The sequence below is a fragment of the Ruegeria sp. N4 genome (genome assembly GCF_056531425.1).
Genome location: NZ_JBQFLT010000004.1, coordinates 1 through 55877 on the forward strand (window position 1 = coordinate 1; position 55877 = coordinate 55877).

A 55877-nucleotide genomic window follows, 5' to 3' on the forward strand; every position below is an offset into this window, starting at 1 on the left:
TCTCAACCGTCTTTCCGATCCGTCAGCACCGTCTCTCCGGTGCGCCACCAGCGCCTCAGCAGCGCCGGTGAAGGGCGTTCTAAGCATAACCCTTCACAGCCGCAAGCAGAAAAATGCATTCTGGCGCATTTTTTTGCATAGCCAATGAAAATGTATATTTTTCAATTGTTTAACCACCCGCCAAACACCAAGCTCTGCACCAGCCCGGTACTTGTGGGGCCTCGCAGTCGCTGTTCCGAACCAAGGCCTACACAGTCCACCACTATATATAGGGCATCGATGGCCACCGACTACTAGGCTACGCGACTCGGTGTGGTGAATCGGCCTTGCTCAACACCGCATGAATCGATGAATCGGGATAGTTTCCCGCGCCCAACGGCGTGATGTGCGCAGGATAGATTTGGGTAGCATTGAAAAGCCACCCCGACACCGCACCCGACCTTGCGCATTTCTGCGCGATGCGCTCTGGTTCCCAGGGAATGAGCAATGACGATAATGCGGGACGGATATGACCCTCACCCCCACTTTTCCTGCTATACACAATGTCGGCTTTGACGGGGCCCTGGTGACGTTTGCAGACACTATGTCGGATACCGCAAACCGGGCCGCGCTGGCGTTTCGGGCCGCGTTTGATGCCTTGGATCTGAGCGGGGTTGTTGAGACCTCGGCGTCTCTTGGATCGGCCTATGTGCGGTATGATCCGCAGCGGCTGACCTATGGTGAAATCACTTCCAGCCTCCACCAGCTTTTGGTACAGCAGGATTGGTATGCGACGCCTTTGCCGACGGGACGCAGGTTGTGGCGGGTTCCGACTGTGTATGGCACCGATCTTGCCCCGCAACTGCATGAAGCGGCAGCCGCCGCCGGATTGAGCACCGCCGAGGCCATTCGCCGCCTCAGCCAGTCCCGCGTGCGGGTTCTGACGATTGGCTTTGCGCCGGGCCAGCCTTACCTCGGCCCCCTTGGGCCCGAGTTCGACATACCGCGCCTGCAAGAGTTGAACCCGATGGTGCCTGAGGGGGCTCTGGTCCTTGCGATTTCGCAGTTTGTTCTGTTTTCCGGCCCCACCCCGACTGGATGGCGGCATATCGGTCAAACTGCGTTCCGGTGTTTCCGGCCCGAGATGGAAGAGACCTTCACCCTGAGGCCCGGCGACGAATTGCAGTTTGATCCCATTTCGCGTGACGAATTGCAGAGCATTCGCACGAACAACGAAGACGGCCTTGGCGGCGCAACGTGTCACGAGATTGCGTCATGAGCCTGATTGTTAGACGTATCGGCCCCGCATGCACCATTCAGGACCAGGGGCGCACGGGGTATCTGGATCAGGGACTGTCCCGGTCCGGGGCTGCCGACATTCTGGCGCTGCATGAAGGCGCGGCCTTGTTGCGGCAAAGCCCGGACTTGGCCGCGTTGGAAATGGCAGGCATGGGGGGCGAGTTCGAAGCCACTCAGCCCACGCGTATCGCGCTGACCGGCGCGCCTATGCAGGCCAGTATCGATGGCGCGCCTATTGTTTGGAACGCATCCCATCATCTGGAACCCGGGCAACGCCTGACGATTGGTGCGACGTTGCAAGGCAATTATGGCTACCTTCATGTGGTTGGCGGCATCGATACCGAGGTGTTTCTTGGCTCACGCGCCACCCATCTGACGGCTAAAATCGGGCGCGCGGTCGAGGCGGGCAACACCCTTCCCGTAGGGCCGGATGCAGGCGAGGCCGGACGCAAGCTGCCCCCCAGCGACCGGTTCAACGGCGGCACATTGCGCGTTGTGGCCAGCTTTCAGACCCCACTGTTTGATGACACGACGCTGGGCCGTTTCACGCAAACCCAGTTCCGGCGGGGTGCCCGCGCCAACCGGATGGGCATGCAGATGGAGAGCGACGGTGAAGGGTTCGCCGCGAAGGGGCAGTTGAACATCCTGTCCGAGGTGATCACCCCCGGCGACATCCAGATGACCGGAACCGGCAATCCGTTCATCCTGCTGCCCGAATGCCAGACGACCGGCGGTTACCCCCGGATTGCAACCGTTCTGCCCTGCGATATGCCGCGTGCCGCACAAACCCCGGCAGGTGGCACGATCCGGTTTCAATTCGTGACGATGGATCAGGCGATGGAACTAGATGCGGCCTTTCGGGCGGATCTTGCCCGCCTGCCGGGACGCGTTGAACCGCTGGTGCGCGACCCGCATGACATTCCGGACCTGTTGTCCTACCAATTGATCGGCGGAGTGATCTCTGCCACCGACCAAGGAGACCGTTAGATGCCGCGCGTGGATCTGAATGCTGATATGGGCGAAAGCTTTGGCCCGTGGAAGATGGGCGATGACGAAAGCCTGTTGAAGATCATCACCTCAGCCAATATCGCCTGCGGGTTTCATGCGGGCGACTGGGACGTGATGGCCAAGACAATGGCCTTAGCCGCCGAGAACAATGTGGGCATTGGCGCACATCCGGGCTTTCCCGATCTTCAGGGCTTTGGCCGGCGCAATATGAAAGTGCCCCATGACAGCCTGCGCAATCTGGTGCGGTACCAGCTGGGCGCGGCGATGGGCATGGCGGCTGCTGTTGGCACCAAGGTGCGGCATCTGAAACTGCATGGAGCTTTGGCCAATATGTGCTCGGTCGATATCGACATGGCGCGGGCCTGCTATCAGGGGGCGCTGGATGTCGATCCGGAAATCATCATCATGGTGCTCGCCGTCACAAAGCAGGAAGAAGCGGTACGCGAGCTTGGCTGCAAATGGGTGGGCGAGATCTTTGCCGACCGTGCCTATAACGACGACGGCACTCTGGTCGATCGCAGCCGGCCCGGCGCGGTGATCCATGACCCCGAGGTTGCCGGGCCGCGCATCCTGAACATGGTTCGCGAGGGCGCGATCATCACTGAATCCGGCAAACGGCTTGAGACCTCAATCGATACGATTTGCCTGCATGGCGACGGGCCGACGGCTGTGCAGATTGCCCACTCGGTCCGGGAAAACCTGATTGCGGGCGGGGTCGAGGTGACAAAGTTCACCAGATAGCCATCTGGCCGTAATCCAGGCGGTCCAGGGTCTGGCTGTTGCCCGAACGGGGTTCAGCGCCTAGCATGCCTGCAAGTGCATGTTCTGAATACCGTTATTGCAGCAACACGCTTGCAGCCAGATTTCCGCAAGGAGGCGCCAATGTCTTTCGATCTGATGTCTTATGAACCCCGAGGCGACAAGAAGAACTCGGACTTCTTTCACGAATACCTGCCGATGATCTATGAACGGCGGACAAGTTCGGGGATTGCGGATCAGGTTGGCCCCATGCGGGCGATTGTCATACAGGTCGAAACCGCCGCTCTGTTCGATACCTTGGTCGAATTGTATGTGATGACGCCCTATCGCCACTCGGCCAGCTATTTGGGGCGGACACACAAGTTCTCGGTGCTGCATTCGCACTCTGACTACCCGGCGCTGATCGTGATGGCACCGCTGAGCGAAACATTTGAAGACTTCATCCCGCGTATCAACCGCATGTACCCGCTGGCCCGCAACACCCCTCAGACCCGGTATGTGGGCGAGGTTTTTGCCGCAAGCGATCTGACTGCGCTCAGCAAAACGCTGGAGGATCAGAATATCCGGTTCGAATACCCCGGCGACACCGAGAATCCCTTTTACACGCTGGACGGGTTTCGGTTTACCACCCCGTCCGATTTCACCTGCAATCGGGTCGGTTACTCGACGCTGGATTTCAATGATCCAGACAGTCTGGGCCTCGGGGATCGCGTTTTGCTCAGCGATGCCGAGAAGGCGAAACTGGATGAGGCGGCCGCGTTTGCCGAGGACAGCAAGATTGGGCCGCTGATGCTGGGGATCGACCACCTTGCCACGCGGGTTCTGGCGGGTGAGCGTGAGGATGCGATCCTCGAATTTCTGACCATGGTGCCCTATTATTTCTGGGGCGCATACAACATCTTCGACATGAACTCGTCCACCAATGTGAACCGCAACGCCAATGTGGATGACGACAAGAAATCCCCGGCCAAGGTGTTCACCGCCAACAACACGCCGTCCTTTGTGAATTCCTTCGCCAAGCTGCCGATGCCGACCGAGGATTTCGTGCGCAATTTCGGCCGTCGCCTGCACCACATGGCGGTCGAGATACAAGACGGCGATCATGGCGCGGGTGAGAAGAATGTCGATTTCGTCGTCAACACGCTGAAGGACAAGGGCGTGCCGTTCCTGGCGCATGTAGTGGGTGAGTGCAAAGATGATCCGAACCTGAAACAGATCTTCTCAAAACACTCGAAGAACACGCTGCTGATCACCGAATATATCGAACGCTGCCACCACTATGACGGGTTCTTTACCAAGGACAACGTGGCCGCACTAACGGCGGCTGCCGGGCAGGACGAGCAGTATGAACATGGGCATGTGTTCGACTGACATTCCCGGATGAAAAAAGGGCTGCGAAACCTCGCAGCCCAGACCCATCAGGAGAGAATATGCCGGGCCTTATGACGGCCCGATCATGAAACAGGTAACATTGCGCGCCTGCAACCGGCGGCAGGCCAGATCGGCCTGTTCGCGGGTCATGCCCTGGAATGTGGCCTCGAACCCTTTCGAGCTTTGATTGACCTTGCGCAGCGTGCCCTCCAGCGTGGTCATTTCCGACAGCGCTGTTTTCAGCAAGATCTTCTCGGCCTCATATCGCGTGGTGTAGCGACCGACATTGACGCCCCAAAGATGCCCGCCGGATGTGGACAGGCGGGTGACAACCTCTTGCTCGGGTTCGGGCTGTTCCGCAGGTTGTGTCGATGCCAGAACCAGGTTGTCCGGCCGCAATGCAGGGCGTGTGTCCGAGCTTTCCACCGGAGGAGCGGTGGGTGCAATATCAGCCTCGGCAATGGCCGCTGCGATGCCGCTTTGGATACGGTCACGATCCTGATCTGCCGTCTCGGCGATTGCGCTGGCAACTTGCGTGGCCGCGCTTGGACGCAGAACCGGGCGCAGGCTGGCTTTGGGCGCGCCGCTAATGCTGGCCACCTGAGTCGAGCCGCCAAGCCCCGTATTGCCCGCGTAAGAGGGCCGCGCAGGTTTGCGGATCGGCGCGCGTGACGGCGCACGACGAAAGCCCATATCCAGCAGTTCGGCCACCTTGGCATTGCGCGAGGCGCTGGATTTGCCGCCAAACACGGTTGCGATGATGCGCTCATCCTTACGCTTGGCCGAGGCGACAAGGTTGAAGCCCGCAGCACGGGTGTAGCCTGTCTTGATCCCGTCCGCGCCCCGGTATGCAGCCAGCAGGCGGCGGTTCGTATTGGGAACCGTCTTGATCCCGGCATGGGTCGATTGGCGCGAGAACAGGTTGTAATACTGCGGATAATCATACAGCAGATGCCGCCCCAGCGTGGTCATGTCTCGCGCAGTGGACAAATGCCCCGACTCGGTCAATCCGTGTGCGTTCTTGAAGGTCGTGCGGCTCATGCCCATGGCCTTGGCCGTGCGGGTCATGCGACGCGCAAAGGCGGCCTCGGACCCGCTGAGCGCGATGCCGATGGCGGTTGCTGCGTCGTTGGCCGATTTCACAGCCGCCGCGCGAATAAGGTACCGGAAGGCGATGGTCTGGCCCGAGCGCAGGCCCAGTTTCGAAGGTGGCTCTGCCGCCGCAGCCCGGGTGATACGAACCGGGGTATCCAATGTGATCTCGCCGTTCCGCACCGCCTCGAACGCGATATACAGCGTCATCATCTTGGTCAGCGATGCCGGATGAAGTCGGGTGTCCGCGTTGCGGGAATGAAGAACCTCGCCCGTGCGGGCATCGATCACCATGGCAGCGTAGGGTGCGGCCAAAGATTTAAGCGGCGCAAAAGAAAGCACCATCAACAATGCGATGAGAAATAAGCCCATTCGGGCCGGAACTGTCCGCCGAATCTGCACGATCTTTGCCTCTGTCTGCCTCGCGCCGCCGGGTTTTCCCGGTCAGCTAAAATTTATTCTGCTTGTCAGAAAGGCTAACACAGGGGCCGTGTGAAATAAACCGAAAGCTGCGGTTTTCGCAGTTTCGTTATGGTCCGCATCCGCAGCTATATCTAGGCGCGGCGCGACCTTGGCCCTACTACATCGGCGAAGTTGGCGGGAACGTGGCGTATCCCAAAGCGGATTTTTCGGAACTGAGGCCGAATGGCAACATTACCCGAGTTCCTGGATCAGATCGCTGAGATCGCCCAAATCCCGCAGCTCACGGAATCGCGGATCATCAACGGGGGCGTCGGCATGCTCGACCTCCCACACCAGTCCATGCGGCACGTAAACGCCCCAGGAACCAGCCTGAATCGGGGCCACAACATCCGACCGCATCGAGTTGCCGACCATCATGGCCGATGCCGGGCCATCGCCATGTACGGTGAAGATCGACCGGTATGTGTCGGCTGTCTTTTCCGAGACAATTTCGACCGCGTCGAACAAGTCGCCCAACCCCGACTGGGCCAGTTTACGCTCCTGATCAATCAGATCGCCCTTGGTGATCAAAACAACGCGATATTCGTTGGTGACCGCCTCAACGGCTTCGCGGGCATGGGGAAGCAACTCGATCGGATAGGCCAACATCTCTTGCCCGGCTTCGATCAACTGACGGATCACGGATGCAGGCACACGATCCTCGGTCACCTCAATCGCCGTTTCGATCATCGACAGGACAAAGCCTTTGATGCCGTAACCATAGTGACGGATATTGCGTTTCTCGGCGGCCAGAAGACGCTCCATCAGGTGATCGCGGTCGGCGTGGTCTTTCAGCAAGCTGGCGAAATGCGCCTGCGTCAGTTGAAAGAACCGCTCGTTATGCCAAAGGGTGTCATCCGCGTCGAACCCGATTGTGGTCAGTTTTTCCACCATTCAGAATACGCTCTCTTCCTCTTTTCTCTGCGCCCATCGACGTTATATAAGCGCTCAGATAAACCCAATGCCTGAATCGGACAGAAGCGCGCGATGCTGGAAAACCCCTGGATGATGTCTGACAAATCGGATGACGACGCCGACTCGTCCGTTCTGGTTCAGACGCGGCCAAAGACCAAGCGCCCTCCGCTCTATAAGGTGTTGCTGCTGAATGACGATTACACGCCGATGGAGTTTGTGGTTCACGTGCTTGAGCGTTTCTTTGGCATGACCCATGCGCAGGCGTTCGAGATCATGCTGACCGTGCACAAGAAGGGCGTCGCCGTTGTCGGCGTGTTCAGCCACGAGATTGCCGAAACCAAAGTGGGTCAGGTGATGGATTTTGCCCGACGCCATCAGCACCCGCTGCAATGTACAATGGAGCGCGAAGAGTAAGCCCCGCGCTGCTGTTCGACGCATTCGAAGATGTCCCCTCGCCTCGATCTCGCCCTGCAAAGCGGTTTGACGCTGTCGCACCCGCTGACAGTGATCGGCCCGACGCCCGAGCAGGATCTGTCCGACCTGCCGCGTGATACGCAGGTCGTGCAGCCGTTCAAACCGTTTCACGATCACTTTGCGTCGCTGGGTTTCGCCGCAGTGCCCGAAGCGGGCGCACCCTGTCAGGATGCAATTGTCTTCCTGCCCCGCGCCAAGGCTCTGGCCCGCGCGCTGATCGATCAGGCCTGCACCCGTGCCAGTGGTCTGGTTGTTGTTGACGGGGCCAAAACCAATGGCGTGGACAGTATCCTGAAAGACGTGCGCAAGCGTGTGTCTGTCGAAGGGCCGCTGTCCAAGGCGCATGGCAAGATATTCTGGTTCCAATCCGAGCCTCAGGCCTTTGCCGATTGGGCCGCGCCCAAGGAGCAGATGGTCGACGGGTACCGGACTGCGCCCGGCGTATTCTCATCGGACGGCATCGATCCAGCCTCGGCGCTTCTGTTGCAAGCCCTGCCCGAAAAACTGGGACCACGCGTTGCCGATCTGGGGGCCGGTTGGGGGTATCTCTCAGCCGAATTGCTAAAGCGCGACCGCATCACATCCTTGCATCTGGTCGAGGCGGATCACACGGCGCTCGACTGTGCCCGCGCCAATGTGACCGACGACCGGGCCGCGTTTCACTGGGCAGACGCTGTGACGTGGAAGGCCAGCGAGCCTTGCGATACCGTCATCATGAACCCGCCCTTTCACACCTCGCGCAGCGCTGATCCCGCGTTGGGTCAGGGGTTTATCACTGCTGCCGCCCGCAACCTGACCCGCAATGGCGATCTGTGGATGGTCGCCAATCGCCACCTGCCCTACGAGGCCACGCTGGCCGAGACTTTCGCGCATGTGGAAGAGGTTGCCGGTGACAATCGGTTCAAGGTCTTTCATGCCTCTCGCCCTCGACGCTGAGGCCCGTTAACCTGCCCCCCAACTCAGGAGGATTCGGATGTCCTTTTCCATAGCTGGCAAGACAGCAATCGTCACAGGCGGGGCCAATGGGATCGGGCTGGCCATTGGACGCCACTTTGCCGATGCCGGGGCGAATGTGATGTTCGCTGATATGGACGAAAAGCGTCTGGTCGAGGAACTGGGCGAGCAGGCAGATGACAGCAATATCCGCTATTTCGCAGGCGATTTGCGCGAGAAACTGACCATCGCCAACCTTCTGTCGGCCACGCTGGACGCGTTCGATCAGGTGGACATTCTGATCAACGGCGCGCGGCAGGTGATCCCGTCCGATCCGCTGGACCCCGATGACGACTCGGTCCGCTCGCTGCTGAACCAGAACCTGATGCCCGCGTTGCGTCTCAGCCAGTTGGTGGCCAAGCGCATGATCAAACAGGCCGGGGACGAGGACGAAAACCCGGCCGGATCGATCATCAACCTGTCCTCGATTGCCGCCCGCCGAACCCATCCCGATCTGATGGCCTATTCGGTGTCTACGGCTGCGCTGGATCAGATGACACGCTCGCTGGCCGTTGCACTGGCCCCGAACCGGATACGCGTGAATTCCATCGCGCTGGGATCAGTCATGAGTGCATCCTTGCAGTCCACGCTCAAGGAAAACCGCGACTTCCGGGATGACATTGAAAAGCATACCCCGCTGGCCCGTATCGCTGCACCCACCGAATTGACGGAAACGGCCCAGTTTCTCGCATCCGACGCTGCCGGCTTCATCACCGGGCAAATCCTGACAATCGACGGTGGCCGGACCCTGCTGGATCCTGTTGCCGCGCCAGCTCACTAAGACCTCATGTTCGATACAGAAAAAACCACTGCCTCTGCCTGGTTCCGTCAACTGCGCGATGACATTGTTGCCGCCTTTGAAGCGCTGGAAGACAGCCACGACACAGGCCCGTTCTCGGACGCCCGACCGGGTCGGTTCGAGGTCAAGGAAACCACCCGCCACTCCGAGGATGGCTCGGACGCAGGCGGCGGTCTGATGTCGGTGATGCGCGGTGGGCGTGTGTTTGAAAAGGTCGGGGTCAATGTCTCGACCGTCTTTGGCACGCTGGGCGAACGCGCGCAGCAGGCAATGGCGGCGCGCAAGGGTATCCCCGGAATGACCGAAGACCCGAGGTTCTGGGCGTCGGGCATCAGTCTGGTGGCGCATATGCAGAACCCGCATGTCCCGGCGGTGCACATGAACACGCGCATGTTCTGGACCCCGCACGCCTGGTGGTTCGGCGGTGGTTCGGACCTGAACCCCTGCATTGAGTATGATGAGGACACGGCCCATTTCCACGCGACGCAAAAGGCCCATCTGGACCCGCACGGCCCCGGCCATTACCCGCGACTGAAAGGCTGGGCCGACGAATATTTCTACATCCCCCACCGCAAACGCGCCCGCGGCGTTGGCGGTATCTTCATGGATGATTACTGCACTGGCGACTGGCAGGCCGATTTCGCCCTGACGCAGGACATCGGCGAAGCCTTTCTGCCTGCCTTCCTGCCGCTGGTTGAAAAGCGCCGGGTGCAGTCATTCTCGGACGCCGATAAAGAGACGCAACTGGTGCATCGCGGCCTCTACGCCGAATACAATCTGGTCTATGACCGAGGCACGAAATTCGGTCTGGAGACCGGGCATGACCCGGATGCCGTGCTTATGAGCCTGCCGCCTCTGGCGAAATGGATCTAAAGCTCAGAACCCGAAATCTATGAAGTTGTCATAGCAGTAGTTCTGCGCCGAGGATGCCGACATATTCTCGCCCACCCGTTTGACGGTGATCGAGTATCCGGGGTTCGTATCCGCACCAGGCGGCGGGGTCAGCGAGAACTCAACCGTCCGCACACCCGGCTCATAGGCTTTCGAGATGTAAATCCGCTGGTTGTTCGGCACGCCCAGCGAACGGATCGCAAAATCGCCAATGCCACACCAATAGTTCACAGGGGCGGACGAACCGATGGCTTTGACGCTGTAGGTTCCCTCACCGACCTGAGTGATCTCGGTCCGGTACTGGGGCTGAACGCTCAGGCCAAATCCGACAGCTTGCGCCAAATCGGGCATAACCATCCCGCCTGTGACCAAAAGAGCTGATAAAAGTCTCATAGGCAAAACACCCTGAATGAACTCCGTTCTCTGTCAATAACATAGATGCCGTGCAGCATGAGTAAAGCGGTCAGAGGACCCCCTGTCATTTGTCCTGCAAGATCCGCCCGCCAACATCCTGCGGTGCCAGCGCAACGGTTTTGATCACCGTATGGCACGCCACGCCGGGTTGCAGACCCAACGCCGAGACCGAGCGTCGCGTGACCCGCGCCAGAACAATGCCCGCTGGCGTTTTTACCGACACAATCGCCCCCGGCCCATCACCCGCGCGGATCGAATCCACCTGCCCGCTCAGCACATTCAGGGCCGACAGACCCTCGGGCGGGTTGCTGGACAGAATAACCTCTTGCGCGGGGATACGAATGCGCAGGGTTTCCCCGACCTGATGCGCGATGCGCGGCAGGAACAACCGCTCGCCCCCGGCATCCAACTCGGTCAAACCGTCAGAATGATGTTCCCGCACCCGCACTTGCAGCACGGCCCCCACGGCGCGAATGCCGGCGGGGGCGACAGACGGGTCGGACAGAACCTCGGACGCCAGGCCATGCCGGGCCACCTTGCCGTCCTGCAGCGCGACCACCGACGTCGCAAGACGTGCGACCTCGGCCGCTGAATGGGTAACATAAAGGATCGGGACCGACACTTCATCGCGCAGGCGTTCGAAATAGGGTAGGATCTCAGCCTTTCGCGCGTCATCCAACGCGGCCAGAGGCTCGTCCGCAAGGATCAGGCGCGGGCTGGCCAGCAAGGCCCGACCGATGGCAACGCGCTGTTTCTCACCGCCTGACAGCATGGCCGGACGGCGATCCAGCAGATGACCGATGCCCAGCATCTCGATAACCTTGTCGGGGTTTTCCCGCTTTGCCTTGCGCTGTGCAAACCAGCGGCCATAGGCAAGGTTCTGGCGCACGGTAAGATGCGGAAACAGGCGCCCCTCTTGAAAGATATAGCCCAGACGCCGTTTGTGCGGGGGCAGCCAGTTCTGGTGATCGGTGTCGAACAAAACCCAATCATCCACGGCGACCCGACCGGCCTGTGGCCGCAGCAACCCGGCGACGGCGTTGACCACCGTGGTTTTGCCCGACCCGGAGCGTCCGAATAGAACCGTCACCCCCGGCGGCGCGTCAAAGGTCAGATCCAGATCGAGCCCCGGCAGGCTGTGTTGCAGGCGAACAGAAAGGCTCATGTCCCGGCCACCCGGGCAGCAGCGCGCCGCCCTACATATTCCGAGAGCAGCAGCGCAGACATGGCAATCACGATCGAAATGATCACCAGTCTGGTCGCAGCGGCCTCACCGCCCGGAACCTGCAGGAAGGCGTAAACGGCCGAGGGCAAGGTCTGGGTCTGCCCCGGAATGTTGGACACAAAGGTGATTGTGGCCCCGAACTCTCCCATCGCTTTGGCGAAGGCGAGGATCGAGCCCGCGATGATCCCCGGCAGGATCATCGGCAGGGTTACGGTTGCGAACACCATCAGGCGAGACGCCCCAAGCGTTGACCCGGCCTGTTCCAGCCGTGGGTCCACAGCTTCGATCGACAGGCGTATGGCGCGGACCATCAGTGGAAAGGCCATGATCCCTGCGGCCAAAGCCGCCCCGGTCCAGCGAAACGCGACGACAATTCCGAACTCGGCCAGAAACCGGCCCATCGGGCCCTGAATGCCGAAGGTCAGCAACAGCAGGTATCCGGTGACCACAGGTGGCAGGATCAAGGGCAAATGCACCAACCCGTTCAGGACCTGACGACCCGGAAACCGCCAGCGCGCCAGCGCGTAGGCCACAAATATGCCGAAGGGCAAAGTTGCCAGCGTCGCCCAGAAGGACACGCGCAATGACAGCTTCAACGCCTCCAACTCTGCCGGACCCAACCACTCCATCTGCGTCACTCGCCCGGCAGGGCAAAGCCCTGATTTAGAAACACGACCTCAGCGTCCTTGGTCTGTAAATAATCCAGAAACCCTGCGGCGTCTTTGTTGGCAGCACCGGTCAAAGCGGCAGGGTAGATAATCGGCTGATGTGCCTCGGACGGTATCGTGCCCACAACGCCAACGCGTGTTTCAGCGATAGCATCAGACCGATATACAACCCCCAGCGGGGCCGCGCCGGTTGCAACCAAAGCCAGCGCCGCGCGGACATTGTCCGATTGCGCCACCTGCCCTTGCACCGCATCCCACAAGCCAAGAGTCTGCAACGCCTCTTTGCCGTAAATGCCCGCAGGCACCGCATCCACCAAAGCCATGGCCAGATACCCACCCGCCAGTTGACCCGAGAGATCATATCCGGGTGAAAGCTGTCCATCCGACGCCCGGTCCGCCTGTCCAATCAGAACCAACCCATTTGCCAACAGGTCCACCCGCGATTTAGGGTCGATCCATCCGCCCCCTTCCAGCGCGTCCATCCAATTCCGGTTTGCGGACATAAACACATCCACCGGCGCACCCAATTGAATCTGGCGCGCCAAGACCGACGAGGCCGCATAAGACACGGTCACATCCACGCCCGTCTGCTGTGTGTAGTCCGAAGCAATCTCATCCAGCGCGGTTTTCAGGCTGGCTGCGGCGAATACCAATATCCCCTCTGCCCCGGCCCGTATCGGAGCCAGCAGAACTGCGATCAGAACCATAAAGGCCAAAACTGTTCGGCGGGCCATTGAAAGGGCCATTGAAAGGGCCATTGAAAGGGCCATTAAAACTCCCAGCTGGAAAGTTACCATCCTGTTTGGGAATATCGGAGGCTGCATGGACCACGCAAGCGCGTTTCCTGACGCACTTTGGATAAGGTAGAAAAAACTTCGATCGGACAACGTTTTTGGCCAAAAGCCCAGGCATTGGGCGTGCGGTCCTCCCACCGTTCCCGGTGAAACAAATCTATTCAAGAAATTCCACCCGACCCTCTTGCGCCCGCCCGCAGGCTTGGCTACATGCACCGTCACGGGTGATTAGCTCAGTTGGTAGAGCGCTTCGTTTACACCGAAGATGTCGGGAGTTCGAGTCTCTCATCACCCACCATCCTTTCCCAGCACTGCACCAGTGGATTGCCTGACAGTCACCTCGTCGGATTCTGCGCGCGGGTTCCGGCCCGCAGTGATGGGTCCGATGGGTTTGTCCAACTCTGATTTCCGTTTCGAGGCGGCAGGTAATCTGTAGGCAAACAAACGGCTATCGACGCGTTGAAAGGCTGAGAGCCGGGCCAACTTGCTCAAAATGAATTGGCCGCGCCTAATCGACCAGCTTCATGCACACGCTTGCGTTTCTATCGCGAATAGAACCCGTCACGAAGCTCTTGCCTGAGGCGCAAACGCTCGGGGTATTCCTTCAGAAACTGCTCGGGCGGTTTGCCTTCCCAGACTTGCGCGTAGACCCGCATCTTGTTGCCGCCATAGATCTTTGCAAGGTCTTCGTTGGAATATCCACGCGCCCAAAGATCATCGGTAATCGCGGCCAGTATCTTGGCAAGTTCGCCGTTGCCGGTCGCCCCTTTGTTGAAGGCGTCGATCATGTACCCTCCGTCATCGTACATGCTCGCGTTTGCAGTCGCGAACTCCACGACCAGTTCGAGCGAGAACATGTCATCCGTTGCGATCCCGACATGGTCGACGCCCACAAGTTGAACGTAGTAGTCGATCATATCGGCGGCTTGTTTCGGAGAGATATCCTCGGGCCAGACACCGTCCATCATCCATTCGGTGAATGTCGGAGAAACATATCCCCCCGATTGGGCCGCGCGCAGCGCCTCGTCATCGGGAATGGCCCGATAACACCCGCGCGGCGTGGCATTGGGTTCGTTCGCATAAAGACCGGCAGGGACTGAATGCGTGTAAACATAGGGTACACCGGGGTAGGTCTCATCCATGTAATCCATGGCGTCATTAGCTGTTTTGGAACCAGTGTGGCTGAGGTCCAGCAGGATACCGAACCGCACCATTTCATCAATGACAGACTTCCCCCAAGGGGTCAGCCCGATGTCGCGCCCGTTATAGGCCGCCAATTGCCCTGATCCGGTTCGGAAGATGTCGTTGTAGGCCAGGATCATACTCTTGATCCCCATATCCTTGAGCAGGGCCATCTTCTTTAGATCGCCGTCCAGAATCGTGGCCGTTTGGCTGTTCCAGATGACCGCCGTCTTTCCTTGAATATGGGCGGCTTCAATATCGCGGGTTTCGTTCACGATCAGGTAGTTTTCCGGTTGCTGCGCCATCGCCGCGCGGAAATGGTAATGCTGTTCAAGAAAAGTCTCAAAGGACATATCCGCCGCAGCGAGCGTCATCTCATGCCCCGTGATGCCGTTTTCCCGGGCCCGTGTGAAGTAAGTGTGCAGCTGCTCATACTCGGTCCAACCGGTCCCGTAAGGGCTGGCCAACATGCCAAGCACGATTGTGTCCTGCACAAATTGCTTCGCTTCATCTGATGCGTCCCATGTCTTGCTTTCTTCGCTTGCGTGCAATGCGCCAGCAAAAGCAAAAGCGACTATGCTTGCGGTCAACAGGGTCTTCATTGCGGTACCTCCAGACAGAAATCCAAGACAGATGCTGCGTGATACCGGCATCAGAAAACGATCCGGGTTCGTAGACCTAACAGCGTGATGCTGTCCTGATCGGGGTTCTCAAGCGGGTTGGAAATGAACTGCAGCGACGGTGTGATCTGCAGCCCGGGTGAGATTGAAAAGCGATAGAATGCCTCAAGCGTGAACTGTGTGCCGTCTATGCCTCTTGCCTCGGCCCAATTCAGGCCAAGCCCGGCCAGATCGGTATTGCGACCGTAATAGCCCAAACCGGCCGAGACGGATCGGTCATAAAGCGCGGCTGTCCCTTTTGAGGCCCCGGCCCGAAAGAATGGCATCCATCTGTTGTCGACAAACCAGGCCGCGGAAAACGCGGCGCCATAGTCCTCCGGACGGCTGCCATCGTCGGCTGCATCCGCATGCCAAAGGGTCAGGTGGATATTGTCGAAGTAGATGCGATCAAAGCCAGAGGTGTAGCCAAGTTCGAGTGATTTGAAGAGTTTGCCATCGCTGAACACATCAAAATTTGGATCAGACGGGTCGGCGTTTGCGTCGGAGACGCTCGCGACGGCATAGACGTTTTTGCTGAGCTTTATCCCACCGGCAACGCCAAGACCTTGATTGGGCGTGTTAATGGTCGGGTTGGTGTTGAAGGACAGGTTCTGGAACCCACTATAAGGGCTGACCAGCCCGTAGATATCCACAAAGTCCGTCACGTCGATTTGCCCGATTTGCAATGTCCAAGAGCCATCTCTGGCCCTTTGGGTCCAGAACAGATTGGTCAACAGCAAACCGTTGTCGTTGAATGCTGTTCCCGTAATCGCGCGCGCGCCGCCATCCAAGCCAAGAAACTGCGGGACAACATCCGTGTAACGGTGCCGATCTTCGATCTTGAACGTCAGCGAACCCCGTTCCGTCGCCTGCCAACTGCCATAGATACGCGCGATTCCACTGGCCGCTTCGCCGGTTCCCGGATCAGCATTCGTTATTTGGCCCAACGCCAGGTAATCAATGTTGAACCGAAACCCGTCCTCAGCCAGCCTGTCCTTCCACTGGAACCAGCCAGCAGCGATGTTGCGCGGAAAATCCGACCGGTACTGCGGGTTGGTCAGACCATCTCCGGGCTCAAGATCAGCTTCAACGGAAGAGGGTCCCGACAATCCCTGCGCCATCGCTGAACCAGCAAAAGCAAAACAAAATAAGGCAAGCAGGCTTCTGATCATTCCGATGCGCGCGCCCCGCCCGTCTTGCGCTTACTTGCCGCGCGGATGCGATCGGCGGCACGCCGTTTCCATTCCAGCCTGTCTGACTCAGTCTCCAGCGTTTCGACTGTATCCGTCTCCAACTGGAAAGTCGCACTCATGGGCATCAAGCCATCCACGACCATCATGTTTTGAACCGAAGGGTCAATCGTCAGCGTTCCTGTAAGTCTCACCGGTTCATGAAAATAGCTGGGCGTCCAATCGCCGTTCAACCGTACGCGGATCATCTGGTTCGGCGGCGGCGGGGGCATGTGACTGCACATCCCGCGTTCCGGAACCAGATACACCACAGATCGCCCGTCAGGATCGGTCGGGGCTGGAATGGCAAAGCCCGCAAGTGTGATTGTCTGACCATCGAATTGCGGATTACCTTGTGTGCCAGCCTTTCTTCGGCGTTCTGTCACAACCTCTCGCTGATCGAGCAGCCAGTCGACATCAATTCCGTCTGCCGACAATGCGCCCTCGGTTTCAGTCAGCAGCTCTTGCCATTTCTGTCTTTCCTCAACGCTGCCGACATTCTGCTGCAGTCTGCCGCGCAGGCGCACGACGAAAAGGACATCATCGAACTGTTCGGGGGCAAGATCGCGATACGGGTCGTCAAAGATCTGTGTTGACGGATCCGGCAGGTCAGACCAGCCCAGCGAAATGCCGGATGCCGCCATGGCGGAATGACACCCCATTCCCAGCGTTGCGATGGTAAAAACTTGAAGCCATTGGCGCATGAAACTCTCCAACGTCTATCTACCGATCAATCCAGTGTGTTTTTGTAGATCACGCCGTCCTTCATGATCAGGCGGATCGATTCCGGACTGTCCGGCCTCGGGTCTGCGCCGAACCACTGGTCACCGGTGCCAACGACCGAGAAATCCTCAAGCGGGTTGCCGTCTATCAGCAGGATGTCGGCATAGGCACCTTCCTCGATCACGCCCAGTTTTCCTTCCGGATAGGGGTTCATGAAATCACCGCTAAGTGCCGCGATCTCGCCACCTACCGAAGTCAGGGTTACCATCGACGCATAGGGGCCGAAGAAATGGTTGTTCAAATGTTTCTCGTAGGCGATCTGGATGTTGCACGCTTCGACTGAGCCCACGCAATCGGTTTGGAATCCGCGCGGCGCCGGGCATTCCTTCATGCTGGGAATATAGGCTTCGAAGGTCGCCGAGGCCGATTTGGCTTTCCTCAAACTGTTAGGGTTGTTTTTCACGGACGGAACGTCAAGAAGGCCCGGATCAAATGCCGTGATGTTCGTCGTGATGTACGCTCCTTTTTCTTTCATCAAAGCAGAAATTTCGCAGTCAAAGTGAAAACCGTGTTCAATGGTTCTGACCCCTGCATTCAAGGCATTGATGATCGCTTCTTTGCGGTAGGAATGTGCCATGACATAGGTGCCGTACTCGTTGGCAACCTGAACAGCGGCCTCAATCTCTTCCTTCGAACCGGCGAGCAACTGCCATGGATCGAATGCCGAAATCACCCCACCTGATTGCATGAACTTCAGTTGCGTGGCACCCATGCGCAAGTTGTTGCGGCCATACATGTAAATTTCGTCAACACCGTTGACCTGTTGGGCCATATTCAGAGTGCCAAAGTTGGTCACCCCGCCCGGCGGAGATGTGAAAGATGCGAAGTCGGCATGGCCGCCGCGCGTCCCGAGAAATGCGCCGGAAGGATAAAAGCGGGGGCCGACGATCTGGCCTGCGTCTATTGCGCGCCGCAGCCCGCCACCAGCGCCCCCGGCATCGCGAACGGTCGTGAAGCCCTGCATCAGGTACATTTCGGCCATCCGGGTCCCGTGGATGGCGAAATCCTCCCAGGTCGAGTTGGTTTCCATCTCAGCAATCGATGGCCCCATGAGCATCAGGTGCGCGTGGTTCTCGATAAAGCCCGGTGTCAGCGTGCGCCCGCCGCCGTCGATCACGATGGCATCAGGGGCATCGATAGCATCCGTTGAAACCGACGTGATCAGATTGCCTTCGACCAGAACACTGGCATTCTCGATACGCTGTTCGTTGACACCGTCAAAGACGTGGACGTTGGTAAACAGCGTTTGAGGTTCCACTTGGTCCTGAGCCTGTGCGGACGCCGACAGTGTCAGGGCCGCCGCAAAGATCACCGTTGTGCGAAGGGGCAATTGTAAGCCGGGCATAGGGTCTCCCTTTCATATTCACCAATTCCTAACTGTAGCCCGGAAATTCTTGGCCCGGTTGCCAGTTTCGAATTAGGATGTTCGAATATGACTGTAAAAGTGGCCACTGAGCAAACCGGCAAAGGGTGACAAGCTTGCCTTTAAACTCCACGATTTCGGAACATAGCGAGGGCTTTGTCCGCCTCGCTTTGGCGGCTCCGTTTTTGCAATATCTCACTGACCGCAAAATCAATCCGCAACCCGCCCTGGATCAGGTCGGATTGAAGGCTGAGCTGCTGTCCGACCCATCTGTCTATGTCCATTCAGAACTGGTCTATGGTCTGATAAATGCCTTCGCGGACTTGGCAGGGGATCGGTATCTTGGGTTGAAAGTGGGGGAAACATTTGACCTGCAGGCGTGGCCTCCGTTCGCTCAGGCCCTGCAATCGACACATACCCTATTCGAATTTTTCGCCCGTTTCGTGGGGCTTGTCCCGCGCGAGTCCAATTCTGTAAGGCACAGCCTTGTCGTTGACGCGGACAAGGCGATCTATCGAATCCAGAGGCAACAGGAACCAACAGTCCCACCTGTTCAGGTGACCGGCTTCGGCGCCGCCATCTATGTGCGCCTCTTGCAGACCGTCGTCGGATCGTCATGGGATCCGTCCCGAGTGCGATGGGAAAGCAGATACATCAATGGCCTGCCCATTGGCTACAAGGGGATTGAGGTTGGTCTTGGAACCGATCCCGGAATGCAGATCAGCTTTCCTGTGGAATGGTTGTTTTTGCACCATGTCTCACAAGATGCCACCACCGCTGAGTTTTCACCCCGGCGGCACGAGGAAGTAACTGTGGTGGCTGCTTTGCGATCCGTCCTGCGCGACAAACTGGACGAAACCAATCTGGGGCCAGAGGTGGTGGCCGGGCTGTTGGGCATACAGCCCGAGCGGTTACTGAAAGCCCTTAGGCACCAAAGGACAACCTTGACCCGCGAGGTCAAACGGCTGCGTGTCGATGTGGCCAAAGAGCATCTTAGAGAAAACAAGAGGACAATTGCCGAGATCGGTCTCATGCTTGGTTATTCAGACAAGTCCCACTTCACGCGTTTCTTTCGCGGCCAGACCGGCATGACGCCGACCAAATTCCGCCTTGGATCGTAACGCACAGCAGCCATAGCGCCCCGGCGTCAGTCGGCGCGTGTCAGACGCTGGCTTCCCGCGACCCGTGCATCAGCTGGGTCGATGAGCCAAACCAAACAGGTGCGTCCCCTTCTGACCATGTCGGGTATTTTGTCATAACCTGTTCGAAAGATGTGCTCTCCAGAAACCGATTCAGCCAACCGATCAAATTCGGCCAGGGCTGCACGTCGAACCACGGTTTGTCGACAAAGGCGAACTGACGCACGAAAGGCAAAATGGCCAGATCGGCCAGCGTTGGACGCTCGCCAAACAGCCAGCGCTGTCCGGTGAGTTGCGCATCAAGCTTTATAAGATGCGCTGACGCTTTTCCACGTTCGGTCGCGGGGTCCAGATCCGGATACCGCGTTGCGTATTTCGTGTGATCCAAAGCCGCCTTGAACGGGCCGTCATTGGTTTCGATCAAATCCCAACCTGCCTGTGGCATGTCCAAGAGACGGGCCGGGTCATTCTGGTTCAAGGCCCAGAGCATGACCTCAAGGCTCTCATCCAGCACCCCGCCTTTCATCCGTAGCGCCGGAACCGTGGCCGAGGGAGATGTGTCCAGAAAGGCCTCGGGTTTGTCCCGCAACAGGATTTCCCGCAATTCGACCTGCACACCGGCGCTGAGGATCGCCAGGCGTGCCCGGATCGCGTAGGGGCAGCGACGAAAAGACCAAAGGATCGGCAGGTGGGCCATGATGCAAATACCCTCATCAGAGACAGGCGCAACTTAAACTTTGCGACACCATGCGCAACCACCGCAAGACATCAGTGTCAGCGACGCGCCGGGTGATCGGCGCGTCGGGGTACCCGATTTATACCGTTGCACTAACCCTCGACAGCCTGCCCGTCCGCATCGAAGAAACGCAGTTTTTCGGGCAGGAAATGCAGCCCGATCCAGGTTCCTGCGGTCAGATCCGTATCGCCGTTCAGACGAACCGTCACTTTCTCTTCAAAGCCGCAATCGACGATCAGGAACGTATCGGCACCCAGATACTCGACCACTTCGATGGTGCCATCCGTCTGACCTGCACCGGGGGCGACCACCTCGATATGTTCGGGGCGGATGCCCACGCGGGTCGCTTCGCCCGTCAGGTCGAACGTGCCGGACCCGCCATTATCCAGATGGTAGGCACCATCCCGTGTTGTGCAGGGCATGATGTTCATCTTCGGGCTGCCGATGAACTGGGCGACAAACAGATTGGCCGGGCGTTCATACAATTCGCGCGGCGTACCGACCTGAGCGATCTTGCCGTATTCCAGCACCACGATCCGGTCTGCCAGCGTCATCGCTTCGACCTGATCGTGGGTCACATAGATCATCGTGCGTTTGAGGTTCTGATGCAGTTTCGCGATCTCGTACCGCATCTCGACCCGCAACGCGGCGTCGAGGTTCGACAGCGGTTCATCGAACAGAAACGCGGTCGGATCCCGCACGATCGAGCGCCCGATGGCAACGCGCTGTCGCTGGCCACCGGACAGATCCTTGGGCCGCCGTTCCAGAAACGGTTCCAGTTTCAGAACTTCGGCCGCCCTGCCGACCTGCTCGTGAATCTCGGCCTTGGCTACGCCTGCGACCTTGAGCGAGAAGCCCATATTCTCGGCCACGGTCAGATGCGGATAAAGCGCATAGGACTGGAACACCATGGTCAGGCCCCGCTTGGAGGGCGGATGATCCGTGACGTCATTGCCGTTGATCAACAGCTCACCGCGCGAGATATCTTCAAGCCCGCCGATCATGCGCAACAGCGTGGATTTGCCGCAGCCGGACGGGCCGACAAACACGACGAACTCGCCCTCTTCGATCTGCAAGTCGATCCCTTTGATGACCTGCGCGGTTCCAAACCACTTTTCGACGCCTTTAAGTTCGATGCTACCCATTAGGACCTCCCTGCCCAGTGCAGCCAGACAGCGGCTGTCCAGGTGAATGCGTTACCACCAGCGGGGCTGCCGGTTGTTGGATCGAAGTACTCGGCAAACCCGAAGGTCGAGATCAGCTCGGCCGTTTTGCGGCGCAAGTGGTCTGCCTCGGCTGTATGGCCCATGTCTTTCAGGCCGAAGCCGATCATCATGTTCATGATTGCCCAGGTCGGCCCGCGCCAATAGCGGCGGGCGTCGAAGCCGGGCATGGTTGGATCGTAGCTTGGCACCGGATGCGGGACGGTGTTCAGCACCGTCCTGATCCGGTCCAGCATGGCATCCGAGTCGACACCCGCGAACCAGCACATATAGGACGCGTTAGACACAGTGCCCGACCATTCGCCCGAATGGGCATCGCGCGAGTCGAAGGACGCAAGATCCTCGTTCCACAGCGACAGCGCGCCGGCCTCAAGCCGCGCTATGTCATCCGCCAAACCATCGGCATTCAGATGCAACGCCTCACTGACCGCCAGCAAATCCCGCGCGGCGCGCAATGTGGTGAATGTCATGGTCGGGTCAGCCACGCGGAACGGGTTGTCCGCCAGCAATCTCTGCTGATCCCATTGGGCATCGCGTCCGATCTGCACCAGTTTGATATAGCGATCATAGTCGAACTTGGTCGGGCGATCCTCGCTGTTCACATGGGCTGTATCGCGGCGCTGGTATTCACCAACATCGGATGCGTCCATGCGCGCCATGGTCTTGTCCCAGTCGGGCGCATTGTCGCGACCGGCCTCCCAGGGATGGGTGGTGCATACGGCGTCATGCTCGTCCAGACGCCATTTCACGATCCAGCGATGCCAGGCCAGCATGGCCGGAAACAGCGCCCGGATGCGCGCCTCACCCGCGTCTGGGTCTTGTTCCCAGATTTTGCGCGCCATCGTCGCGGCAATCGGCGGCTGGATGATACCCGAGGACGGGATCGGCCCATGGCAGCCCCACACATCGGGGCCCGGGAAATAGCCGTCATCCTGTTGGTGGAACAGGATATGCGGCACCATGCCGTCATCCCACTGGCCCGAGAACAACGTCTCAAGCTCGACCCAGGCGCGGTCGATGTCGAACTCGGCAAAACCAAGTGCGGCAATCGCGCTGTCCCAGTTCCACTGATAGGGATACAGCCCTTCGGTGGGGATGGTGTAACCGCCGCGATCATTGGCAACCAGAATGTTGCGCGCCTCGCGGTCGGGGTTGGTATGTTGGTTCATTTCGGTCATCCTTTGACAGACCCCGCAGTCAGGCCCTTGGTCATGAAACGTTCAAGCCCCAGGAACAGCGCCATGATCGGGACTGTGGCAATCACCGCACCGGCCATCAGGTGCTGTCGGGGGATTTCGGAAGAGTTCAGCATCGTCACCCCTCGGGTCAGGGTGAATTTCGACGGATCGTCCAGCAGCATGAAGGCCAGCAGGAATTCATTCCAGGCGATCATGAAGACGTAAAGCGACACAGATGCCAGCGCAGGCAGGCTCAGCGGCAAGGTAATCTTCCAGATCACGGCCAGACGCGACAGGCCATCCATCAGACCGGCCTCTTCCACCTCAGTCGGAAGACCCCGGAAGTAGCCTTGCAGCATATACAGCGCGACCGGGATCGTCGTGACCGGGTAGATCATAACGATGCCAAGGATCGAGTTGCGCAGGCCGGTCAGCGAGAACGCGATGTAGATCGGCAACGCCAGAACGATCATCGGCACCATATAGATCAGCAGGATCGAGCGTGAGAACGCCTTTTGCCCTTTGAACCGGAACCGCGCCACCGCGTAAGCCCCCGGAACACTGAAAGCCAGCGTGATGAACACCGTCAGGACCGAAACGTAGAACGAGGTCCACAGATAGGTGCCGAAGTTGAAGTCCCGGAACAGCTCGGAATAGCTGCGCAACAACGCCCAGCCCTGTGACAGATCAACCGAGAAATCCAGCGGGTTCTGCAACAGCGCCTGCTGTGATTTCAGGCTGGTCATAACCATCACGTAGAAAGGGATGATGACAATGGCGGTGAAGAAGATGTAGCCAAAGCCGGTGCAGAACCGGATCACCGCGTCCTCGAATTCATGACGGGTGAGTTCGCCGAACGGCAGCTCTTTCAGGATTTCCGCCATCGACAGGTGCATCACCACCGCAAGCGAAATCACGGTAATCAGCGTGGCTTGCAGGGTGGTGTCCGATCCGATCAGAACCGGGCCAAAGCCGGTCAGGCAGGACAGGCACAACAGGGCCGACACGCCCAGACGTGCCGGGGCATGGCGTTCCGGGAACCGGACATAGGCCAGGCCCGCGACCGCGCCCCAGATCAGGCTCAGCAGAACCTGCGGGCGGAACGCCGCCCCTGTTGCGAAGGACATAGTGACCGCGATGGTGGTGGCAATCACCACCAACCAAAGCGCGCCCAGTACGGGGCCAGTGACAAAGCCGTTGCGCATCACAAACCCTCCTCACGGCTGATAAACTTGAAGAAAACAAAGCTGAAGGCGATCAGGCACATCAGGATGACCACGGCCACCGCCGCGCCCGCCCCGATGTTCGAGACGGCAAAGGCCTGCTCGTATACATTCACGGTCAGCGTGCGGGTGCCCGCATTGCCGCCGGTCAGCAGGAAGATGTCGTCGAACTTGTTGAACGTCCAGATAAAGCGCAGCAGGAACAGCACCGACAGGATGCCCAGCAGTTGCGGGATGCTCAGCAGCCAGAACTTCTGGAAGGGCGACGCCCCGTCCATATCCGCCGCCTCATACATGCTGGAATCGATGGACTGCATCCGCGCCAGAATGAACAGGAAGGACAGCGGGAAATAGCGCCATATCTCGAACACCGTGACCATGATCAGGGCCAGAGGGCGTTCGCCGAAGAAGTTGATTGGATCACTGGTCAGGCCCATCTGCATCAGCAGCGCATTGGCCGAGCCCGAGAAGGGATCGAACAGCGTCACCCAAGTAAAGGCAACGGCAATGACAGGCGCCACATAGGGGAACAGGTACAGGCCGCGGATAAAGCCCTGCCCTCGGAAGCTCTTGTTCAGCAGCAGCGCCGCGAACAGGCCCATGACCAATGCGCCAATGGTGCCAAAGACCGTGTAGAACAGAGTGACCCACAGCACGCCCCAGAATTCAGACCCATCAAATACGCGGGCGAAGTTTTCAAGGCTGAATTCGAAATTCGTCAGAACGCTCGGCCCGCTGCCGGTGGTGGCCGGTTCGGACCCTTCGACCAGATCCTCGAACACGTCCGGGTCGCCATCGACGGAGACAGGGATGCGGATGCGCTCGCGCTGACCGCCTTCCAGCGTTCCGAAATCGCAGAACAACTCTTGCCCGTTCAGGGCACAGGGCGCTGCGACCTCGCCAATTGGTGCAACGCCATCCGGCAACACATCGCTGAGGGTCACGCCTTCGATGGCGATCTCTTGGCTGGAATTGCGCAGGCGGTATTCGATTTGCAGATCGTCGCCCGATCCGCGCAGGCTTTCGCGGACAACAGGCGCGGGTGGGCGCAGGTCGGACAGCGTGAAGGGCTTGAAGCTGATCCAGATGATTGCCAGCAAAGGCAGGATCACCACAAGCGATACACTGATCACGGTCGGAGCCAGCAGCGTCCAGGCCAGACGCGCCTCGCGTTTGGCTAACGCCCCGGTTCCGGTCGGTGGGGTGGCCGAAGACATTTGGGATACCTCGAAGGGATGGGGGCAGCGGCGCGAACGCCGCTGCAGTGCCATTGGAAGGTGGCGTTACTCGACCTTGGCGAGTTCTTCGTTCATGGCTGCAACAGCAGCTGCGGCGTCAATTTCGCCGTCGATATATTGACGGACAACGCGGTTAATCGCTTGGCTGTTGACCATTTTCGAGGCCAGCGCCAGTTGGCCTTCGGCCACGCCCCAGCGCTGGGCCACGTCCAGACCGCCGACGATTTCGTCGATCATGGCCTGTTCGTACAGCTCACCCAGCGGCGCTTTGCGGTCGACACCTACGGGCAGATCCGCCCACGCCTCAGAAAACGCAGTCGGGTTGTCGGCGTTGCCGCGACGGACCGGGAATTTGCCCTCGGGCGCGATGGCCAGTGTTTGGGTATAGCCTTCGTCCATGGCGAATTTCACGAACTCCATCGCCGCATCGGTATCCGCGTCGTTGGTGATGCCAAAGTACCGCACATCGCCCCAAGCCGCACCGTCAGGGTTCGACGGGCCCGACAGTTTGGTCACAATGCCGGTCTTGCTGGCCAGATCGCGCGAGGTCGGATCGTCGTTGATGGTCGGCGGGGCGCTGTCACGCAGGCCGGCCAGTTCGTCCAGAATGAAGGGCGACCAGATGATCATCGCGGCCTTGCCGTCAAAATACAGCTCGCGCGACTGCTTCCAATACAGCTCACCCGGAGGTGACGCCTGCGAGATGGCTTTGTAGAAATCCAGAACCTCGGTGGTCTTGGCCTCATCCAGCGGCTGGAACCCGTCAGGACCAACCGGTGAGACGCCATTGGCCAGGAAGACATGCTCCAGCACCTGGCTCATGAAGTTCTCGTCAACCTTGGTGGCCGAGACAAAGCCATACATCTCGGGCGGGTTATGCAAAGCCTCCAGCGCGGCCTGAATGCCCGCAAAACTGTCCGGCGCATCCAAACCGGCCCCTTCGAACAGGTCCTTGCGATAGACCACCATCTGGGTCCATCCATCCACCGGAACAGATGCGGTTTCATCCTTGAACGCAGCCATTCCCAACGCGCCAGGAGCGAACGTATCTGCCCCCAGCTCTTCGATCACTTCGGTTGCGGCTTCGGTGTCCAGAATTCCGGCCTCGGCCCAGGGCAGCGCGTATTGCAGCGGGTGATAGACCACATCGGGCAGGTCCCCGGCGGCAAACGCGGCTGTTGCGCGCGTGCCCAGATCGCTTTCGGTGATCGGAATGACCTCGACCGTGGTGCCTGTTTCGGCTTTGAACTGATCGGCCATCTCTTGCTGCTTGGCCAAACGCTCGGGCTGTTCTTCGGTGGTCCAGAAGCGGATCGTATCCGCCTGCACGGACATCGCGGTCAGCGCCAATGCCAGGGACGAGCCTAACATCAGCTTGGCTGCTTTCGGCGTGAGTTTCATGATTGGTTTCCTCCCAATTTACTTTCTGTCGTCTCTTTGATTTTCGTTGCCAGCGCGTCCGAGCCCAGCAGCGGCGGACCGTCCGAGGCCCGTTCGATCAGCATCGCCTCACCCAGCTCGCGCAGTGTGCCCGGTGCTTCGCCCCGGATCTGACGGATAAGCAGGGTGGCCAGACGCTCACCCGCAGCGCGAGAATCGACGCTGAAGGTTGTCAGGGCCGGGTTGGCGTACTGGCACTCCGGAACACCGTCATATCCGGTCACCGAAACGTCCCGGCCAATCTGCAAGCCAAGGTCAGCAGCAACGGGATAGAAGCCCAATGCCGCAAGATCGGTGGCAAAGATGATCGCAGTTGGCGGACGGTTCAGCGCCATCAGGGCACGCGCTTCGATTGCGCCCTCTTCGCGTGTCCGCGCGCCTTCGCGGATCAGATCGGGGTCGAATGGCAGGTCGGCAATGCGCAGCCCTTCGATATATCCGTCCCGACGCAGATGGCTGTAGTTGAACTTGGGATCGCTGCCGACATAGCCGATGCGCGTATGCCCATGGCTTGCCAGCCGCAGAACCGACTTGAGCATCGCGGATTCGCCCGAAATATCGAACCACGAGATATCATCCGGCACTTTGGCCCCGCCATAGCCGGTGCGCCCATAAAGGATATGCGGCACGCCCAGATTGCGCAGGAACCGAACCCGCGCGTCGTTGACGGCGGTACGCGGCAGGATAAAGCCGTCTGCCTTGTGTTCCTCGACCAGACGGCCAAGCACCTTGAGCGTGTCCTGCTCCGAATGCGCCGTTGAAATCGTCATGGTCCAGCCGAAACCGCTGGCCGCCTCGCATGCGCCTGCCAGAAACTCTTGCAGGAACGGGTTGTGACCGTCCGGCTCATCTGTGTTGAGCACCATGGCCAGCGCCCGAACACGCCCGGTCCGAATGGCCTGCGCGTGGCTGAGCGGGCGATACCCAAGCTTGCGCGCCATGGTTTCGACCCGCTTTCGGGTGGTTTCGGAAATGTCCGGATAACCGTTCAAAGCCCGCGAAACCGTGCTTTTGGACAAGCCCAGACGGGCCGCAAGTTCATTGATCTTTACACGGCGCGAAGATTGCGGATTTTCACCCGCCGTTTCGTATTGCCGATTTGTAAGATTCGCTCCCATGTCTTCATTTTTTGTTGCCGAAACCGGTTTCGGCAACAGAAAATCTTATCAGCCGCGCTGTAGCGCCAATCAAGGGCACAACTTCACGTGGTAGGAATGCAGGATTTTCCGGAGTTATCAGCCGGCCTCAGCCGGTTGTTGGAGGCAACGCCACTTTTGACGAAACGGAACAGTTAACCCGCGTCACCCCCAACTTTGGATATCCTGGACAACTCTCTCGGCATTGTCCGGGATGATCAGGAATTAAAGGCACTCGGCCAGGGTCTTTGCCATGTTCCGGATGACCTGAGGGTACAGGTCCACGCCGGGTTCAAGGTCCGAGCCCAGCGGGTCAATGACGCCGGTATTCGCGTCGGTGCCGCCCAGAACGGTTTCAATGATCCCCGGATTGAACTGCGGCTCGGCCAGAACGCAATCGATCCCCTCTTCCGTGATCCTGCCCTGAATCTCGGTAATCCGCGCGGGGCTGGGATCGGCTGCGTCGCCAATCGAGATCGCACCCGAGGCGGGCAAATCAAACGCGTCCTCAAAGTACTGATATGCATCGTGGAAGACGATAAAACTGCCGCCGCGAACGGGGTCCAACATCTGTGCAACCTCGGTCGAAAGCGCCTCAAGCTCTTCCCGCCCGGCGGCCGCATTGGCGAAATAGGCACCGGCATTATCAGGGTCTGCCGTTGACAGTTGGGCCGCGATCTCGTTCAACCAAGTTCCGGCGTTTTCGGGCGACAGCCAGGCGTGCGGGTCATGCGCGCCATGGTGATGGCCGTCGTGATCGTCATGGTCGTCATGCCCCGCATGGTCTTCATGATCATGGTCATCATGATCCTTGGCGTCGGCATGATCATCGTGGTCGTCGCGATCGTGGTCGTCGTGACCATCCGAGTCCGCATGATCTTCGTGATCATGGTCATGGTCTTCATCTTTGGCATGATCATCGTGGTCGTGATCAGGGTCATGATCGTGGTCATCATCCTTAGCGTGATCTTCATGATCGTCGTGATCATGGTCGTCATGATCGTCATCCGCGTGGTCTTCGTGGTCATGATCATCATGGTCATCATGGTCCCCGTGATCATGCGCCTCAAACAGCGCGCTTTCACGGAAATCCAGCAGAACGGTGCCGTCGGCCTCAAGCAGCGTCGTAACAGTTGCACCTTCGGCCAGTGTTTCGACTGCGCTTTCCATCCAGGGCGTCAGATCCTCACCCAGCCAAAACACCAGATCCGCCTCTTGCAGCGCCTCAGCTTCGGATGGGCGCAGGTTGTATTCGTGCGGCGAAGCCCCAGCCGGGATAATCAGGTTCGGCTCGCCAACGCCTTGCATGACCCGCGCCACAAGCGAATGCACCGGCGCAATATCAACTGCCACATTCGGCACATCGGCAATCGCCGTGCCCCCCATCAACGCGGCTGTGATCGAAACGGGAAGGAGCTTTCTGGACATCGGGAACCCTATGTGATTTTATAACGTTACCAGCGAAATACATGATATATAATAACATGACAAGTGAGACACCGCCCGCCACGGCTGAAGAAGCCACCCTGCTTGGGTTCAACAAGCACGACCACGCCTCGTGCGTTGCAACCGGTTTGGCCAATGCCCAGGCGCATTGCCAGGCAGAAGGGCTGCGCCTGACACCTGTGCGCCAGAAGGTTCTGGAAATGTTGCTGCAAGAGCATCGGGCGCTTGGGGCCTATGCGATTCTCGACCGTTTGCGTGAAGAAGGCTTCGGGTCGCAACCGCCGGTGGCCTATCGTGCGCTGGACTTTCTGGTCGAGCATGGGTTTGCCCATAAGATCGAGCGACTGAATGCCTTTGTCGCCTGCGCGCATCCCGGGGCTTCGCATTCCCCGGCCTTCATGATCTGCCGCAAATGCGATGCCGTGGCCGAGGCGTATTCCGCCCCCGCCAAAGGCGCGCTTGGCGCCGCCGCGCGCGCCGTCGGGTTCGAGATCGAACGCACCGTCGTCGAAGCCGAAGGCATCTGCCCCGACTGCACCGAGAAAGCCTGATCATGACTTTGGTTTCTGTAAAGGATCTCAGCGTCCGCTACGGCGCAAACACCGTATTGCGCCACGTAAACATGGCCGTTGAGCCGGGCGAGATCGTGACCATCGTGGGTCCGAACGGGTCGGGCAAAACCAGCCTGCTGCGCGCCATCATTGGCGCGACCCAACCCGCTGCGGGGCATATCACGCTCAAAAAAGGGCTGCGGATCGGATATGTGCCGCAAAAGCTGCATATCGATCCGACGCTGCCGATCTCGGTCGAGCGGTTCATGCGCCTGACGGATCGGGTGTCAAAACAGGATTGCGCGGCGGCCCTGAAAACCGCCGGTGTCCCGGACCTGCTGAAACGGCAGATGTCGCAGCTGTCCGGTGGTCAGTTTCAACGGGTTATGCTGGCGCGCGCGCTGATCAACCGGCCTGAAGTTCTGCTGCTGGATGAGGCCACGCAGGGACTGGACCAACCCGGCTCTGCCGCCTTTTACCGCCAGATCGAAGACGTGCGCCGGGAAACCGGATGCGCCATCCTGATGATCAGCCACGAGCTGCATGTGGTCATGAGCGCGTCGGACCGCGTGATCTGTCTGAACGGTCATGTCTGCTGCGAAGGCTCGCCCGCCGTGGTCGCCTCGGCCCCCGAATACAGGGCGTTGTTTGGGACAGGCACGGGGGGCGCATTGGCGCTGTATCGTCATGACCATGATCACGATCATGATCATGGCTCGAACTCTCAGGAAGCTGCAGAATAATGCTTGATGATTTTATGACCCGCGCGACGCTCGCCGCAATTGGCGTGGCATTTGCAGCCGCGCCACTGGGATGCTTCGTGGTGTGGCGTCGGATGGCCTATTTCGGCGACGCGACGGCCCATGCCGCCATTCTGGGCGTCGCTCTGTCACTGGCGCTCCAAATGTCCATTTTCCCTGGGGCGCTGGCGGTAGCACTTGTAATGGCCTTAACGGTCACTCTCCTGACCGGGCGCGGCTATGCTATGGACACTTTGCTCGGCGTTATGGCCCATTCGGCACTGGCGTTCGGTCTGGTCGCCGTTTCATTTCTGTCCGGCATTCGGATCGACCTGATGGCCTATCTGTTTGGAGATCTTCTGGCCGTTTCCAAAAGCGATCTGGCCGTCATCTGGGGTGGAGCCGCTTTGGTGGTGGCCCTGATTTCTTGGCGTTGGTCCCACCTGCTGACCGCGACGCTGAACGAGGAACTGGCCTATGCCAGTGGCTACAACCCCAAGCGCGAACAATTGATCCTGACCCTGTCGCTGGCGGTAACAGTCGCGGTTGCGATCAAGGTGGTCGGCGTGCTTCTGATCGCCGCCATGCTGATCATCCCCGCTGCCGCAGCCCGCAGTCTGGCGCGATCGCCCGAGTCCATGGCCTTGATTGCCGCCCTTATCGGGACGACCTCATCGATCGTCGGCCTGAGGGCGGCTTATGTGTTCGACACGCCAGCCGGCCCCTCAATCGTATGCGTGGCGGCTGTGCTGTTCGCCTGTTTCAGCCTGCTGGGCTGGCAAGGCCGCAAGACCTGATCAAAGCTCAGGACAACCGCGCGCCGCTTTGGTCGAACATGTAAACGCTCTGCGGATCGAAGGCGAGGCGGATGTCCTGCCCTTCTTCGACCCGATGCTGCCCGAAGAGGCGGGCGGTGATCTGGTGGTCCTGGACCTTGGCAATGACGTTGGTGTCACCGCCCAGATGCTCGACATGGCTGACCCGTGCCTGAAGCGCGCCGTTGTCGTCCAGCACCAGATCCTCGGGGCGCACACCCATAGTTCTGTCATCCCCGTCCTGCATCAGTCCGGCGGGGAAGAAGTTCATCGAAGGTGAGCCCAGGAACCCGGCAACGAACTGGTTGGCCGGGTTGTTATACAGCTCCATCGGCGAGCCGATCTGTTCAACACGACCATCGCGCAGGACAACGATCTTGTCGGCCAAGGTCATCGCCTCGGTCTGGTCATGGGTGACGTAGATCATCGATCCGCCAAGCTGACGGTGCAAGTTTGCAATCTCCAACCGCGTATTCATGCGCAGCGCCGCATCAAGGTTGGACAAAGGCTCGTCAAACAGGAACAGTTTGGGCTCGCGCACAATGGCCCGGCCAATAGCCACGCGCTGACGCTGTCCACCGGACAACTCGGATGGGTAGCGGTTCAGATAGGGACCCAGATCCAGCATCTGGCTGGCCTTGGCGATACGCTCTTCGATCACCGCCTTGGACTGGCCTTCCTGCTTCAGCGCCAGCGTCATGTTCCCGCGCACGTTCAGATGCGGATAGAGCGCATAGCTTTGGAACACCATCGCGATCCCGCGTTTGGACGGTGGGGTCAGATTGACCAGCTCATCGCCGATCCGCACCTCGCCCGAGGTTGCATCCTCAAGCCCCGCAATCACGCGCAGCAGGGTGGATTTGCCGCAGCCCGAGGGGCCGACGAAGACGACGAACTCGCCCTCTTCCACGTCAAGATTGATGTCTTTCAGAACGTGAACCTCACCAAAGGACTTGTTCACATCTTTCAGGGTCAGCGCGGTCATGTGGCGTCCTCCTTCAGCGATACGGGTTGGCCGGTGCGAATGCTTTCATCCGCGGCCAGGCATATGGCCAGCGATTGCACGGCGTCGTTCATGTGGCGGGTCAGGTCGATGCCTTCCGAGATGGCGCGGAGCATGTACGCCTGCTCGGCATCGCAGAGCTCTTGATGGCCCGGCTCATCCGGCATCTCGACGGTGGTGTCACCATCCGGTCTGTGCACAAGAATGCTGCCAACCTTGGTGTGGCCGTCGATATCTGCCGATGCGCCTTTGTTGCCATCCATGATCGAGACCGATCCGTTGGGTGAGACGATGTCTTTCACGAAAAACGCCGTCTCGGACATCATCGGACCCCAGCCAGCCTCATACCACCCGACCGAGCCATCGGCGAAGACGACCTGAAACTGGCCGTAGTTATACATCTCTTCCGGTATCTCGTCGGTCAGCCGCAGGCCCATGCCATGCACGCGGACAGGGTCGGCATCCGTGATCTGGCACATGACGTCGACGTAATGCACGCCGCAATCCACAATCGGGCTGGTGGTCTGCATCAGCGCCTTATGCGTCTCCCACTCCGCGCCCGAGGATTGCTGGTTCAGGTTCAGGCGGAAGACATAGGGACCGCCCAGCCCCCGCGCCTCTTCGATCAACCGAATCCACGACGGGTGATGACGCAGGATGTAGCCGACAACCAGTTTGCGCCCGGTCCGCTTGGCCGTATCGACAACCCGCTTGGCATCTGCAACGGTCATTGCCAGAGGCTTTTCGACAAACACATGCGCCCCTGCTTCCATCGCCTTGCAGGCATAGTCCACGTGGGTGTCGGTATAGGTTGCGATAACGGCAAGGTCCGGAGTGGTGTCCGCCAGCGCCGCCTCGAAATCGTTAAACGCGGGATAACCTGCCAGATCGGGATGCGAAATCTTCCCCGTCCGGTTCACCAGACCAACGATTTCGGCCTCCGGGTGGTGGTGATGGGCCAGCGCGTGGCTCAGGCCCATATTCCCTAGACCGGCAACAAGAACACGGATCATTTGACAGCCCCCGAAGTCAGACCGCGGATCAATTGCCGCGAGAAAATTACGTACAGGATCAACACCGGTAGGATCGCCATGGACAGCGCCGACAAGACCGCGTTCCAGTCGGTGACGAACTGGCCAATGAAGACCTGCGAGCCCAGCGTCAGCGTCTTGGTTTCCTCGGCCGGGGCAAGGATCAGCGGGAACCAGAGGTCGTTCCAGATCGGGATCATGTTGAACACCGCAACCGTCGCCATGGCCGGGCGCACCAGTGGCAGAACCAACCGGAAGAAGATCGCGTATTCCGACAGCCCATCAACCCGGCCCGCGTTTTTCAGATCGTCTGAAACCTGCCGCATGAACTCACTGAGGATAAACACCGCCAACGGCAACCCCTGCGCCGTGTAGACCAGGATCAGCGCCCATAGCGTGTTGACCAGACCGGTGGCGACCATCATCTCAAGGATCGCAACGGTGCCGATGCGGATCGGGATCATGATGCCCAGCGCCAGATACAGGCCCATCAGCAGGTTGCCTTTGAAACGGTATTCACTCAGCGCGTAGGCCGCCATTGCGCCGAACAGCAGGATAAAGAACAGCGACGCGACCGTGACGATCATCGAATTCTGGAAGTAGAGGAAGAAATCCCCCTGTTTCATCACTGTCTGGTAGCCAATCAGCGAGAAACTGTCGGCATCGGGCAAGGCCAGCGGCTGACGAAAGATCGCTTTGCGGTTTTTGAAACTGTTGATCAGGATGACAAAGACGGGGAACAGCGCGATCAGCGTGTACAGGATCAACGCCCCGTGCATACCGAATGCGTTCAATGGATTCGTACGCGCTTTGCTCATAGCTGATACCTCCGCATCCGGGTCTGGATACCAAACAGATAGATACAGACGCCCACCAGAATGATCGCGAACATGGCCCCGGCGATGGCCGATCCCATATGCGGGTCGCCCAGTTGCAACTGGAAACCGAAGAAGGTGCGGTACATGAAGGTGCCCAGAATATCGGTTGAAAAGTCAGGCCCGGCCAGCGCGCCCTGCGCGGCATAGATCAGGTCAAACGCGTTGAAGTTCCCCACGAAGGTCAGGATTGAGATAATCCCGATCGAGGGCAAGATCAGCGGCAGCTTGATTTTCCAGAACGCAGACATGCCGGTGATGCCGTCAATCTCTCCGGCCTCAAGAATCTCTTCGGGTATGGTCAACAGCGCGGCATAGATCAGCATCATCGGAATACCGACAAACTGCCAGACCGAGATCAGCGCCAGCGTCGTCAGGGCGTATTCCTCTTTGCCCAGCCACGGCGCGAACAGGGATTTCAGTCCGACCGCATCCAGCATGGATGGCGCGATGCCCCAGATGGGTGACAGGATCAGCTTCCATGCAAAGCCGACGATTACAAAGGACAGAATCGTGGGGATGAAGATCGCCGACCGATAAAGCGCGGCAAACCGCAGGCGCGGATGGGCGAGCAGCGCAGCCAACGCGATGCCGATCGGGTTCTGTACCAGCATGTGAATCAGGAAGAACCAGAAATTGTTCCCCAGCGCGTTCCAGAATTGCTCGGCCCAGATGGGATCGAAGAACAGCGTTCTGAAATTGTCGAGCCCGACAAACACCCTCTCCTGATCGATGCGCGAATACAGCGCCAGACGCAGGGTGTTGAACAGGGGAAAGATCATCACGGCGGTGTAGACGATCACGGCTGGCGCAAGGAATACGACGATATGCCAGCGAATGCGGCCGGGGTTCATGGTTCGATCTCCGGGGGTAGAAGGACCCGGGCGACAGATACGCCCGGGATGTGTGCAACAGCGGTGGGCTTACTGATGCGGCGCGTACCAGCTGGCCAGACCATCCTGAAGCTGCTGGCCCAGCTCGTCCGGTGAGGCACTGCCCTTGATGGCGGCAACCGAGGCACCCCAGGTTTCATTCTCAAGGTTCGGCGTACCGCGCGACAGGATCTGATAGGTCGAACGGATCGTGCTTTCACACTCGCCACGCCACCCGACGATTTCCTTGGCAAGCGGGTCTTTCAACTCGACCGGGGTCGAGGACAGCGGGAAGAAACCCGGCAGGGCATTGCCAAAGATCTCGGCGAATTCAGGGCTGGCAACCCAGGCCAGGAAAGTGCGCGCGGCCTCGGAATTTTCGCTGGCCGCGTTCATACCGATACCGATATCGGTGTGATCCGAGATATAGCAGGTGTCGCCCGCATTCTGGACCGGCGGCTTGAACGCGCCCATTTCGAAATCGGCCTGCGCGTTGAAGCCCGAAATCTCCCACGAACCGGCGGGATAGATCGCCGCGCGTCCCAGGGTAAAGATGTTCTGACTGTCCGGATAGGTCTGCGCCTCATACCCGTCGCCCAGATAATCCGCCCAGCGCGCCAGCGTCGCGTAGGGTGCGATCCATTGCGCGTCAGTCAGCTTCTGCTCGCCCGCGATCAGGGCCAGACGGCCTTCTTCGCCCTTCCAATAGTTCGGGCCGATATTGTTATAACCCATAGTGGCCGCTTCCCACTGGTCATTCGTGCCCATGGCCATCGGGATGTAATTGCCGTCTTCCTTGAAGGCATCGAGCACCGCAAAGAACTCATCTTCGGTGGTCGGAGCCTCAAGACCCAGTTCAGCGAAGGCATCCTTGTTGTAGATAAACCCATGGATCACCGACGCCATCGGAACGCAGAAACTGGCCGATCCGTCATCCGTCTGCCATGCAGATTTCGCCACGTCCGAGAAATTCCCCATCGCGTCCAGATCAGACAGGTCGGTCAGGTGCCCCGCCTCATACAGCGCCAAAGAGGCATCGAAGGGACGGCACGTGATCAGATCACCCGCAGACCCCGCATCGAGTTTCGAGTTCAACACGGCATTGTACTCGGCAGGTGCAGAGGGCGTGAACTGGACCTTGATGCCGGGATGCTTGGCCTCAAAGGCCGGGATGATCTTGTCCTGCCACAATGTCAGGTCATCGTTGCGCCAGCTTTCAATGGTCAGCGTGACGTCCTCGGCATAGGCGCCCGTTGCCACAAGGGCAGTGGTGGCCAGCGCCAGCGATAGTGAATTGCGTTTCATCATAGTCCTCCCAGGTTATTGTCATTCAAGCCGCGACAGCGCGGCCCGCAGGTTTCCTTCGGTTTCATGAAGCAGCGCATGGGCCGCATCGGGGGCAACCCCGTTTGCCACCAGAACAGCGGGCTTGACCTGCCCCCCGATCTGATCCAGCGCGGCGGATGCCGCAGCAACATCAACGCCCGCGATCCGCGCCACCATAGACGCTGCACGCGCCCGTAGTTTTGCGTTATCGGCCCGCAGGTTGACCATCATCCCGTCATGAACATGGCCCAATTCCATCGCCATCAGCGTCGACAGCATGTTCAGCGCAATTTTCTGCGCCGTCCCCGCGCCCATTCGGGTCGAGCCGGACAGCACTTCGGGCGGCGTGCTCAGGCAAATCGCGTGATCCGCGAGCTCCAGCAAGGTCGAGCCCGCATTATTGGCGATCCCCACAACGGTGGCCCCTCGGGACCGGGCGATCCGGGCGGCTTCGACGGTAAAAGGCGTCGTGCCGCTGGCCGAAACGCCGATCAGCAGGTCGCGCGCCGTCAGGGTCTCAAGATCACGGTCCAGCCCGGCGGTATCATCCTCGGTTGCGCCCGGCATTTCGACACCGGTTGGCAAACCGCCTGCGAAATGGATTTGCAACTGCGCAGGCGGAATCGAAAAGGTTCCGCCCAACTCTTGCGCATCAGCAGCCGCCATCAACCCGGAAGACCCCGCCGCCGCATAGTGCAGGACGCCACCGCCACGAAGGGTCGCCGCCATCTGCGCCGCTGCGGCAGCAATTTCGGGAACAGCAGCCCGGACCGCCGTCGCGGCCTCGATCTGAGCATCCGCCAGCACAGCCGCAACATCGGCCAACGGGCGTGCATCCAGCCCCTTTGCCAATCCGTGCAATGCTTCTGTCTGTGTGGAATGCACCTGATTCCCCCCTCCAACTCCGGAAACAATACCTTTATAATACCTTTTGTCTACAAGAATCTTTTTGAGACCTTCTTGGCGGTAAAATACAGGCGTTTTTCGCGATTTTGGTATTTAAAAGGTATTTACTTACCCGCACAGGTATCTTAATGGATTCTCCTATGGCTGCCGAATCTCAAACCCCAATTCTCGCCATCGATGGCGGAGGCACCCGGTGCCGGATCGCGCTGGCGCAGGGGCAAACCGTGACCTCGGTCGAGACCGGTTCGGCCAATGTATCCAGCGATTTTGACGGCACCGTCCTTTCGATTGTGCAAGGTCTGGACTTGCTGGCAGCCAAATCCGGCCTGCCCCAAGACGTGATCCACAACACACCGGCCTTTGTCGGGCTGGCAGGCGTGACCGGGCCAGCCATCGCGGATCGGTTGCGACAGGCCTTGCCCTTGTCGCACCTGCGCATCGAAGACGACCGGCGCGCCGCTTTGCGCGGCGCATTGGGACGGCAGGACGGCGTTCTGGCCCATTGCGGGACAGGGTCGTTTTACGCCGCGCAGTTTGGTGCAACCGCGAAATTCGCAGGCGGTTGGGGCCCTGTTCTTGGGGATGAAGCCTCGGCACAATGGATCGGCCGAAACGCCCTGCGCCTGACGTTGGAAAGCGTGGATGGCCGCATTCCCGACGCCCCCATGGCCCAACGTTTTCTGACCCAATTCCAATCCCCTGCAGGGCTTGTTCGCTTCGCCGCAACCGCCCGCCCGCATGAGTTTGGCCAATTGGCGAAAACCGTCACCGAACTCGCGGCAAATGGCGATCACCTTGCCCAATCCACCATGCAGGTCGGCGCGGATGAGATCGAACGCAGCCTGAAACAGATCGGCTGGGCGCCCGGACTTCCCGTCTGTCTGACCGGCGGGATCGGCCCGGAATTCCGCGCCTATTTACCGACCGTGATGCAGGACGGCGTGACCCAACCGCTCAAGTCGCCTCTGGACGGTGCTCTGTCACTGGCCCGCGATTTCGCTGAAGAGGTCATCGCATGAGCGCCATCGAATTCCTGCGGTCGAAAACCTGGCTCGGCGAAACCGGCGGGCCACGCTATGTGCAGCTCAGGCGGCGTCTGGAAGAAGGCATCGCCTCGGGAATCCTACCACCGAACTCGTCCCTGCCGCCTGAACGCGAACTGGCCGAGATCACCGACCTGTCCCGCGTCACCGTGCGCAAAGCCATTCAGGAACTTGTGCGCGAAGGGCTGATCGAACAGCGGCAAGGCTCGGGCTCGTTCATCCGCGAGCCGGTGGCACGGATGGAACAGTCGCTCAAGCAACTGACCTCGTTCACCGAAGACATGACCCGGCGGGGGATGGAGACGACCTCTCGCTGGCTGGAACGCGGCGTGTTCATGGCCACGCCTGAGGAAGTGGCGGCGCTGGACCTTGCTGCAGGCGATCAGGTCTCGCGCATCTATCGTCTGCGCGAGGCGGATGGGCGCCCGCTGGCGCTGGAACGCGCCGCGCTGCCGCTGGATTTGCTGCCCAATCCGACCGAGGTGTCAACGTCCCTGTATGATCTGCTCGCCAAATCCGGCAACCGCCCGACGCGCGCGGTGCAGAAAATCTCGGCCATAAATCTCGAGACGCGCGAGGCCGAGTTGCTGGATGTTGCCGAAGGGGATGCCGGATTGAGGATCGAACGCACCTCATTCCTTGACAGTGGGCGGGTCGCGGAACTCACCCGCTCCATCTATCGCGGCGATGCCTACGATTTCGTCGCCGAATTGCGCTTGTAGACCGGAAAGGCCGATCTGAATGCCACATCAAACCACGCAGATGCGCCGCGAGATTCTGGAAATCCCCGGCGCTGTCGACAGGCTTCTGACCCAGGGCGGTGACGCTATCACGCAAGCCGCCGATACGGCGCGGCAGATCGACCCGCGCTATTTGCTGTCCGTGGCGCGGGGGTCTTCAGATCACGCCTGCACTTATCTGAAATACGCCAGCGAATTGATCCTGAAACGCCCCATGGCATCGGTCGGCCCATCCGTCAGTTCGATCTACGATGTCGCGTTGCAGGCCGAAGGTGCCCTGTGCATCTCGATCTCGCAATCCGGGCAAAGCCCCGACATTGCGCGCATGACCGAAGTGCTGGGCAAGACCGGCGGATTTACGGTTGCGATCACCAATGACTCGACGTCCCGGCTGGCCGGAATTGCCGACACCACGCTGCCGATCCATGCAGGCCCCGAGCTGAGCGTCGCGGCAACGAAAACCTTTGTCACTTCGCTGGTCGCGGGGCTGTGGCTGATTGCCGAAATCAAAAAGGACGCCGCGCTGATCGCAGCAATCAAGACCCTGCCAGAAAGGCTGGAGGCGGCGACCCAATGCGACTGGTCCGCTGCGGCAGAGGCCGTCGACGGCCGGTCGCTGTTTACGCTGGGCCGGGGGCCAAGCTGGGCGATCTCGAACGAGGCCGCGCTGAAATTCAAGGAGACCTGCCTGATCCACGCCGAAAGCTATTCCTCGGCCGAGGTTCTGCATGGCCCGGTCTCGATCGTCGAGCAGGACTTTCCCGTGATCGCCTTCGCTGCCGCAGACGCGGCTGAGGACAGTGTTGCGCAGACGGCGGACGCAATGGCCGCCAAAGGCGCGCGCGTGTTTGCCCTGTCCGACAAGGTCAACACGGCGACGCGTCTGCCTTATGTGCGAACCGATCACTGGCTGACCGACCCGATTGCAGCCATCGTATCGTTCTACGGGATGGTTGAAACTGTGGCGGTCCAGCGCGGGATCAACCCCGACACGCCGCGGCATCTGAACAAGGTAACGGAAACGGTATGACACAGGGTGTGGTGACATTCCGGAATGGGCTTGTTTTTGACGGGTCAAAGCTGTGGCAGAACTACGCGCTGCGTGTCGTCGATGGGCACGCGGCAGAGTTCGGACCGGATACGCACATCTCTGACGCGGGACGTGTCGTTGACCTTGGCGGCGATATTCTGAGCCCCGGTTATGTCGATCTGCAGGTCAATGGCGGCGATGGGCTGTTGTTCAATGACGATCCCTCGGTGGGCACGCTGCGCCGAATGGCTCGCACCCATCGTCGTTTGGGGGTCACCTCTCTGCTGCCGACACTGATTACGGATACCGCCGACAAAACTCAGGCTGCCATAGATGCAGCCATCCAAGCCGTTCGCGCGGGTATTCCCGGCATTGCGGGTTTGCATCTGGAAGGGCCGCATTTGTCGGTTGCCCGAAAAGGCGCGCATGACGCCAGCCTGATCCGACCGATGGAGCAGCACGATCTTGACGCCTTGTTGTCTGCCGCCGCCCAATTGCCGTGTCTCAAAGTCACAATCGCCCCGGAATCTGTGTCCGAACAGCAGGTCAGCACGCTGACCGAGGCCGAAGTGCTGGTTTCGCTGGGGCACACAGACGCCGGTTTCGACACCTGCATGCGGTACTTTGCGGCTGGTGCGCGCTGTGCGACGCATCTGTTCAACGCCATGAGTCAATTGGGCAATCGCGAACCGGGACTGGTTGGCGCGGTTCTGGCCAATGGTGCGGCGTCGTCCGGGTTGATCGCCGATGCCGTTCACGTTCACCCGGAGACAATCCGCGCCGCGTGGGCGGCCAAGCGCGGGCCGGGTCGGCTGTATCTGGTCAGCGACGCCATGGCTGTGGCCGGGACAAGCGAAACTGAGTTCCAACTGAACGGGCGCACGATCCTGCGTCGTGACGGGATACTCACCTTGTCGGATGGCACTTTGGCGGGCGCTGACCTGGATCTGACCACAGCTCTGGGCGTGATGGTCAACAAAGTCGGCATCCCGCCGGAGGACGCCTTGCAAGCTGCAACCTCGGTCCCTGCCGCCTTGATCGGACAGCAGTGCGAAGGCATCAAGATCGGTGAGGGCAAGTTGTCGGGTATGATCCGCATCGCCTCGGACTTCTCATCAGTCTCCACGTTCGACTGACAATGACGTGCAAGACCGGGATGACCCATCCCTCTCTGGTCCTTATCAAATCTTATCGGCGCGCGATCTGCGACCAAACAAGCTGTTGAACCCGCGCGCACCGGTGCCTATCGTGCGCCTCTGAAGGCCTTCAATCAGGACGTAGCTCATGACCGATCAAACCCCTCATCCCATGTCCCCGCAGGATTGCCTTGTGGCGATCATGGTCGCGGTCTCCGCATCGGACGAAAACATCCGCACGGCTGAGCTGGTCAAGATCCAGGGCGCGGTGAACATGCTGCCGGTCTTTGCCGGGTATGACGCGGACCGCACGCGGCATGTCTCGCAAATCGTGTTCGACCTGTTCGAGCAGGAAGATGGTCTGGACGCCTTGTTTGGCCTGATCCGGGACAACCTGCCCGAGCGTCTGAATGAAACCGCCTATGCGCTGGCCTGCGACGTGGCCGCCGCCGACGGATCACTGGCCGAAACCGAGCTGCGCCTGTTGGAAGAAATCCGGTACGAGCTGAGCATTGACCGCCTGCACGCCGCCGCCATCGAGCGTGGCGCACGCGCCCGTCACGTGGTCTGACGGTTTCAACTGCCGTAAAGCGCGCCCCAACGCTCAATCAGCGCCCGTTGCAATTTGCGCGACCGCCGATTCCAGGCGCGCGCGCCCTCGGGGCGTTCGCGAAGGGCACGAGGGATCGTCGCGCGGTGATCGACATCTGCGGTAAAGATCGCAAAGGCCAGTTCCGACCCATCCGCCGTTGTCAGGAATCCGCCCAGACCTGAAACGAAATTCAACGTCCCGGTTTTGGCATCCACTTTGATCGGGTGATCCTTTACGGGCCTGCCATTCTTGTCGGTCAGGGAAAACGGCTTAAGCAAGGGGCGAAGCGCCCCGGTCTTGCGCGCCTGAACAAAGGCAGCAACCAAAGCCTCCGGTGCCATGCGCGATGCATCACCCAGCCCGGAATGATCCACCATTGCAATCTGATCGACCCCATAGGCCTCAAACGCCCAGCGGTTCATCTCTGCCGCTGACTCCGCAAGGTCCTGCGGCATCACTCCGCGCGCCTTGGTTGCTGCCATTCCCACCATCTCGGCCGTCAGATTGGTCGAGTATTTCAGCATTCCGCGCAGGATACTGTCCAGACTATCGCTTTGATGGACAACGAGGGTTGTGCCTTGCGGCGCCTCGCGCGTGACTTCAACCCGGTCCAGAACGATCCCGTTGGCACGGGCCAGAGTTCTGAACACATCCCCCGCATAAAGCGCAGGTTTGCGCACCGGCAACCAACGGGCACCGCCGTTGCCCAAGGCTCCTTTGGCGACGGTCCAGCGGTCCTGCCGCGCACTGGGTTGATAAGTGTAAATCGGCAGGCTGCGCCCTTCGACCCGCATCGACGCCATGTCCACATCCGGGCGATACTTGGCGGTGCGGGCGTCCATTGTGACGTCATAATTGGTGCCGTCCCGCTTCCATTCAAAGTGAACCCGGTTGAAATTCAGTGAAATACCGCTGATGGCCGGGCTATAGCCCAGATGATCCGGCTGTCCGGGGTCGATGCTGAACACGAAAGGCAGCGCGCCGTCATAAACCTTGAACGCGCCGCGCACCTCGGTAATGCCCGCCTCGCGCAGATTGGCCGCCATCGAGGCCAGATTGTCGGTGTCCAGCAACGGATCACCTCCGCCGGCCAGGATCAGATCCCCCTGCAATATGCCGTTTTCAATTGGCCCATCCGCGATCAGGCTTGTTTCAAAGCGATGATCGGGTCCAAGCACGTCCAGCGCGTAAAGCGCGGTCAGCGCCTTGCCCACACTGGCGGGCGGCAATCCCATCTCGCCCTGAAACGCCTCAAGCTGCGCACCGGTGCCAACATCGGCCACCGCGAACACGACGTCGCCTTTCAGGCCGGCCGCCCGGACAAGACGTTCGGCGCCGGTCAGCTGCGGCCCGCGCGCCTGCGGCCGAAGCGAGACCAAAGGGGCCTGTGCCAATCCCGTCGCCGGGATCAGGGACGCCCCGATACCCCCCAGAAAAAACCGTCGTGAAATGCGATCAACCATGGGGTAATTAAAATCCCAGAGATTAAAATCAGACAACCATTGCATGATAATATGCAGGTGATGTGGCTATTCCGGCAACACTCCGTTGCGCCAATCGCCGCGATTGCGCAACTCGGTCGAACTGACATCGACCATCGGTACATTCACGAAACACCAGGCCGGAGCCTGTGCCCGCCCCAGCAAATGCCGCGCCTGCCCGTCGATCCGGTAGCGGGCATAGAGCCGCGCCGCAGGCGACATCCGGGCACTGATCCGATCCCCGGGACGCGCCACCACACCCACCGGCACACTGTCCATGATCTGCCGCCAGTCTTTCCAGCGATGAAACTGCGCCAGATTATCGGCCCCCATCAGCCAGACGAATTTGACCTGCGGATATAACCGGCGCAGCGCGGCCAGAGTGTCCGCCGTCGCCCGCGTTCCTGTCAGCGCCTCGATATCCGTGATCTCGACATCCGGGTGCTGAATGACCCCCCGCGCGGCCTTGACCCGCTGCGTCAGAGGGGCCGGTCCGCGCGCCTTCAACGGATTACCCGGAGACACCAGCCACCACACCCGATCCAGCCCAAACGCCTTCATCGCCTCAAGCGTCACATGCACATGGCCCTTGTGCGGCGGATCAAAGGACCCGCCGAACAGCCCGATCACCTGCCCAGGACGCGCATATGGAATGTCGTATCGCTCCATCCCACGCTGATGTTCAGAACTGGGGGGCGTTGTCAATCAACCGGTTGCACCGCATCGCCCAGCTTGACGCGCCCCGGTCGGACGACTTCCGCACACCAACCACCATGCCCCCGCACAGCGGAATAGCCCCCTTTGCCCAGCGCCTCCTCCATCCGGCTGCACGGCACACATATCACGGTGAACCGCAGGATAGCCTCACCCACCTGCACCTCGCGCCCCTTGAGTGCTGCCAGATTGATCCCCGACACCACCAGATTGCGCCGCAGAATATCGGGCGCAACCGGCCCCTGCCCGAGATACGATCCAATGGCCGCCAGATGCTCTTGCTGGATCAGCGTCACCGCCCGTTTCCCGGCACGTCCCCGGTCGCCGGTGAGGCCAGCCTCAGAGATCACCGCTTCTTTCGCTGTGACCATTGCGGCCCGCCGGTCAGGGCTCAGCCCGATCCATTCGACGCGCCCCGGCTGCGCCCAACCTGCTATCAACTCTGCCAGTTCAGACAATTCGCACCCCTTGTTCAACCAGACCTGTTTAAGTGAGTCCGACACCAATCGAAATTCACAAAAGCACCAGCTTGCCCCGCCCGCCCGCCTCGGATATCCAGCGGTTTAACCCAATTTCCCCGACCCAGAGGACGCGACATGGCCGCCTATCAATATGTCTACCACATGCAGGGTGTCTCAAAGACCTATCCCGGTGGCAAGAAGTGCTTTGAAAACATCCACCTGAGCTTTCTGCCCGGTGTGAAAATCGGTGTTGTCGGCGTCAACGGCGCGGGTAAATCGACGCTGATGAAGATCATGGCCGGTCTGGATACCGATTTCTCGGGTGAGGCATGGGCGGCTGAGGGTGCCAAGGTCGGCTATCTGCCGCAGGAACCGCAACTGGATGAAAGCCTCAGCGTCCGTGAAAACGTCATGCTGGGCGTGGCCGCGAAAAAGGCCAAGGTCGACCGTTTCAACGAAATCGCCATGGAGATCGCCGAGAACTACTCGGACGAGCTGATGGAGGAAATGACCACCCTGCAGGACGCCATCGACGCGGAAAACCTCTGGGACCTCGACAGTCAGATCGACGTCTCGATGGAGGCGCTGCGCTGCCCGCCGGACGATGCCAATATCGCCAACCTCTCGGGTGGTGAGAAACGCCGCGTGGCGCTGTGCAAGCTGCTGCTGGAAGCACCCGACATGCTGCTGCTCGACGAACCGACCAACCACCTGGACGCCGAGACCATCGCCTGGCTGCAACAGCACCTGATCGATTACAAGGGCACCATCCTGATCGTCACCCACGACCGCTATTTTCTGGATGACATCACCGGCTGGATCCTTGAACTCGACCGTGGCCGGGGTATTCCTTACGAGGGCAACTACTCCGCATGGCTGGAACAAAAGGCAAAACGGCTGGAACAGGAAGCGCGCGAGGACAAGTCCAAGCAGAAAACCCTGCAGCGCGAATTGGAATGGATGCGTCAGGGTCAGAAGGCCCGTCAGGCCAAATCCAAGGCCCGGATCAACGCCTATAACGAGCTGGCCGAACAGTCCGAACGCGAAAAGCTGACCCGCGCCCAGATCGTCATCCCCAACGGCCAGCGCCTTGGCGGCAAGGTGATCGAGGTCGAGGGCCTGTCAAAGCACATGGGCGACAAGCAATTGATCGAAGGGCTGGACTTTGCCCTGCCCCCCGGCGGCATTGTCGGCGTCATCGGCCCCAACGGTGCGGGCAAATCGACCCTGTTCAAGATGCTGACCGGTCAGGAACAGCCCGACAGCGGCACCATCACGCTGGGCGACACGGTCGAGCTGTCCTATGTCGACCAGTCCCGCGACGACCTGAAAGACAACGACACCGTGTGGGAGGCGATCACAGGCGGGGCCGAGATCATCCAGCTGGGCGACGCGCAGGTCAATTCCCGCGCCTATTGCTCGTCCTTCAACTTCAAGGGCGGTGATCAGCAGAAAAAGGTCTCGCTGCTGTCGGGTGGTGAGCGCAACCGCGTCCACATGGCTCGTCTTTTGAAAGAGGGCGGCAACGTCCTGCTGCTGGACGAACCGACCAACGATCTGGACGTCGAAACCCTGCGCGCACTGGAAGACGCGCTGGTCGATTTCGCAGGCTGCGCCGTTGTGATTTCGCACGACCGCTTCTTCCTCGACCGGATTTGTACGCATATTCTGGCATTTGAGGGCGATGCGCATGTGGAATGGTTCGAGGGCAACTTCGAGGATTACGAAGAGGATAAAAAGCGGCGGTTAGGGCCCGATGCGCTGGAGCCCAAGCGGTTGAAGCATAAGAAGTTTGCGCGTTAACGCGCGCAAACAGCCTCTAGACAAAACATGCATACAAAAACGGGCAGTTTTGAGAGGAAAAAAGTTAGGCAAGAAAAAAGCCTGAAGGTGGGATTTTGACGACTCGATACAAATCAGTCGATCGGTTGTAGTCGCGGCGCAACTTTCAACTAGCGCAATGTTAAGAAACAAATGCCAACCAAAAAAGCCTGTAAACAAACCTGAACAAAAAGTATAATGCCACAACGAGGAAAAAAAGGCCAATTACTCCCAATACCATATCCAGTGGATCCACTGTTGCTAAGGCAGCAAAAATAAACGCAACGTGCAGTACCACTGCAAGGACAAACCTCCAAAAAAGCTTAGCCGTTCGTACTCTAAACACCGCTTTATTGATATGACCTTCGGTTGCTTCATCCTCATAAAGCTGCTTGTTTTCTTTTGCGCGCGCAATTGAGGCAGATTTCCGTTCGTCCTTACTTAAACCGCCAGATGAGGCATGTGTACGAATGTACGCTACTACTCCTGGCCCAACTACTGAAGTCACAAATGCTACAAGTATCGGACCCGTTACGGGGTGCGCAAAAAAATCTCCAAAACTCAATAGACTATCCCATCTCTGTTCTATGTCGCGTAAAGGATTTCCAAGAAAAACCTAAATCGCCGTTAATTTGATACTGCAAAAGCATTTAATAACGCTTGCCCCAAGTTGAACGAAGAGCAAGCATCGAATGGTGCTCACAACAAACAACCGTATCAAATATCGGAGAATTACACAAATTCTGGGTCTTAACAAAAAGCGTAAGCGTAAGATAAGCGCTCGCACCCAGCCCTGCACAATCTCCGATTCCCAACTGCATCAAATGACGGATGAAATCACCCATCCTACGACTCGCCGAACGCCCCCTCCATCACAACGTCACTCCATTCCGGACCAACTCGACCCTCACGAATATCACGATGGATTGACGAATACGGCCAATCGGTTGGATGCTCTACATGTCCATGTTTGACCGGATTACCCCAGCAATACGCCATGTGATTGCGGTAGTCCCGTTCGTCGCGGATACAATGTTCCCAAAACCGGCGTTGCCAAATAGGCGCTTCGCGTTTGTTCTGTCGTAGGCCGGGCTTCAGCCCGGCATATCTGCCGGATCTTACAACCGGCAACTCCGTCGGCACAGGTGGTGCCGGGCTGAAGCCCGGCCTACGCCTCGCCTCTCTTATGCGCATGGTAAACCGCGCCTTGATCGCTCCCCAACGCGTTGAATAATCCGCATCCCCCGGCGGCAGGGTCCAAACCGCGTGGATATGATCCGGCAACACAACAAACGCATCACACCAGAACGGTCTCTCACGTTGAGTAACGGCAAAGGCCGCGCGTAAATGCGCCACGTCTCGCACCAACAAATCCGACGATCTGTCGGCCAGTGAGACAGTGAAGAAGTACTTCGCTCCGGGTATTCGAACGCGGCGATAGTTGCTCATGCGGGCATCCTGCCGCACTCATGGCTACCAAATCGTTAACCAAATCCACCCTTGCCACATGCCCACCCCAATGCCATATGCAAAGGGCTTACGTTTTTCTATTTCGACCTACTGTCTCCTTCCACGGCGCTCAGTCATTCGATCCAGACTACGACGCCAGGCTGCCGCATCCACGTGGGCAGCACCAATCAGGAGACAACGGATATGCCCGCAGGCACCGTAAAATGGTTCAACACCACCAAAGGCTACGGCTTTATCGCACCCGAAGATGGCGGCAAAGACATCTTCGTTCACATCTCGGCTGTCGAGCGTTCGGGCCTGACAGGTCTGGCCGACAACCAGAAAGTCACATACGAGCTGCGCTCGGGTCGTGACGGGCGCGAAAGCGCAGACAATATCGAGCTGGCCTAAGCCGGTCACAGGGTGAGGCGCAATCCTCACCCTTTTTTCGTGCGGCGCAGCGCGCGAGCGAAACACATCACGTTTTCGTTATATTTGCCCTAGAAATGACCAGATTTGCTATCATCCTGACAGTATAGTCATGATTGCATTGGTCATTTGAAGAGGCTCACCCATGTTCACACGCCGTGTGTTTCTTGCCGGAACGGCTGCCAGCCTGCTGCCGGGTATCGCCAGCGCCAAGAAGGCGGTCGAGTATGATCCGACACCGCAATTTGTGCGGATCAAGAAGCAATTCGTCCCCGGTCAGTTGCTGGTCGTGCCCCGCTCCTTCTACCTCTATTACGTGACCGAACCGCGCAAGGCGATCCGTTACGGCTGCGGTGTGGGCAAGGCGGGACTGGAGTTCACGGGCACCGCAACCATCGACGTCAAGAAGGAATGGCCCACGTGGCGGCCCACCGATGAGATGATCGAACGTGATCCGGTGGCTTACGCCAAGTTCAAGGACAACGACTATGTGCAACCGGGCGGAGGGGACAATCCTCTGGGCGCTCGTGCACTCTATCTTTTCCAGAACGGGGTCGATACCTATTTCCGCATTCATGGGACGACGCAGCCGCAGACCATCGGGCGGGCGGCCTCGAACGGCTGCATCCGTATGCTGAACCAACATGTGGTCGATCTGTATAACCGGGTTCCGATTGGAACGGTTGTAACCGTGGTCTGACCGGCTGGTCAGGGCGCGGCCCAGTCAACATCTGTTGCTTCTTCGATATGCAACAGCCCGTCTGGCCACGGGCGCGTTAACTGTTTGGCCTGATCTTCCAAGCCGGTCAGCCATGAATCGATGCCTGCGCGATCCAGCAGCACACCCATCCGGTGGTGGATGGGTTTCACGTCGCCATTCGGCTCGCAGGTGACGGCTGCAAACTGATCGACCTGCAACCCGCCCGGGGCCTGCCATGTATCGGTAATCGCCGCGAAGAACAGTGGCGCACCGTCAGCCGACAAGATACGCCACGCTGTCTTGCGGCGTTTCTCTCCGGTCCATTCGTACCACCCATCCACCGGGATAACTGCGCGGCCAACGCCCTCAAACGCGGTCTTGTCGAAGACGGTCTCAGAACGGGCGTTGATGATGGTCTCCATCACCGGGCGCCCTCGGGCGTTGACCCGACCGACCGGAATCATGCCCCAGCGCATCGGCACCAGCCCGGTTTGCGTCAGCACCAGCATCTCTTGACCAGGCTGGATGTTGCTGCGGGGCGGTTGTTCGGGGACATCCGCCGAAACTCCAAGCAAATCGGCGATTTCGGCGATAGGTCGCGTCAGAAAGAACCGTCCCGGCATGAGCTACCCTTGTTCTGCGACCTCGTTGGCCAGTTGTAGCACTTTTGGCCCCAAAGCCTCGACAATAAGGGCGACGCCCTTGGCGTTGGGATGAATGCCATCGGCCTGCATGAACGCGCCAACAGCATTCGGATCGTCAACCGCCGCCAACCCTTCAAAGAAACTGTCAGCATAAAACGTCTGATATTGCTGCGCCAAATCGGGAAAGATGCTGTCAAAACTTTGCTTGTAGTCCGAGCCATAGTTGCCGGGGGCCTGCATACCCACCAGCAACACCTCAACTTGCCCCGCTTCTGCCGTGGTCAGGATCTTCTCGAGGTTTGCCCGAGACACATCCGGGTCGATCCCGCGCAGCAGATCATTGCCACCCAGCGCGACGATCATCCCATCCACCTCGGGCGTCAGGGTCCAGTCTACCCGCGCAGCACCACCCGCCGTAGTGTCACCCGAAACACCCGCATTGATCAGCCGGACATCCGCACCTTGCGCTCGCAACCAGCGTTCCAGTTGCGAAACAAACCCGTCCTCTTCAACCAGCCCATAGCCTTGCGTCAGCGAGTCCCCCAATGCGGCGATAATCACGGGTTCGGCTGTGGCCGCAAAACCGCAGCTTGCAAAAAGGCCTGCGATCAAAGTCTTGCGCAATGTCATAACCGCTCCATATCCCACAAGTGTTGCCTCCGTTTGGAAAGATCTATGACTCAGCCTGTTCTCTCGCTCCAAAATGCTGCTTTGTCGCTGGATGGCAATGCCGGGCGCGTGGATATTCTGCACGGCATCACGCTGTCGGTAAACCAGGGTGAGACTTTGGGGCTGGTCGGGCCATCCGGATCGGGCAAGTCGTCCCTGCTGATGCTGATGGGTGGTTTGGAACAGGCGACCGGGGGGTCGGTCACGGCATTGGGGCAGGACCTGACAGGGATGGATGAGGATCATCTGGCGCGGTTCCGGCGGGATACGATGGGGGTGGTGTTCCAGAACTTCCACTTGATCCCGACCATGACTGCGCTTGAAAACGTAGCAACGCCGCTGGAACTGGCCGGTCACAAGGATACCTTTGCCAGGGCCGAGGCCGAGTTGGATTCGGTTGGCCTGTCGCATCGGCGCGACCATTATCCGGCGCAGTTGTCGGGCGGTGAGCAGCAACGCGTGGCACTGGCCCGGGCCTCGGCCCCGCGCCCGCAGATCCTGCTGGCGGATGAACCCACGGGAAATCTGGATGAGGCGAACGGTGCCGCCATTGTCGATCTGCTGTTTGGCTTGCGCGACAGACACGGCGCAACACTGGTTCTGGTGACGCACAGCCATACGCTGGCCGACCGGTGCGACCGCGTTGTCCGCCTGCGCGACGGGCGCATTGCCGAGGATGCGCGGAAAGAGGCTGCAGAATGAGCCTGCGACTGGCCGGGCGGCTGGCGCGGCGGGAACTGCGCGGAGGTCTGCGCGGATTTCGCATCTTTCTGGCCTGTCTGGCCCTTGGCGTCGCGGCCATCGCCGCTGTGGGATCGGTCCGATACGCCATCCAGACCGGGCTGACACAGGAAGGCGCGGCACTGCTGGGCGGCGACGCCGAGTTGGAATTCACTTACCGTTTTGCCACCGCAGAAGAGCGTGCATGGATGGAAAACACAGCCGAGGCGGTCTCGGAGGTTGTCGATTTCCGGTCGCTCGCGGTTGCCCCGCTTGACGCGGGCACTGAGCGCGCGTTGACGCAGGTGAAGGCCGTTGATGCCGCCTATCCCTTGCTGGGTGAGGTTGGGCTGAACCCTGACATGCAGCTGTCTGATGCGTTGGAGGGGCACAACGATCTGCCGGGCGCGGTGATGGAACAGGTCCTGATGGACCGGCTTGGCCTTTCGGTGGGCGATGTATTTGCGCTGGGAACGCAGGATTTCGTTCTGAGGGCCGCCCTGACCGCCGAGCCTGACGGGGCCGCAGACGGGTTTGGCCTTGGCCCCAGAACGCTGGTTCGCACCGCAGATCTTAGCGCATCTGGCTTGTTGGAACCCGGCACTTTGTTTTCGACCAAGTACCGGCTGGACCTTCCGGAAACGGCCGATCTTGAGGTAACCGCAACCGAGGCCACCCAGACCTTTGAAGGCACCGGAATGCGCTGGACGGATGCCCGAAACGGAGCGCCCGGCATTGCCGAATTCGTCGGGCGGCTCAGCTCCTTTCTGGTTCTGGTGGGCCTGTCTGGCTTGGCCGTGGGCGGTATCGGCGTGTCCGCCGCGGTTCGGGCGTACCTGTCGCAGAAAACGGAAACCATCGCCACACTACGCACATTGGGGGCGGATCGGGCGACCGTGTTTCAGACCTATATGATCCAGATCGGGCTGTTGTCCGGGATCGGCATCGTCATCGGATTGGCCCTGGGTGGCTTGGCCCCTGTCCTGCTGGCCCCAATCATCGAAAGCCAATTGCCCGTTCCTGCCGTGTTTTCGATCTATCCCCAACCCCTTGCCGAGGCTGCGCTGTATGGCTTGCTGACAGCGTTTCTGTTCACCCTCTGGCCGCTGGCCCGAACCGAGGAGGTGCGCGCCGCCACCCTGTTTCGCGACGCCCTGACCTCGGCCCGGCAGATACCCCGGTTGATCTATGTGCTGGCCACCGGGCTGGGTCTGGCCATTCTGATCGCAGCAGCGGCGTGGTTCAGCGGCTCGGCGCGGTTGACGCTTTGGACCAGCGGCGGGTTGGTCGGGGCGCTGTTTCTTTTATCACTGACCGCTTTCGCAATTCGCTGGCTGGCCCGCAAGGGCGTTCCGTGGTCGCGCGGCCGCCCGCCGCTGCGATGGGCATTGGCCGCCATCTCGGACCCACGCGAAGGCGCGGGGTCTGTGGTTCTGTCCCTTGGTCTGGGCCTTTCTGTGCTTGCTGCCGTGGGCCAGATCGATGGCACATTGCGCAATGCCATCTCGGGCAATCTGCCGGACGTTGCGCCCTCGTATTTCTTTGTCGACATCCAGAAGGATCAAATGCCCGGTTTTACCGAGCGTCTGGAAACCGACCCTGCCGTCAGTCGCCTTGAAAGCGCGCCAATGCTGCGAGGGATCATCACCCGGATCAACGGCCAGCCCGCCCGCGAGGTTGCAGGCAGCCACTGGGTTCTGGAGGGCGACCGGGGCATCACTTACTCTGCCCTCCCGCCCGAGAATGCGCGCATCACGGCAGGCGATTGGTGGGCTGAGGGCTATGCAGGTGACCCCCAGATCAGCTTTGCCGCCGAAGAGGCCGAGGAAATGGGCCTGTCCCTGGGTGATACACTGACCGTAAACATTCTGGGCCGCGACATCACCGCAACCATCACATCCTTTCGCGAGGTTGATTTTTCGACCGCCGGCATCGGCTTCATCATGTCGATGAACCCGTCGGCGCTGGCCGGTGCGCCACATAGTTTCATCGCCACCGTCTATGCCGAAGAACAGGCCGAGGCCGCCATCCTGCGCGATCTGGCAGGTCAGTTCCCCAATATCACCGCCATCCGGGTGCGCGATGCGATCGACCGGGTCTCGGGCCTGCTGGCAGGGCTGGCCTCGGCGACATCCTACGGGGCCGGGGTGTCGCTGCTGACCGGGTTTCTGGTGCTGATCGGCGCAGCCGCTGCCGGTGAACCGGCCCGACGGTACGAGGTTGCAATCCTGAAAACAATCGGGGCCAACCGTCGCCGCATTCTGCTCAGCTTCACCCTGCGTGCGATGTTGCTGGGTGCCGCGGCAGGCTTCGTCGCCTTGCTGGTCGGTATCTTGGGCGGCTGGGCTGTGGCGACCTATATCTTCGACACCGGGTTTGCGGTGATCTGGCCCTCGGCACTGGGCATTGTCATCACAGGTGTCATCGTCACCCTTGGCGCGGGGCTGATCTTTGCGCTGCGCCCTTTATCCGTCCGACCCGCCCGTATATTGCGCGCCAGCGACTGAGCTTACCGCATACAGGCGACCGGCTGCAGGATTTTCAGCAGCGGATCATTATCGCAGACCAGCGCATCCAGCGTGATGTCGTCGAGCGATGCGTAAAACACCTCGGCGGCGTCCTGCAAGGCCACCCGCAAGCGGCAGGCGTCGGTCAGCGGACAGGTATTGTCGGCATCCGCAAAACACTCGGCGATCGGCAGCGATCCTTCCACATGCCGGAATACGGCACCAATGCGGATCTGATCCGCCGGGCGTGCCAGAGACATGCCACCATTCCGGCCGCGCTGCGTGCTCAGATAATCCAACTGTCCGAGTTGATTGATCACCTGTGCCAGATGGTTTTCCGAGATGTTGCACACTTCGGCGATCTCGGATTTCGTCACCAGCCGCTCCGGGTGCGCCGCGCAATACATCAGCAGGCGCACAGCAATATTCGTTCGTTTGGTAATCCGCATATGGGCCTCCCTCACTTAATGATGCAGCCTTATTGCATGTCCGGGAAAAAAGCGGTTTGACATACATCAATCGATCGAAAGGCGCGTTCGCAGATGGCAGACCCCTATTTCTTTGGCTATGGCAGCCTTGTGAACCTGGCCACCCATGATTTTCCCGATCCACGACCGGCAAAACTGAAGGGGTGGCGGCGGGCCTGGAAACACACCGACCTGCGCCCGGTCGCCTTTCTGACGGCGGTCCCGGACCCCGAGTCCGAGATCGAAGGCATGATCGCGCATGTTCCCAAGAACGACTGGGCCGCGCTGGATGAAAGGGAATGGGCCTATGACCGGATACCCGTGACACAATCGGTCTCACATCCGCTGACCCATGATGTTGAAATAGCGGTCTATGCCGTCCCGCAAGCCCGGCATAATGCGCCGACCGACCAGCATCCTTTACTGCTCAGCTACATTGACGTTGTCGTGCAAGGGTACCTGCGCATTTTCGGACCAGACGGGGTGGACCGGTTCTTTGCCACAACCGATGGCTGGGACGCACCTGTCCTGAATGACCGGGCCGAACCAAGGTATCCGCGCCACCAACAGCTCAAACCGGACGAGACTGCCTTTGTGGATGACCGCCTGCAGCGCGCGGCGGTGAAGATCATCCAACCACTACAACAAAAAGAGGCAGGCGAACTGCCTGCCTCTTTCAAGTTCTAAATTGTCAGGGGCATTCAGCCCCGCGCGCGGATCACCTGCAGCAAGGGCAGCAGTGCCGCCATTTCTGGCCCGCGCTCCATCCCCGTCAGCGCCTTGCGCAGCGGCATGAACAGGCCCTTGCCTTTGCGGCCCGTCGCCTCTTTTACCGCTTTGGTCCATACACCCCAGGTTTCACCATCAAACGGGCCTTCGGGCAGCAATGCCATGGCTTCTACGATGAACTCCCGATCTTCATCCGCGATCAGAGGCTCGGCGCCATCCCGGCACAGCTCCCACCAGCCTTTCAGATCGGACAGAGTGGTGATGTTTTCACGCGCCATGGCCCAGAACGGCTCGGCCAGTTCGGCAGGAACACCCGCATCGGCCACAGCATCAGCAACTTCCGCCAGCGGCAGCGATTGCAAGTGTTTCGCGGTCAGCGGGAACAGGTCCTGCACGTCAAACTTGGTCGGCGCAGCCCCAAAGCGGTTCACATCAAACCCATCGATCAACTCGGCCATGTCCGAGCGCAGTTCGACCGGATCAGACGACCCCAGCCGCGCCATCAGGCTCAGCAGCGCCATCGGCTGCACGCCCTGCTCGCGCAGATCGCGCAGGGCCAGCGTGCCCAGACGTTTCGACAGCGCCTCACCCTGCGGGCCGGTCAGCAGCGAATGATGCGCGAAACGCGGACAAGTTCCGCCCAGCGCCTCGATGATCTGAATTTGCGTCGCCGTGTTGGTCACATGGTCCGAACCGCGCACCACGTCCGTCACACCCATCTCGGTATCATCCACCACAGACGCAATCGTATAAAGAACCTGACCATCGCCACGGATCAGCACTGGGTCCGAAACGGACGCCGCATCGATCGAGATGTCACCCAAGATGCCATCGGTCCAATCGATCCGCTCATGATCCAGCTTGAACCGCCAGACGCCGTTGCCGCGCTCGGCCCGCAGCGCCTCTTTCTCGGCGTCCGACAGGTTCAGCGCAGCGCGGTCATAGACCGGCGGCTTACCCATGTTCAGTTGCTTCTTGCGCTTCAGATCCAGCTCGGTCGGCGTCTCGAAAGCCTCATAAAACCGGCCCATCTCACGCAGCTTGTCGGCGGCTTCGGCGTAGCGGTCCAACCGGTCCGACTGACGTTCAACCTTGTCCCAGTGCAGACCCAGCCATTCCAGATCCTGCTTGATCGCATCGACATATTCTTCTTTCGACCGCTCGGGGTCTGTGTCGTCGATGCGCAGGATGAACGTACCGCCTGCTTTGCGGGCGATCAGATAGTTCATCAGGGCGGTGCGCAGGTTGCCCACGTGGATGTATCCGGTGGGCGACGGGGCGAAACGGGTGGTTGTCATGGGTGTCTCC

General features: G+C 59.7%; 56 protein-coding genes and 1 tRNA gene. 24 read left to right on the forward strand and 33 right to left on the reverse strand.

Annotated elements, in window-relative coordinates:
• The first annotated feature begins 508 nt into the window (after nt 1-508).
• From ACR0LW_RS07855 to ACR0LW_RS07870, 4 genes are all read left to right on the forward strand, one after another.
• Complete coding sequence (locus tag ACR0LW_RS07855) at nt 509-1258, forward strand: 5-oxoprolinase subunit B family protein (RefSeq protein WP_480882160.1); 750 nt, start codon at nt 509-511, stop codon at nt 1256-1258.
• A complete protein-coding gene (locus tag ACR0LW_RS07860; protein WP_480882161.1) occupies nt 1255-2265 on the forward strand; it encodes a 5-oxoprolinase subunit C family protein in 1011 nt (336 codons plus the stop codon). Before ACR0LW_RS07855 ends, ACR0LW_RS07860 begins: the two co-directional genes overlap by 4 nt.
• The gene (locus tag ACR0LW_RS07865; protein WP_480882162.1) at nt 2266-3027 is read left to right on the forward strand and encodes a LamB/YcsF family protein; all 762 of its coding nucleotides are present in this window, start codon (nt 2266-2268) and stop codon (nt 3025-3027) included.
• Nucleotides 3028-3168: 141 nt separating this feature from the next.
• Nucleotides 3169-4416, forward strand: a complete 1248-nt coding sequence (locus tag ACR0LW_RS07870; protein ID WP_480882164.1) for a hypothetical protein — start codon at nt 3169-3171, stop codon at nt 4414-4416.
• A 69-nt stretch (nt 4417-4485) separates the two neighbouring features.
• Here the strand turns inward: ACR0LW_RS07870 and ACR0LW_RS07875 are convergent, their stop codons facing one another.
• Both ACR0LW_RS07875 and ACR0LW_RS07880 read right to left on the reverse strand, forming a co-directional pair.
• Nucleotides 4486-5880, reverse strand: a complete 1395-nt coding sequence (locus ACR0LW_RS07875; protein ID WP_170455430.1) for a D-alanyl-D-alanine carboxypeptidase family protein — start codon at nt 5878-5880, stop codon at nt 4486-4488.
• A 282-nt stretch (nt 5881-6162) separates the two neighbouring features.
• A complete protein-coding gene (locus ACR0LW_RS07880) occupies nt 6163-6864 on the reverse strand; it encodes an HAD family hydrolase (protein WP_480586438.1) in 702 nt (233 codons plus the stop codon).
• A 93-nt stretch (nt 6865-6957) separates the two neighbouring features.
• Between ACR0LW_RS07880 and clpS the strand changes: the two genes are divergently transcribed.
• Genes clpS through hemF form a run of 4 tightly spaced genes read left to right on the forward strand, consistent with a single transcriptional unit; the run spans nt 6958 to nt 10024 of the window.
• Nucleotides 6958-7299 (forward strand): ATP-dependent Clp protease adapter ClpS, encoded by a 342-nt coding sequence (gene clpS / locus ACR0LW_RS07885; protein WP_170455433.1) that lies wholly within the window; start codon nt 6958-6960, stop codon nt 7297-7299.
• A 30-nt stretch (nt 7300-7329) separates the two neighbouring features.
• The gene (locus ACR0LW_RS07890) at nt 7330-8295 is read left to right on the forward strand and encodes a class I SAM-dependent methyltransferase (protein WP_480882165.1); all 966 of its coding nucleotides are present in this window, start codon (nt 7330-7332) and stop codon (nt 8293-8295) included.
• A 37-nt stretch (nt 8296-8332) separates the two neighbouring features.
• Nucleotides 8333-9133 (forward strand): SDR family oxidoreductase, encoded by an 801-nt coding sequence (locus ACR0LW_RS07895; RefSeq protein ID WP_170455437.1) that lies wholly within the window; start codon nt 8333-8335, stop codon nt 9131-9133.
• Between the two features lie 6 nt (nt 9134-9139).
• Complete coding sequence (gene hemF / locus ACR0LW_RS07900; protein WP_480882166.1) at nt 9140-10024, forward strand: oxygen-dependent coproporphyrinogen oxidase; 885 nt, start codon at nt 9140-9142, stop codon at nt 10022-10024.
• A gap of 3 nt (nt 10025-10027) precedes the next feature.
• On the opposite strand, the gene ACR0LW_RS07905 is transcribed toward hemF, so the two are convergent.
• The 4 genes from ACR0LW_RS07905 to modA all read right to left on the reverse strand — a co-directional run bounded on the left by ACR0LW_RS07905 (nt 10028) and on the right by modA (nt 13083).
• The gene (locus ACR0LW_RS07905) at nt 10028-10435 is read right to left on the reverse strand and encodes a hypothetical protein (protein WP_170455441.1); all 408 of its coding nucleotides are present in this window, start codon (nt 10433-10435) and stop codon (nt 10028-10030) included.
• An 85-nt stretch (nt 10436-10520) separates the two neighbouring features.
• On the reverse strand, nt 10521-11621 hold the full coding sequence (gene modC / locus ACR0LW_RS07910; RefSeq protein ID WP_480882167.1) for a molybdenum ABC transporter ATP-binding protein: 1101 nt from the start codon (nt 11619-11621) through the stop codon (nt 10521-10523).
• A complete protein-coding gene (gene modB, locus ACR0LW_RS07915; RefSeq protein ID WP_480882168.1) occupies nt 11618-12310 on the reverse strand; it encodes a molybdate ABC transporter permease subunit in 693 nt (230 codons plus the stop codon). The genes modC and modB overlap by 4 nt, the downstream gene beginning before the upstream one ends.
• A gap of 5 nt (nt 12311-12315) precedes the next feature.
• Complete coding sequence (modA, locus tag ACR0LW_RS07920; protein WP_480882169.1) at nt 12316-13083, reverse strand: molybdate ABC transporter substrate-binding protein; 768 nt, start codon at nt 13081-13083, stop codon at nt 12316-12318.
• Nucleotides 13084-13365: 282 nt separating this feature from the next.
• Between modA and ACR0LW_RS07925 the strand changes: the two genes are divergently transcribed.
• Nucleotides 13366-13441 (forward strand) — tRNA-Val (locus tag ACR0LW_RS07925).
• Nucleotides 13442-13685: 244 nt separating this feature from the next.
• Here the strand turns inward: ACR0LW_RS07925 and ACR0LW_RS07930 are convergent.
• The 4 genes from ACR0LW_RS07930 to ACR0LW_RS07945 are packed head-to-tail and all read right to left on the reverse strand — an operon-like array spanning nt 13686 to nt 18341.
• The gene (locus ACR0LW_RS07930) at nt 13686-14927 is read right to left on the reverse strand and encodes a membrane dipeptidase (protein WP_480882170.1); all 1242 of its coding nucleotides are present in this window, start codon (nt 14925-14927) and stop codon (nt 13686-13688) included.
• A 50-nt stretch (nt 14928-14977) separates the two neighbouring features.
• Nucleotides 14978-16105 (reverse strand): carbohydrate porin, encoded by a 1128-nt coding sequence (locus ACR0LW_RS07935; protein ID WP_480882171.1) that lies wholly within the window; start codon nt 16103-16105, stop codon nt 14978-14980.
• Nucleotides 16106-16152: 47 nt separating this feature from the next.
• The gene (locus ACR0LW_RS07940; protein WP_480882172.1) at nt 16153-16917 is read right to left on the reverse strand and encodes a DUF3299 domain-containing protein; all 765 of its coding nucleotides are present in this window, start codon (nt 16915-16917) and stop codon (nt 16153-16155) included.
• A 26-nt stretch (nt 16918-16943) separates the two neighbouring features.
• A complete protein-coding gene (locus ACR0LW_RS07945) occupies nt 16944-18341 on the reverse strand; it encodes an amidohydrolase family protein (protein WP_480882173.1) in 1398 nt (465 codons plus the stop codon).
• Between the two features lie 203 nt (nt 18342-18544).
• On the opposite strand from ACR0LW_RS07945, the gene ACR0LW_RS07950 reads away from it, so the two are divergent.
• Nucleotides 18545-19480 (forward strand): helix-turn-helix domain-containing protein, encoded by a 936-nt coding sequence (locus ACR0LW_RS07950; protein WP_480882174.1) that lies wholly within the window; start codon nt 18545-18547, stop codon nt 19478-19480.
• A 40-nt stretch (nt 19481-19520) separates the two neighbouring features.
• On the opposite strand, the gene ACR0LW_RS07955 is transcribed toward ACR0LW_RS07950, so the two are convergent.
• The 8 genes from ACR0LW_RS07955 to ACR0LW_RS07990 form a co-directional block, all read right to left on the reverse strand.
• Nucleotides 19521-20195: a glutathione S-transferase gene (locus ACR0LW_RS07955; protein WP_480882175.1), complete on the reverse strand. Its 675-nt coding sequence runs from the start codon at nt 20193-20195 to the stop codon at nt 19521-19523.
• Between the two features lie 131 nt (nt 20196-20326).
• The gene (locus tag ACR0LW_RS07960; RefSeq protein WP_480882177.1) at nt 20327-21379 is read right to left on the reverse strand and encodes an ABC transporter ATP-binding protein; all 1053 of its coding nucleotides are present in this window, start codon (nt 21377-21379) and stop codon (nt 20327-20329) included.
• The gene (locus ACR0LW_RS07965; protein WP_480882179.1) at nt 21379-22626 is read right to left on the reverse strand and encodes an MGH1-like glycoside hydrolase domain-containing protein; all 1248 of its coding nucleotides are present in this window, start codon (nt 22624-22626) and stop codon (nt 21379-21381) included. The genes ACR0LW_RS07960 and ACR0LW_RS07965 overlap by 1 nt, the downstream gene beginning before the upstream one ends.
• A 5-nt stretch (nt 22627-22631) precedes the next feature.
• Entirely contained in the window at nt 22632-23840 is a 1209-nt protein-coding gene (locus ACR0LW_RS07970; protein WP_480882180.1) for a carbohydrate ABC transporter permease, read from the reverse strand.
• Nucleotides 23840-25075: a carbohydrate ABC transporter permease gene (locus tag ACR0LW_RS07975; RefSeq protein ID WP_480882181.1), complete on the reverse strand. Its 1236-nt coding sequence runs from the start codon at nt 25073-25075 to the stop codon at nt 23840-23842. The genes ACR0LW_RS07970 and ACR0LW_RS07975 overlap by 1 nt, the downstream gene beginning before the upstream one ends.
• Nucleotides 25076-25141: 66 nt before the next feature.
• The gene (locus ACR0LW_RS07980) at nt 25142-26497 is read right to left on the reverse strand and encodes an ABC transporter substrate-binding protein (protein WP_480882182.1); all 1356 of its coding nucleotides are present in this window, start codon (nt 26495-26497) and stop codon (nt 25142-25144) included.
• Nucleotides 26494-27654 (reverse strand): LacI family DNA-binding transcriptional regulator, encoded by a 1161-nt coding sequence (locus tag ACR0LW_RS07985; protein ID WP_480586480.1) that lies wholly within the window; start codon nt 27652-27654, stop codon nt 26494-26496. Before ACR0LW_RS07985 ends, ACR0LW_RS07980 begins: the two co-directional genes overlap by 4 nt.
• 243 nt (nt 27655-27897) lie before the next feature.
• Complete coding sequence (locus tag ACR0LW_RS07990; RefSeq protein WP_480882183.1) at nt 27898-29100, reverse strand: zinc ABC transporter substrate-binding protein; 1203 nt, start codon at nt 29098-29100, stop codon at nt 27898-27900.
• 56 nt (nt 29101-29156) lie between these two features.
• Here ACR0LW_RS07990 and ACR0LW_RS07995 point away from each other — a divergent pair, with 56 nt between their 5' ends.
• From ACR0LW_RS07995 to ACR0LW_RS08005, 3 genes are read left to right on the forward strand one after another with little or no spacing between them, the layout of a single operon-like run.
• Nucleotides 29157-29669, forward strand: coding sequence for a transcriptional repressor (locus tag ACR0LW_RS07995; protein WP_170455473.1), 513 nt, complete (start codon nt 29157-29159; stop codon nt 29667-29669).
• 2 nt (nt 29670-29671) lie between these two features.
• A complete protein-coding gene (locus ACR0LW_RS08000) occupies nt 29672-30412 on the forward strand; it encodes a metal ABC transporter ATP-binding protein (RefSeq protein ID WP_480882184.1) in 741 nt (246 codons plus the stop codon).
• Nucleotides 30412-31206: a metal ABC transporter permease gene (locus tag ACR0LW_RS08005; protein ID WP_480882185.1), complete on the forward strand. Its 795-nt coding sequence runs from the start codon at nt 30412-30414 to the stop codon at nt 31204-31206. The genes ACR0LW_RS08000 and ACR0LW_RS08005 overlap by 1 nt, the downstream gene beginning before the upstream one ends.
• Before the next feature lie 7 nt (nt 31207-31213).
• Here the strand turns inward: ACR0LW_RS08005 and ACR0LW_RS08010 are convergent, their stop codons facing one another.
• The 6 genes from ACR0LW_RS08010 to ACR0LW_RS08035 all read right to left on the reverse strand — a co-directional run bounded on the left by ACR0LW_RS08010 (nt 31214) and on the right by ACR0LW_RS08035 (nt 37216).
• Complete coding sequence (locus ACR0LW_RS08010) at nt 31214-32209, reverse strand: ABC transporter ATP-binding protein (protein ID WP_170633153.1); 996 nt, start codon at nt 32207-32209, stop codon at nt 31214-31216.
• Nucleotides 32206-33240 carry a Gfo/Idh/MocA family protein gene (locus ACR0LW_RS08015; RefSeq protein ID WP_480882186.1) on the reverse strand — a complete coding sequence of 345 codons (1035 nt, stop codon included), beginning with the start codon at nt 33238-33240 and terminating at the stop codon, nt 32206-32208. Before ACR0LW_RS08015 ends, ACR0LW_RS08010 begins: the two co-directional genes overlap by 4 nt.
• A complete protein-coding gene (locus tag ACR0LW_RS08020) occupies nt 33237-34076 on the reverse strand; it encodes a carbohydrate ABC transporter permease (RefSeq protein WP_170522396.1) in 840 nt (279 codons plus the stop codon). Before ACR0LW_RS08020 ends, ACR0LW_RS08015 begins: the two co-directional genes overlap by 4 nt.
• Complete coding sequence (locus ACR0LW_RS08025) at nt 34073-34987, reverse strand: carbohydrate ABC transporter permease (RefSeq protein WP_170737109.1); 915 nt, start codon at nt 34985-34987, stop codon at nt 34073-34075. Before ACR0LW_RS08025 ends, ACR0LW_RS08020 begins: the two co-directional genes overlap by 4 nt.
• Nucleotides 34988-35056: 69 nt before the next feature.
• A complete protein-coding gene (locus ACR0LW_RS08030) occupies nt 35057-36310 on the reverse strand; it encodes an ABC transporter substrate-binding protein (protein WP_480882187.1) in 1254 nt (417 codons plus the stop codon).
• 21 nt (nt 36311-36331) lie between these two features.
• Nucleotides 36332-37216, reverse strand: a complete 885-nt coding sequence (locus tag ACR0LW_RS08035; RefSeq protein WP_480882189.1) for an N-acetylmuramic acid 6-phosphate etherase — start codon at nt 37214-37216, stop codon at nt 36332-36334.
• A 161-nt stretch (nt 37217-37377) separates the two neighbouring features.
• Here ACR0LW_RS08035 and ACR0LW_RS08040 point away from each other — a divergent pair, with 161 nt between their 5' ends.
• The 5 genes from ACR0LW_RS08040 to ACR0LW_RS08060 all read left to right on the forward strand — a co-directional run bounded on the left by ACR0LW_RS08040 (nt 37378) and on the right by ACR0LW_RS08060 (nt 41757).
• Nucleotides 37378-38256: a glucosamine kinase nucleotide-binding domain-containing protein gene (locus ACR0LW_RS08040; protein WP_480882190.1), complete on the forward strand. Its 879-nt coding sequence runs from the start codon at nt 37378-37380 to the stop codon at nt 38254-38256.
• Nucleotides 38253-39002: a GntR family transcriptional regulator gene (locus tag ACR0LW_RS08045; RefSeq protein WP_480882191.1), complete on the forward strand. Its 750-nt coding sequence runs from the start codon at nt 38253-38255 to the stop codon at nt 39000-39002. Before ACR0LW_RS08040 ends, ACR0LW_RS08045 begins: the two co-directional genes overlap by 4 nt.
• A gap of 19 nt (nt 39003-39021) precedes the next feature.
• Complete coding sequence (locus ACR0LW_RS08050) at nt 39022-40050, forward strand: SIS domain-containing protein (RefSeq protein WP_480882192.1); 1029 nt, start codon at nt 39022-39024, stop codon at nt 40048-40050.
• A complete protein-coding gene (nagA, locus tag ACR0LW_RS08055; protein ID WP_480882193.1) occupies nt 40047-41186 on the forward strand; it encodes an N-acetylglucosamine-6-phosphate deacetylase in 1140 nt (379 codons plus the stop codon). The genes ACR0LW_RS08050 and nagA overlap by 4 nt, the downstream gene beginning before the upstream one ends.
• A gap of 148 nt (nt 41187-41334) precedes the next feature.
• Entirely contained in the window at nt 41335-41757 is a 423-nt protein-coding gene (locus ACR0LW_RS08060) for a tellurite resistance TerB family protein (RefSeq protein ID WP_170455499.1), read from the forward strand.
• A gap of 5 nt (nt 41758-41762) precedes the next feature.
• Here ACR0LW_RS08060 and dacB read toward each other — a convergent pair whose 3' ends face one another.
• The 3 genes from dacB to ACR0LW_RS08075 all read right to left on the reverse strand — a co-directional run bounded on the left by dacB (nt 41763) and on the right by ACR0LW_RS08075 (nt 44431).
• A complete protein-coding gene (gene dacB, locus ACR0LW_RS08065; RefSeq protein WP_480882194.1) occupies nt 41763-43241 on the reverse strand; it encodes a D-alanyl-D-alanine carboxypeptidase/D-alanyl-D-alanine endopeptidase in 1479 nt (492 codons plus the stop codon).
• Between the two features lie 66 nt (nt 43242-43307).
• Nucleotides 43308-43928 carry a nicotinate-nucleotide adenylyltransferase gene (locus ACR0LW_RS08070; RefSeq protein WP_480882195.1) on the reverse strand — a complete coding sequence of 207 codons (621 nt, stop codon included), beginning with the start codon at nt 43926-43928 and terminating at the stop codon, nt 43308-43310.
• Between the two features lie 32 nt (nt 43929-43960).
• Nucleotides 43961-44431: an MOSC domain-containing protein gene (locus ACR0LW_RS08075; RefSeq protein WP_480882197.1), complete on the reverse strand. Its 471-nt coding sequence runs from the start codon at nt 44429-44431 to the stop codon at nt 43961-43963.
• 138 nt (nt 44432-44569) lie between these two features.
• On the opposite strand from ACR0LW_RS08075, the gene ettA reads away from it, so the two are divergent.
• Nucleotides 44570-46237 (forward strand): energy-dependent translational throttle protein EttA, encoded by a 1668-nt coding sequence (ettA, locus tag ACR0LW_RS08080; RefSeq protein ID WP_170516801.1) that lies wholly within the window; start codon nt 44570-44572, stop codon nt 46235-46237.
• A 160-nt stretch (nt 46238-46397) separates the two neighbouring features.
• On the opposite strand, the gene ACR0LW_RS08085 is transcribed toward ettA, so the two are convergent.
• Together ACR0LW_RS08085 and ACR0LW_RS08090 are read right to left on the reverse strand one after the other, a co-directional pair.
• Nucleotides 46398-46820, reverse strand: coding sequence for a hypothetical protein (locus ACR0LW_RS08085; protein ID WP_480882198.1), 423 nt, complete (start codon nt 46818-46820; stop codon nt 46398-46400).
• A 281-nt stretch (nt 46821-47101) separates the two neighbouring features.
• Nucleotides 47102-47704, reverse strand: a complete 603-nt coding sequence (locus ACR0LW_RS08090) for an REP-associated tyrosine transposase (protein WP_480882200.1) — start codon at nt 47702-47704, stop codon at nt 47102-47104.
• Between the two features lie 204 nt (nt 47705-47908).
• Between ACR0LW_RS08090 and ACR0LW_RS08095 the strand changes: the two genes are divergently transcribed.
• Both ACR0LW_RS08095 and ACR0LW_RS08100 read left to right on the forward strand, forming a co-directional pair.
• The gene (locus tag ACR0LW_RS08095; RefSeq protein ID WP_170378838.1) at nt 47909-48115 is read left to right on the forward strand and encodes a cold-shock protein; all 207 of its coding nucleotides are present in this window, start codon (nt 47909-47911) and stop codon (nt 48113-48115) included.
• Nucleotides 48116-48278: 163 nt separating this feature from the next.
• On the forward strand, nt 48279-48833 hold the full coding sequence (locus tag ACR0LW_RS08100; protein WP_480882201.1) for a L,D-transpeptidase: 555 nt from the start codon (nt 48279-48281) through the stop codon (nt 48831-48833).
• Nucleotides 48834-48841: 8 nt separating this feature from the next.
• On the opposite strand, the gene ACR0LW_RS08105 is transcribed toward ACR0LW_RS08100, so the two are convergent.
• Complete coding sequence (locus ACR0LW_RS08105; protein WP_480586521.1) at nt 48842-49456, reverse strand: SOS response-associated peptidase; 615 nt, start codon at nt 49454-49456, stop codon at nt 48842-48844.
• 3 nt (nt 49457-49459) lie between these two features.
• Nucleotides 49460-50107, reverse strand: coding sequence for an arylesterase (locus ACR0LW_RS08110; protein WP_480586524.1), 648 nt, complete (start codon nt 50105-50107; stop codon nt 49460-49462).
• A gap of 45 nt (nt 50108-50152) precedes the next feature.
• Here ACR0LW_RS08110 and ACR0LW_RS08115 point away from each other — a divergent pair, with 45 nt between their 5' ends.
• Together ACR0LW_RS08115 and ACR0LW_RS08120 are read left to right on the forward strand one after the other, a co-directional pair.
• Nucleotides 50153-50848 carry an ABC transporter ATP-binding protein gene (locus ACR0LW_RS08115; protein ID WP_480586527.1) on the forward strand — a complete coding sequence of 232 codons (696 nt, stop codon included), beginning with the start codon at nt 50153-50155 and terminating at the stop codon, nt 50846-50848.
• Nucleotides 50845-53373 (forward strand): ABC transporter permease, encoded by a 2529-nt coding sequence (locus ACR0LW_RS08120; protein WP_480882202.1) that lies wholly within the window; start codon nt 50845-50847, stop codon nt 53371-53373. Before ACR0LW_RS08115 ends, ACR0LW_RS08120 begins: the two co-directional genes overlap by 4 nt.
• A gap of 2 nt (nt 53374-53375) precedes the next feature.
• Here the strand turns inward: ACR0LW_RS08120 and ACR0LW_RS08125 are convergent, their stop codons facing one another.
• On the reverse strand, nt 53376-53822 hold the full coding sequence (locus ACR0LW_RS08125) for an Rrf2 family transcriptional regulator (RefSeq protein ID WP_170455522.1): 447 nt from the start codon (nt 53820-53822) through the stop codon (nt 53376-53378).
• Between the two features lie 93 nt (nt 53823-53915).
• On the opposite strand from ACR0LW_RS08125, the gene ACR0LW_RS08130 reads away from it, so the two are divergent.
• A complete protein-coding gene (locus tag ACR0LW_RS08130; protein WP_480882203.1) occupies nt 53916-54527 on the forward strand; it encodes a gamma-glutamylcyclotransferase family protein in 612 nt (203 codons plus the stop codon).
• A 14-nt stretch (nt 54528-54541) separates the two neighbouring features.
• Here ACR0LW_RS08130 and gltX read toward each other — a convergent pair whose 3' ends face one another.
• A complete protein-coding gene (gene gltX / locus ACR0LW_RS08135; protein WP_480882204.1) occupies nt 54542-55867 on the reverse strand; it encodes a glutamate--tRNA ligase in 1326 nt (441 codons plus the stop codon).
• Between the last annotated feature and the right edge of the window lie 10 nt (nt 55868-55877).

Excerpts from the sequence above, each read along its gene's own strand:
- ACR0LW_RS08050 (WP_480882192.1), top strand. The coding sequence starts at position 39,022 with ATGCCACATCAAACCACGCAGATGCGCCGCGAGATTCTGGAAATCCCC.
- ACR0LW_RS07855 (WP_480882160.1), top strand. The coding sequence starts at position 509 with ATGACCCTCACCCCCACTTTTCCTGCTATACACAATGTCGGCTTTGAC.
- ACR0LW_RS07930 (WP_480882170.1), bottom strand. The coding sequence starts at position 14,927 with ATGAAGACCCTGTTGACCGCAAGCATAGTCGCTTTTGCTTTTGCTGGC.
- ACR0LW_RS08130 (WP_480882203.1), top strand. The coding sequence starts at position 53,916 with ATGGCAGACCCCTATTTCTTTGGCTATGGCAGCCTTGTGAACCTGGCC.
- clpS (WP_170455433.1), top strand. The coding sequence starts at position 6,958 with ATGCTGGAAAACCCCTGGATGATGTCTGACAAATCGGATGACGACGCC.
- ACR0LW_RS08090 (WP_480882200.1), bottom strand. The coding sequence starts at position 47,704 with ATGAGCAACTATCGCCGCGTTCGAATACCCGGAGCGAAGTACTTCTTC.
- ACR0LW_RS07890 (WP_480882165.1), top strand. The coding sequence starts at position 7,330 with ATGTCCCCTCGCCTCGATCTCGCCCTGCAAAGCGGTTTGACGCTGTCG.
- modB (WP_480882168.1), bottom strand. The coding sequence starts at position 12,310 with ATGGAGTGGTTGGGTCCGGCAGAGTTGGAGGCGTTGAAGCTGTCATTG.
- nagA (WP_480882193.1), top strand. The coding sequence starts at position 40,047 with ATGACACAGGGTGTGGTGACATTCCGGAATGGGCTTGTTTTTGACGGG.
- ACR0LW_RS07905 (WP_170455441.1), bottom strand. The coding sequence starts at position 10,435 with ATGAGACTTTTATCAGCTCTTTTGGTCACAGGCGGGATGGTTATGCCC.
- ACR0LW_RS08095 (WP_170378838.1), top strand. The coding sequence starts at position 47,909 with ATGCCCGCAGGCACCGTAAAATGGTTCAACACCACCAAAGGCTACGGC.
- ACR0LW_RS08000 (WP_480882184.1), top strand. The coding sequence starts at position 29,672 with ATGACTTTGGTTTCTGTAAAGGATCTCAGCGTCCGCTACGGCGCAAAC.
- ACR0LW_RS07945 (WP_480882173.1), bottom strand. The coding sequence starts at position 18,341 with ATGCCCGGCTTACAATTGCCCCTTCGCACAACGGTGATCTTTGCGGCG.
- dacB (WP_480882194.1), bottom strand. The coding sequence starts at position 43,241 with ATGGTTGATCGCATTTCACGACGGTTTTTTCTGGGGGGTATCGGGGCG.
- ACR0LW_RS08100 (WP_480882201.1), top strand. The coding sequence starts at position 48,279 with ATGTTCACACGCCGTGTGTTTCTTGCCGGAACGGCTGCCAGCCTGCTG.
- ACR0LW_RS07895 (WP_170455437.1), top strand. The coding sequence starts at position 8,333 with ATGTCCTTTTCCATAGCTGGCAAGACAGCAATCGTCACAGGCGGGGCC.
- ACR0LW_RS07990 (WP_480882183.1), bottom strand. The coding sequence starts at position 29,100 with ATGTCCAGAAAGCTCCTTCCCGTTTCGATCACAGCCGCGTTGATGGGG.
- ACR0LW_RS08060 (WP_170455499.1), top strand. The coding sequence starts at position 41,335 with ATGACCGATCAAACCCCTCATCCCATGTCCCCGCAGGATTGCCTTGTG.
- ACR0LW_RS08010 (WP_170633153.1), bottom strand. The coding sequence starts at position 32,209 with ATGACCGCGCTGACCCTGAAAGATGTGAACAAGTCCTTTGGTGAGGTT.
- ACR0LW_RS08110 (WP_480586524.1), bottom strand. The coding sequence starts at position 50,107 with ATGACATTGCGCAAGACTTTGATCGCAGGCCTTTTTGCAAGCTGCGGT.
- ACR0LW_RS07940 (WP_480882172.1), bottom strand. The coding sequence starts at position 16,917 with ATGCGCCAATGGCTTCAAGTTTTTACCATCGCAACGCTGGGAATGGGG.
- hemF (WP_480882166.1), top strand. The coding sequence starts at position 9,140 with ATGTTCGATACAGAAAAAACCACTGCCTCTGCCTGGTTCCGTCAACTG.
- ACR0LW_RS08070 (WP_480882195.1), bottom strand. The coding sequence starts at position 43,928 with ATGGAGCGATACGACATTCCATATGCGCGTCCTGGGCAGGTGATCGGG.
- ACR0LW_RS08015 (WP_480882186.1), bottom strand. The coding sequence starts at position 33,240 with ATGATCCGTGTTCTTGTTGCCGGTCTAGGGAATATGGGCCTGAGCCAC.
- ACR0LW_RS07870 (WP_480882164.1), top strand. The coding sequence starts at position 3,169 with ATGTCTTTCGATCTGATGTCTTATGAACCCCGAGGCGACAAGAAGAAC.
- ACR0LW_RS07985 (WP_480586480.1), bottom strand. The coding sequence starts at position 27,654 with ATGGGAGCGAATCTTACAAATCGGCAATACGAAACGGCGGGTGAAAAT.
- ACR0LW_RS07875 (WP_170455430.1), bottom strand. The coding sequence starts at position 5,880 with ATGGGCTTATTTCTCATCGCATTGTTGATGGTGCTTTCTTTTGCGCCG.
- ACR0LW_RS08020 (WP_170522396.1), bottom strand. The coding sequence starts at position 34,076 with ATGAGCAAAGCGCGTACGAATCCATTGAACGCATTCGGTATGCACGGG.
- ACR0LW_RS08030 (WP_480882187.1), bottom strand. The coding sequence starts at position 36,310 with ATGAAACGCAATTCACTATCGCTGGCGCTGGCCACCACTGCCCTTGTG.
- ACR0LW_RS07965 (WP_480882179.1), bottom strand. The coding sequence starts at position 22,626 with ATGAACCAACATACCAACCCCGACCGCGAGGCGCGCAACATTCTGGTT.
- ACR0LW_RS08045 (WP_480882191.1), top strand. The coding sequence starts at position 38,253 with ATGAGCGCCATCGAATTCCTGCGGTCGAAAACCTGGCTCGGCGAAACC.
- ACR0LW_RS08105 (WP_480586521.1), bottom strand. The coding sequence starts at position 49,456 with ATGCCGGGACGGTTCTTTCTGACGCGACCTATCGCCGAAATCGCCGAT.
- ACR0LW_RS08025 (WP_170737109.1), bottom strand. The coding sequence starts at position 34,987 with ATGAACCCCGGCCGCATTCGCTGGCATATCGTCGTATTCCTTGCGCCA.
- ACR0LW_RS08040 (WP_480882190.1), top strand. The coding sequence starts at position 37,378 with ATGGCTGCCGAATCTCAAACCCCAATTCTCGCCATCGATGGCGGAGGC.
- modC (WP_480882167.1), bottom strand. The coding sequence starts at position 11,621 with ATGAGCCTTTCTGTTCGCCTGCAACACAGCCTGCCGGGGCTCGATCTG.
- ACR0LW_RS07970 (WP_480882180.1), bottom strand. The coding sequence starts at position 23,840 with ATGCGCAACGGCTTTGTCACTGGCCCCGTACTGGGCGCGCTTTGGTTG.
- modA (WP_480882169.1), bottom strand. The coding sequence starts at position 13,083 with ATGGCCCGCCGAACAGTTTTGGCCTTTATGGTTCTGATCGCAGTTCTG.
- ACR0LW_RS07935 (WP_480882171.1), bottom strand. The coding sequence starts at position 16,105 with ATGGCGCAGGGATTGTCGGGACCCTCTTCCGTTGAAGCTGATCTTGAG.
- ACR0LW_RS07980 (WP_480882182.1), bottom strand. The coding sequence starts at position 26,497 with ATGAAACTCACGCCGAAAGCAGCCAAGCTGATGTTAGGCTCGTCCCTG.
- ACR0LW_RS08125 (WP_170455522.1), bottom strand. The coding sequence starts at position 53,822 with ATGCGGATTACCAAACGAACGAATATTGCTGTGCGCCTGCTGATGTAT.
- ACR0LW_RS07865 (WP_480882162.1), top strand. The coding sequence starts at position 2,266 with ATGCCGCGCGTGGATCTGAATGCTGATATGGGCGAAAGCTTTGGCCCG.
- gltX (WP_480882204.1), bottom strand. The coding sequence starts at position 55,867 with ATGACAACCACCCGTTTCGCCCCGTCGCCCACCGGATACATCCACGTG.
- ACR0LW_RS07995 (WP_170455473.1), top strand. The coding sequence starts at position 29,157 with ATGACAAGTGAGACACCGCCCGCCACGGCTGAAGAAGCCACCCTGCTT.
- ACR0LW_RS08120 (WP_480882202.1), top strand. The coding sequence starts at position 50,845 with ATGAGCCTGCGACTGGCCGGGCGGCTGGCGCGGCGGGAACTGCGCGGA.
- ACR0LW_RS07960 (WP_480882177.1), bottom strand. The coding sequence starts at position 21,379 with ATGGGTAGCATCGAACTTAAAGGCGTCGAAAAGTGGTTTGGAACCGCG.
- ACR0LW_RS07880 (WP_480586438.1), bottom strand. The coding sequence starts at position 6,864 with ATGGTGGAAAAACTGACCACAATCGGGTTCGACGCGGATGACACCCTT.
- ACR0LW_RS07955 (WP_480882175.1), bottom strand. The coding sequence starts at position 20,195 with ATGGCCCACCTGCCGATCCTTTGGTCTTTTCGTCGCTGCCCCTACGCG.
- ACR0LW_RS08115 (WP_480586527.1), top strand. The coding sequence starts at position 50,153 with ATGACTCAGCCTGTTCTCTCGCTCCAAAATGCTGCTTTGTCGCTGGAT.
- ACR0LW_RS07975 (WP_480882181.1), bottom strand. The coding sequence starts at position 25,075 with ATGTCTTCGGCCACCCCACCGACCGGAACCGGGGCGTTAGCCAAACGC.
- ACR0LW_RS07860 (WP_480882161.1), top strand. The coding sequence starts at position 1,255 with ATGAGCCTGATTGTTAGACGTATCGGCCCCGCATGCACCATTCAGGAC.
- ACR0LW_RS08005 (WP_480882185.1), top strand. The coding sequence starts at position 30,412 with ATGCTTGATGATTTTATGACCCGCGCGACGCTCGCCGCAATTGGCGTG.
- ettA (WP_170516801.1), top strand. The coding sequence starts at position 44,570 with ATGGCCGCCTATCAATATGTCTACCACATGCAGGGTGTCTCAAAGACC.